Consider the following 52,819-nt stretch of genomic DNA (forward strand, 5'->3'; position numbering starts at 1 on the left):
GCAACACGCTTCGGGTGGTTTTTGCGACCGTGCCGGAACACCCGATCCTTACTACTCGTTGTTTGGCTGCTGGTTGAGTTTAGCCACCGGAATGGAGACGGAGATTGAGCACTTAAAAACCTATATTTCAAAGTTCCCAAAAACACAGAGCACTGTTGAAGAACTGGCGCTAAACCTAATGAACTCAGCGTTGTTTCCACAGCAAAAAAACGAATCTTTATTTTCCTTGCTTCGAAAGGTTTTTTCAGGGCACAACTTCATGGATATTTCGTACCGCTTTTTTCTGCTGGCATTAACCATTGATGCCACTGCCAAAAGTCGCTTTGTTTTTAACCTGATGGCGCGTGTTTGGCTCCCCTTTTACAAGGTGAAAAAAAACTCGCCTTGTAGTCTGATGGCTGCACTGTGTTTTGCACGTTTCGATATGGGATTAGGCTACAAAAATCACCAAAAATTATTGGTGGAGTTTCACCAAAAAAAAGCAGGATTCAGAACTTTTGAAAGCACTCCTTTTAGCGACACACTATCTACGGGCGTGGCACTTTTTGCTTTAGCCGAAACCAATTATGACCTCCGCCTAATCACTCCGGACTGTCTGGATTTTATTCAAATGAATTATCTTTCAGGAGCTTTTTTATCGGGCGACGGCGATGAAACCCGCGATTTAGAGTATACTTTTTACGGGCTGCTCGCTGTAGGAAGCCTTACAAAGGATGAAGGATTAAAATGGAATGAGGAACAATGATTAACAGTTTTTAATTTTTGAAGGAGTTAACAAAAAGCAAATTTTTGCGACTCTGCGACAAAAAATTCCTTGTGTCTTCAAGACTTTGTGTTTAAATTATTGAAAGTGAAAAAAGAAGAGTTGGAAATACGTTTTAAGGAACTGAGCGATATTTTGCTTGATGAATTGAACGAAGATGGTTTCTGGTCGGGAAAATTATCGTCGAGTGCACTTGGTGTGGCAGTAGCTGTTACAGCACTGCATTTCCACAATGCATCAATTCATCAAAAAGAAATTAAAAAGGGCCTTGAATGGCTTTCTTTACATCAGAATGGCGGAGGTGGTTATGGCGACACCCCCGAAAGCCCGGCAAATATTTCAACCTCTTTGCTTTCTTATGCGGCATTGAATCTATACGCAAAAAATAATCCTGAGGTAAAAGTTACTCAGCAAAAACTAGCAGATTACCTGCTTACACAAAATGTTGATGTTCGCTCTGATCAGGTGGCCCAGGTTATTCTTAACCATTACCAAAAAGATTATACATTCTCGGTTCCCATTTTAACCATGTGTGCGCTTTGCGGCATTCCGGGCGACGATGGATTTAAACACATCCCGCAATTGCCCTTTGAACTGGCATTATTGCCACGCCGCTTTTATCGCTTGCTAAATTTAAGTGTGGTAAGCTATGCCATTCCGGCACTAATTGCTGTCGGTATAGTGGTGTTTCGCAAGAAAAAAACAAATGGATTAACACGTTCCATCCGGGCAAAAGCCGAAAAGAAAGCGCTTAAAATTCTGGAAAAATTGCTGCCGGAAAGTGGTGGTTTTCTGGAAGCTATTCCGCTAACGGCATTTGTTGCACTAAGTTTAATAAACGCAGGCTTAAGAGATTCTGTAATTGTTGACAAAGGAATTGCCTTTTTAAAGCGCACCCAACGCAACGATGGCAGCTGGCCTATTGATATCGACCTCTCTACCTGGGTTACCACACTCAGCATAAAAGCTTTGGGCGAGCGTAAAAACGAAGTCTTGTCGGAGAGGCAACAAAAACGAATTGTTAATCATTTACTTTCGGTGCAAAATAAAACCATTCATCCGTTTAACGGCACCTCGCCGGGAGGCTGGGGCTGGACCAATTTCTCGGGATCGGTACCCGATTGCGACGATACCCCCGGAGCGATTCTGGCACTTCTTATGTTGGCGCCGCACCATACAATCAGGGAGGAAATGCTGGCAGGTGGTGAATGGCTGCTTCAACTACAAAATAACGATGGCGGTTTCCCTACATTCTCGCGGGGCTGGGGCAAACTACCTTTCGACCAAAGTTGTGCCGATTTAAGCGGACACTGCCTTTTAGCACTTGCCAAACTGCTGGATGTATACAATTCTGATTTAAATGCGAAGCAGAAAAAACAATACTTAAGAGCTATAAATAAAGCCATCGCTTATCTGAAAAAAAACCAAAAAGAAAACGGATCGTGGCTGCCGCTTTGGTTTGGCAACCAACACTCCAAAAATCATGAAAATCCGGTGTATGGAACAGCGCGGGTACTCACGTATTTACTGAAAACAAAAGTAGTGTTGAAAGACGAACCCGTACTGTTGAAGAAAATAGAAGAAATGAATTCTGCAGGAAAGAACTTCCTTTTGAATGTTCAGAATATAGATGGTAGCTGGGGTGACGATTCTGGAATTAAAGGCTCAATTGAAGAAACAGCACTTGCCATTGCTGCTTTGAGTGACGTAAAATGGACTGCCGAAATTGAAAAAGGCTTCAACTGGCTGAATAATTATTACCAAAGAAACGGCTTAAAAAAAGCCCCTGTAGGGTTGTACTTTGCCTCGTTGTGGTACGATGAGAAGCTGTATCCTTTAACCGCTTACCTCGAAGCCATAAGCCTGACTTCGTTTCGAAAGGAAATAATTAAAAGCTAAATTTCGGCAACCTGCTTATTTTTCAGTGTTCCATCTTCCATTATGACAGCATAGAAATAACCGGCGCCAAAATCCTTTTCCAGCGTAAGTTTTCCGTTAAAAGTAACCACATCGCCTACTTTCACGTTAGCCTGTGTTGTTATGGTAAGATCGAAACTACTACCAACTCCGGTACCATCCTGAATATGTACCCAGTTCTTCCCCATTACCCGATTGTTCACTTTTACTACCACGCCACGAATTTCAAACTCCTTACTGCTAAATTTTTCCTTTTGTGCAAAAACCTCAGCAATAGTCAATTCTCCTTCCACTTTGTTAATATTCACCTCTTCCACATTTGGAGAAACTTTTCCCTGATGCGTTGCAGGGTTTCCTCTGTTAGTAGATGCAGGCGTTGAAGTTGTTCCGGGTGTTCGGCTAATTTTACTCACAAAGTAAATGAGCTCAAAAGTTTTGTCAATCTCTTTACTGTGAAAATTTTGCATGGGCAAGGCATCAAAAAAATAGAGTACTTCGCCGGGGTTTACATTTTGTTTTGCTATGGCAATCCACTTCTCCTTACTATCTTCCTTTGCACTGATGTAGGTGTATGTATTTCCCTGAATAACTTCCGAAACCTTAATCATATTAAATACGCTCTCGTTTTGCGCCTGGTCCGGTGTGCCTTTTCTATTTTCATTACATGCCAACATCAAGCCGGCAATTATTAATATCAACGGTATTTTTACCCATTTTTTATCCATCCTCATTCTTCCTTAGTTATTAAATTAATTAAAAGTATACGCACTAAAACAACAGTAACAAAAGAATTGTTGTCTTGGCTTGCCGGATATAAAATAAAAATAGAAAACCGCCTAGTTTAAAGCACATACTTTAGAAGCGGTGTTTAGTTTAACCTGGCCAGCTCAGGAAGAGGGACCCACTGAATTTTTTGCAGCTCCAGCATCATCGAATCTTTTAGCGCCATATAACGCTCCATATTTTCCTCTTTTACCGGCTCTACAGGTGGCGCCTTAACCTTTAGCGGATCAACCAGACTGCCGTTTTTTGCCACCCTAAAATCGAGGTGCGGACCGGTAGCAATGCCGGTTGACCCAACATAGCCAATAATCTGCCCTTGTTTTACGCGCGAACCGGTTGATATGCCCTTGGCATAACCCGAAAGGTGCATGTAGGTTGTGGTATAAACCGAATTGTGTTTTATTTTCAGGTAGTTTCCACCTCCTCCTTTTTGGTAGGCTTTTGTTATAACCGTACCATCACCAATGCTCATTACGGGTGTTCCGCGCGGAGCAGCATAATCAACTCCGCGGTGCGGACGACGAATGCGCAACACCGGGTGCATGCGGCTGTTAGAAAAACGCGAACTGATTCGCGAAAATTTAAGCGGTGCCTTTAAAAACGCTTTACGCAGGCTTTTCCCCTGGTCGTCGAAATAATCGAAACGCTCATCCTGGTCAAACAAAAAGGCATAATTCTCGTCGCCGTAATGGTCAAACTGTACAGCATAAATCTCGCCAATACCTATTGACGTTGAATCAACAAACTGCTCGTCGTAAATCACCCGAAAACGATCGCCTTTTTGAATGGCAAAAAAATCGATGGTCCAGGCAAAAATATCTGAAAGTTCCAGGGCAAGCATAGGATCTTGTCCGTTGTCAACCATGGCATTCCACAACGAGGTTTCCACTTCGCCCTTTGCGGTGCGCAAGCGGGTTTGAACTTCTTTTTTACCCTGGTAAATCCCCAGGGTATCGGTAAGTTCAAAAATGGTATAATCTACTGCCGAATTTTCGTAAACAAAATATTTGGCTACCGGAACAGAATCAAGCGTTGAAAAAATACAGAAATTTTCGCCACTTTTTATCTTACGCACATCAAAAACATCTTTTGATTTTCGGGCAATTTTATCGATGGTTCCCATGCCCACACCTCGCGCGTTTAAAATCTGGCTGAGGTACTGGTTGTTTTTTACGATCCCCATTTCAAGCGCAAAAGAATCAACCGGCAACCCGTATTTTAAAACCGGCACCTTAACTTCTGCAAGCGTATCAAGGGCTGGCGCTTCAACTTGCTTTGTATTTTTTGGTGTGCACGAAAACAATTGACTAACTGCAACAGCCATTACCATCCCCACAACTATCGATCTCAAATTCCCCATGTGTATATTTTAAGTTAGGCAAAAATAAGAAAACTGAAAAGATAACAAGATTAGTATGTAAGCTTTATAAAGATTTGAGATTATGGAACGAAATATTTGATTTTGATCGTGCCGTGTCTATAATTTTAGTTTGTCAAATCCCTGACCGTAAACCCCCATAACACTGCCCATTGAGATAAATGCATCAGGATCGATTTGTTTTATTTTTCGAAAAATAGCACCGGTCTCTTTCTTACGCACTACCGACATAATTACTTTGGTTTCCTGCTTGGTGTACCATCCCGAGCCCTGGAGTAAGGTTACGCCCCTAATGGCTTCGGTATTGATGTACTCGGCAATTTTCTCGTATTCTTTTGAAATGATAAACATTTGCGCCGAACGATTGGCGCCGCTTAAAAACGAATCGAGCGAATAAGAAACCACCCACATCATTACATAGCCGTACACCAGTTTTTCTGCCGATTGAAAAACAAAATAAACCGAAGCAATAATTACCACATCGCAAAGCATAATTACCCGCCCGGGGCTCACGTTGCGGTATTTGTTAATAATCATGGCAATAATATCTGTTCCTCCGGTGCTTCCACCACGCGAAAAAACCAGGCCCAGTCCAATTCCACTCATCATGCCTCCCAGTACTGATGACAGAAACATATCATCAACCAATGGTTCTTTTACCATATCCTGAAAAATGGCAAAGAATGCCGATACAACAATAATGCTGTAAATGGTTTTCACACCAAAATTGGCTCCTAAAATTTTTATAGCTATTAAAACCAGGAAAATGTTTATAACGAAATAGGTAATACTTATGGGTATTTTTGTGGCGTAAAAAATTATCGCACCTACCCCGCTTATTCCACCACCAGCAATTTCTGCCGGAAGAACAAACAAGTTCCAGGCCATGGTAAACAAAAACAACCCCAGAGTCATTATCCCGTAGTCCTGAATGGTAAGCATTAACTTTTTCTGAGTAGTAAACAATTGTGTAAACATTCCTAAATTTTATCCTTGTTAAAAAATCGCGCAAAAGAACAAAGGCTAAAGGTAAAAAATGGTGATGATTGTCAGGGTATTGAGAATTAATATTTTGTTCATAAAAAAAGGATGTTTACCAATTGGCACACATCCTTTCGCTTATCATTAGTTGGCTGATTAGCCTTTAACTGCACAATTTTAATTGGCAGCTGAGCTCCCTTAACTCTTAGCCAACAGCCACATTTATAATCTTTTTCGGTACAAAAATAAATTTGCGAACCGTTTTTCCTTCTAACCATTTAGCGGAACGCTCGTCGGCCAGTACCGTTTTTTCCACCTCATCTTTTGGCATATCCAAAGGCAGCTCAATTTTAAAACGCATTTTACCATTAAACGATACGGGGTATTCATGCGAGTCTTCGGTTAATAAATTCTGGTCAACTGCAGGCCAGGCCTCGTAGGCTAAAGTGTCATTATTTCCGTATAACGACCATAGCTCTTCGGCCATGTGGGGCGCGTAAGGTGCCAGAATTTTAGCAAAGGTCTCAGCTGTTTCCTTCGTCACCTTTCCTTTTTTAATGGCCAGATTGTTAAACACCATTAATGCCGAAATACCGGTATTAAACTTCAGGTTTTCGATATCGTGCTCTACTTTCTGAATGGTTTGGTGCAGCAGCTTTGCAACTTCCTTGTCTTCTTCGCCATCAACTATTTTAGTTGTATCGGCAAAAAAGCGGTAGGCACGTGCCAGAAAGTTAAACACCCCTTTTACACCATTTTCGGCCCAGGGTTTGCGCTCGTCGAGCGGTCCCATAAACATTTCGTACAAACGCAGCGAGTCGGCACCATAACGTTCAATTACATCATCAGGGTTAACCACATTCTTCAGCGATTTTGACATTTTTGCCACAATCTGCTTTAATTCTTCACCGCTTTCGGTATGAAAATATTTGCCGTCTTTTTCTTCCACCAAATCAGAAGCCACTTTTGCTCCGGTAGCCGTTTCGTAAGCAAAAGCCAAAATCATTCCCTGGTTGTATAGTTTTTGAAAGGGTTCGTCGGTAGAAACCACGCCCAAATCAAACAACACTTTATGCCAAAAACGCGAATAAAGCAGGTGCAGGACCGCATGTTCGGCACCACCTACATACAAATCAACGGGCATCCAGTATTGTTCTTTTTTCACATCGAAAATACTGTCTTCGTTATTTGGGTCGATGTAGCGCAGGTAATACCAGCACGAACCGGCCCACTGCGGCATGGTATTGGTTTCGCGGCGGCCTTTGCGTCCGTTTTTATCGGTAACGTTTAACCAATCGCCGGCATTTGCCAGGGGCGATTCGCCACTTGCGCCTGGTGTATATTCTTCGAGGTTGGGCAATTCCAACGGTAGGTTTTCATCTTCCACCAAACTCACCTCTCCATCTTCCCAGTGAATAACCGGGAAAGGCTCGCCCCAGTAACGCTGGCGGCTAAACAGCCAGTCGCGCAGTTTAAAGTTTACGGTTGCTTTGCCAATTCCCTCTGCTTCAAGCCACTCAACAATTTTCTGAATACCGGCCGCTTTGTTCAGACCATTGATATCCAATCCTGTTTCATTGCTCGACGAGTTAATGTATGCACCATCCTCGGTCCAACAGGCATTGCCGGCCAACACTTCGTCGCGGTTGTCGGCATCTTTGGGGTCCAAAATACAGTTGATATCAATGTCAAACTCTTTTGCAAACTCAAAGTCGCGGGTGTCGTGCGCCGGAACAGCCATGATGGCACCAGTTCCGTATCCCATTAGCACATAATCGGCCACCCAAATGGGGATTAGTTTTTTATTCACCGGGTTTACGGCGTAACGTCCGGTAAAAACGCCGGTTTTTTCTTTAGCCAAATCTGTCCGATCAAGATCCGACTTTAAAGCAGCCGCTTTTATATAGGCTTCAACAGCTTCTTTTTTATCTGAAGTAACAATTTCGTTTACCAGCCCATGCTCGGGCGCAATTACCATATAGGTGGCCCCAAACAAAGTGTCAGGACGAGTGGTGTATACACGCAGGTTTTTATCCAAACCATCAATTGCAAAATCAACTTCAGCTCCGGTTGACTTGCCAATCCAGTTGCGCTGCATGTCTTTTACACCTTCGGGCCAGTCCAATTCTTCCAATCCGCTTAACAAACGTTCACCGTAATGCGGAATACGCAGCAGCCATTGTTTCAGGTTTTTGCGAATAACCTGGTTGCCACATTTTTCGTGCGAACCGTCGGTCAACACCTCTTCGTTGGCACAAACTGTTTTACACGAGTCGCACCACCAAACCTGGGCATTATCGTAATACGCCAAACGTTTTTCGCTGATGTACGATTTTACAGCATCATTGCCTTGCGCTTTTACCGCTTCAGGAATAGGCAACTCCGAAATCGGTCGTCCCTTTTGCTGCTCTTCGTCAAAATAAGTATCGTAAAGTTTTTTGAAAATCCACTGTGTCCACTTAAAATATTTTGGGTCGGTAGTATTAATCTCGCGGTCCCAATCGTAGCTTAAACCAATGGCTTTAATTTGTCTACGGAAATTATCGCAGTTTTTTTGAGTGGTAATAGCCGGATGAGTTCCGGTTTGTATGGCGTATTGTTCGGCAGGTAACCCAAAAGCATCGTAACCCATTGGGTGCAACACATTAAAGCCCTTCATACGTTTGTAACGGCTTAAAATATCAGTTGCGGTATATCCTTCGGGGTGGCCTACATGCAAGCCGGCGCCCGATGGGTACGGAAACATATCAAGAATGTAATATTTTGGTTTCGAATAGTCATCTTCCGTTTTGAAGGTTTTATTGTCCTCCCAGTACTTTTGCCATTTCGGCTCTATTTCTGCGAATTTATATTCCATTTTCTCTTGTAATAAGATTCTGATTTTAAACGCGCAAAGATAAAGATTTTGTTGGATGGTTCTTTCAAAAAATCAGATACTTCTTCTTCCCCTGCTTATAGGCTTTATTCTGAGCATTTCTTCAAAATTATTTAAAACTCCTAAGCATTAGAACCAAAGTTCAGTTTTGATGTTGTTTATGATGCAATATTTTACGAATTTGGTTTGAGGACAAAATCACATAAGTGCATCGTTTGCAACTTTGGTGAATGGACGAAATAAATAGAACAACACAAACCAATTTAAAAAGCAATAATGAAAAAGAAAAGTATTTTTTATATGGCCGGACTGCTTATGCTCTTTTTCCTGTCGGGCTGTTTGGATGTTGATGATGGAAACACCAACGAAGAGGAGGTATTGTCGATCGAAAATGCGATTATTCCTAATGATTTTAATTATTCAACCCAAAGTGGGGTGAATGTTAAACTTACCGTTCCGGAGTTTTTGAGCAATGCAGTGGTTTCTTTACTAACCTACCAAAGTGGCCAGGACAGTATGCGTTTTGCGCGGGTTTCATTTAACGATGCCGGAGTTTTTGAATCGGAATTTGCAGTTCCGGCGTATATTGATACCATTTTGGCGAAATCAGACTACCTGGGGCTTACTCACGAGGTTATTATTCCAATCGTTAACGGAAAAGCAGAATTCGACTACCGCACTTTGTATTCGGTTGAGAAATCTGCATCAGGTTTCGATTATCCTGCACAACTAAAATCGGCTCTTGCCGGCACCTATACTTACCTGGGTTCGTACAACAGCTCGGGTGTACCATCGTACCTGATAGAACGCGACATTATTGAACAAAATTTACTGGATGATATTAACGCCTCGCTTCCCGAGGGACAGCGCTTACCACAAAGTCATCCGGAGTACCTCGAAGATGGTACCCGGGCGAATATAGTTTTATCAAAAACAGCCGACGTGTGGGTTACTTTTGTTACCGAAGGAGCCGGCTGGAAAAACGCACTTGGCTATTATACCTACAAAACAAATGCGATACCGCGTTCTGTTGACGACATCGACGAGTTACGGGTAATATTTCCCAACGTATCGCAACAAGGTAGTGGTGGCGGATTAATACCGGGCGACAGGGTTTACCTTGGCCAGTTTGAAGGCGGAACAGTAATTTCGTGGTTTCTGGTGGCCGATGGCTGGAAAACCACAGAAGTGAGCGGAGGCAATGGCATTCATTTTTCGCAAGCTGAATTAAATGCCGAAACCGACGATAACCTGAAAACCCATATGGTAATGCTTTACGATAAGGCAAGGGAACAAATCCTACTTGGTTTTGAGGATGTTCCGCGAAACTGGAGCTGGTGCGATGATGACTTTAACGATGCCGTATTTTATGCAACGGCCAATCCAATTTCTGCCGTACACCTTGATAACGTTAAGTCGATTACAGCAGCCAACGACTCTGATGGCGATGGAATAAACGACGAGCTTGATGATTTCCCTTACGACCCGGATAAATCGTTTAATAATTTTGCGCCATCTGAACAATCGAACGGCACTTTAACTTTTGAAGATTTATGGCCCAGCAAGGGCGATTATGATTTTAACGACTGTGTTATTAACTACAACTTTAACCTTATTGCCAATGCCCAAAACCTGGTTACCAGCATCGAGGCTTCGTTTGAAATCCATCATATCGGAGCTTCGTACCAAAATGGCTTTGGTTTCGAAATTCCTATTACCGCATCAAAAATAGCCAGCGTTGACGGTTATGTGCTAAACAAAGGCTACGTAACACTAAATAACAACGGCACCGAACAAGGAAACAGCAAAGCAGTGGTAATTGTTGCCGAAAACGTGACACCACTGCAAGACGAAACCGTAACGGTTACTATTAATTTATTGGCCCCAATGACCAAAACAGAACTGGGCTCTGTTCCGTTTAATCCGTTTTTAATTGCCAATGGCGAACGAGAACGAGAAATACATTTGGCAGATATGGCTCCAACTGACAAAGGAAGCAAATACCTTGGCGATAACGACGATTACAGTAATCCGGCAACAGACCGCTATTACAAAACAGATCGCAATCTGCCCTGGGCCATAAATATTTACGATCCTTTTTCAGCATCGCCCGAGAAAATTCCGATTGACAAAACATATCCACGCTTTCTTTCATGGGCCAATTCCGGCGGAACACTTGAAAAAGATTGGTACAAATAACCAGATAGGTACTCATTAACAAAAAGGCCGGTAATGCAACACCGGCCTTTTTATTGTGGTTATGTAAGTTTTCATTTTGTTTTGCCTGAACACAATTTTTTACAGATTATAGCTTATAGCAAATGTTCGCTATTAAAATACTGCCAACACACCAACGGAAGTGTTAATTTATCATTTTTAACAACGGTTTTTATGCTGAATAGCAACAAGATAACTTCTTTCATTTTTTGTAACTTGAAGGTATAAACTAAAACCATTAAAATGAGCACTAAAAACAGCAAGTTATTTGTTGACGATTTTATGAACTATGTTCGGGCAAAAGACCCGGGACAACCTGAATTTCATCAGGCAGTACACGAAGTTGTTGAATCACTGGCCGATTTCCTTTTGGACAACCCGCGTTACCTTCATGCTCAAATACTGGAGCGAATGGTAGAAGCTGAACGCATCATTCAGTTTCGGGTGCCCTGGATTGATGACCGGGGAAAAATTCATATCAACCGCGGTTATCGTGTTGAGATGAACAGTGCAATTGGCCCTTACAAGGGCGGTCTTCGTTTTCACCCAACTGTAAACCAGGGTATCCTAAAATTTCTGGCATTCGAGCAGGTACTAAAAAACAGCCTCACCTCGCTGCCCATGGGTGGCGGAAAGGGAGGGTCTGATTTCGACCCTAAAAACAAATCGGATAATGAAGTGATGCGTTTTTGCCAGAGTTTTATGACCGAATTGTCAAGACATATTGGCCAGTACACCGATGTGCCGGCCGGCGACATTGGCGTTGGAGGCCGCGAAATAGGTTTCTTGTTTGGCCAATACAAACGCTTACGAAACGAATTTACAGGCGTGTTAACCGGAAAAGGCGTTGAGTGGGGCGGCTCGCTGATACGACCCGAAGCCACGGGTTATGGCACGGTATATTTCGCCCAGGAAATGATGAAAACCAGAAATAAAAGTTTTAAAGGAAAAGTGGTTGCAGTTTCGGGCTCCGGTAATGTGGCACAATTTGCTACCGAAAAAGTTATTGAACTGGGCGGCAAGGTAGTTACCCTGTCTGACTCCAGCGGATCGATTTACGACCCGGAAGGAATTAACCGGGAAAAACTCGATTATGTTATGGAACTTAAAAATGTACATCGTGGACGCATAAAAGAATATGCCGACAAGTATGCCGTTCAATACCTGGAGAAACAACGCCCGTGGAGTGTAAAATGCGACGTTGCCCTTCCTTGTGCAACCGAAAACGAGCTCGATTACAACGATGCCAAGGTATTAACTGATAATGGCTGTTTTGTGGTAGCTGAGGGGGCAAACATGCCAAGTACCGAAGAAGCCGTCCACCATTTTCTTGATACCAGAATACTTTATGGCCCGGGTAAAGCAGCCAATGCCGGAGGTGTAGCCGTATCAGGATTGGAAATGACACAAAACAGCATGCGACTGGCCTGGAGCCGCGAAGAAGTAGACACAAAACTACACTCTATCATGCGAAATATTCATAAAATGTGCTTAAAGTACGGTAAAGAAAAATCGGGATTTACCAATTACGTAAAAGGTGCAAACATTGCCGGATTTGTAAAAGTTGCCAACTCAATGATGGCCCAGGGACTGGTATAATTACTAACTAACAAGCTTTACGAGCAAAACCGGAGTGGCCTGTCCATGCCGGTTTTTTTAATGCCTGATAATTCACAAATAATTAGCCTTTACTTTACACCTAATTAATTAGTCCATAGCATCTTTGCAGCATACAATTGAATTATGGCAAAGCAAGTGAGAACACCCGATGTAGTTGTAGTTTCAGATTTTCATCTCGCCACACATGCCTGCAAGGCATTTGAAATTCACAAGTACCTAAAATCAATCCGGCCGAAACAGTTAATCCTGAATGGCGATATAATTGATGCCTGGCGTTTTTCGCGTAACTATTTCCCAAAATCGCATTTAAAGGTGGTGCGCCAGTTAATAAAAATGATGGAAAAAGGAACAGAGGTGGTATATGTAACCGGCAACCACGATGAATTTTTACGCGAATTAGGCAACAGCACATTGGGCAAACTTCGGATTGTTGACCAGATTACCCTGACGTTGAACCAACAAAAAACATTAATCTTTCATGGCGACATTATCGATTCAGTCATTCATAAAGCCAAGTGGCTGGCAAAATTAGGCGCTGCATCGTACGGAATGATTACCATGTTAAATAAGGCCATTAATTCCTTACTAAAAGTATTGAACATCAAGTCAATTATTCTTTACAAAACAATTAAAGATTGGCTGGGGGCGCAAAATACCGAAAAATCGAGGTTTGAAAACAAACTCGCTAAACTGGCGTACGATAAGAATATTGACACCGTAATTTGCGGCCACACCCACAATGCCTCCGACAAGGTTTTGCATTACAACAATAAAACAATAAGGTACATTAATACCGGCGACTGGGTTGAAAGCTTTACCGCGGCCGAATACGAAAACGGAGAATGGAGCTTATGCTGCTATGCTCCAGTCAATAAAATACTTGAAAAAAACGAGCCGGAACCGGAGGAATTTGCGATTCCAACAAAAAAAGAGTTATATGCCACACTATTCAACCAACTTGTTTTTAATAATTAACTCCCATCAAATTGTATTGCCTGAAAACACACAGGGGCATAATTTTTGCTGTTGTGCCGCCGATTAATACATTTGCACAAAATTTTTCGGGAGTGAAGAGATTCTGCTTAACAATTTTATTGCTGCTGTTTGTTGTTGCCAACCTGCTTGCACAATCGTATGTTACGGTTATGAATGCCAAAACCGGAAATGTTATTGAAAATGTTATTCTGGTAGCCGAAAGTTGTTTTACACAAACCGATGCCAACGGACGCGCCAAACTAAATGGTTTTTTACCCGACGAAAAAATACTGTTTAAACATTCTTCCTATTTAATGTACACCTCCACACGTCAGAAAATTGAACGACAAGGACGTACTGTTTTATTGGTAGAAAACCCGGTGCGACTCGATGAAGTGGTTGTTTCGGTAAACCGCTGGAAACAATCTAAAACAGAAACACCCCACTCCATAAAAACCATTGATGCGGATGAAGTATTGCATTACAATCCTCAAACTGCTGCCGATTTGCTGGGAACAAAAAGCGGTGTTTTTATTCAAAAAAGCCAAATGGGTGGAGGTAGCCCAATGATTAGAGGTTTTGCAGCAAACAGGGTACTTTTAGTGGTTGATGGAATACGAATGAACAATGCTATTTACCGAAGCGGTAATTTGCACAATGTTATTTCGGTTGATGCACAGAGCCTGCAAAACACCGAAATTATTTTTGGTCCGGGATCGGTAATTTACGGAAGCGATGCTCTGGGAGGTGTAATGAGTTTTAATACGCTTGCTCCAAAACTCTCCACAAAACAAAAGCTTGAATCGTTTGGAAAAGCCTATACGCGATACTCAAGTGCTAATTTTGAAAAAACAGGGCATTTCTCATACAACCTTGGCAGCAAAAAATGGGCTTCGGTGTTTAGTGCCACTTATACCGATTTTGACAATATGCAGATGGGCACCACTGGTCCCGATGAATATCTGCGTCCGCAATATGTATCAAATTCTACCTACACGGGAACTGACTTAGCGATTGACAACGAGAATGATCGCGAACAAGTTTATACCGGCTACCACCAATTTAATATATTGGGCAAATTACGGTTCAGGCCAAATGAAATCCTTGATTTGGAGTTAAGTGCTCAACATTCGCAAACCAGCGACATTCCCCGCTACGACAGGCTAATACAGTACAACGGCGACGAATTAAAATACGCCGAATGGTATTACGGACCGCAGGAATGGTCACTTATTTCGGGAAGGGCACAATTTGCAAAAGACCTGCTTTTATTCGACAAAGCAAACTTACTTTTAGGCTACCAGAATTATACCGAAAGCCGCCACGATCGGAAATTAAACAACAACATCCTTAGGCACCGTACCGAGCAGGTAAAAGTGTATTCCGCTAATCTTGATTTTGGAAAGATAATCGACAAAAAAAGTGAACTATTTTATGGGTTGGAAACGTACTTAAATAAGATTGGGTCCAATGGTTTTTCCGAAGATTTAATTTCAGGTGAACAAGAAAATATTGCTTCACGCTATCCCAACGATTCAAAATATTCCAGCCTGGCAGCGTATTATTCGTTTAAATATTCTATGAGTCCGAAAGTAATTTTCCAAATGGGCTCTCGTTTTACCTATACACATCTTGAAGGAGATTTTGATACCGAATTCTATTCCTTTCCTTTTAATGGGTTTAACATGAATAACTCGGCATTCAACGGCAATCTGGGGCTGGTATGGCACCCTACCCCCGATTGGCAGATTAACATTCATGGCTCAACCGGATTTCGTTCGCCCAATATCGATGATGTGGCAAAAGTTTTTGATTCGGAACCCGGAACGGTTGTGGTGCCTAATCCCGACTTAAAACCAGAATACGCCCGCAACCTCGAGCTAAATATTATTCGCTCGCACCTTAATAAAGCCAAAATTGAACTAACCGGCTTTTACACCTGGCTAAAAGATGCTATGGTGCGCCGTACCTACGATGGATTGGGATACGACTCGATTTTTTACGATGGAGAATTAAGCCGGGTAGAAGCTTTGGTAAATGCGGAATCTGCAACCATTTACGGCACAAGCATTGCTGTTGAATACCTTTTTAACAACCAGTGGCGAACCCGAAACGACCTTACCTTTACCAAAGGTAAAGATGCGGAAGGCCTGCCCATGCGACATGTTCCTCCAACATTTGGCTCGTCGCACCTTATTTTTGAAGGGCCAAAGCTCTTCCTCGATTTTTACGTGAACTACAATGGCAAATTAACGTTTGATGATCTGGCACCCGACGAGCAGGAAAAGCCGCATTTATATGTTCCCGACGAAAATGGAGATCCTTATTCTCCCTCGTGGTGGACAGCCAATATCAAATCAAACTATCATTTCAACTCAAAACTCACACTCAGTGCCGGTATCGAAAATATTCTGAACAAAAGGTATCGTCCGTATTCTTCGGGAGTTGTATCACCGGGCCGAAATTTTATTATTTCAGCCTTATTTAAGATTTAAAATCAAGCTGATTTATTATCTTCCTGAATATTTCACAACTTCAAATAGCTGACATTTAGTGCCTTTTCAGGCAATTAACAACAAAAAATAAATTCGCACACTAAAAATAAACTACGTGCGTTTTTTTAGTCAGAAGGCAGAAAACAATCTTACGAGAGAAGATTTTCATTTATTTAATTCGGTATTGCCTTCAAGAGGGACGCCAGGCGTCCCTCTTCTTTTATTTGAACCATAAAGCACAGAAACAGTTATTTCAGGTAAGCAGTTAAAAACATGAATAAAATACATAACGAAACCCATTTTAAAGAGCTGTGCGACTGGTGTACCCATATCGAGCCAAAACTGGAACAGGTAATCAGGGAATTCGATTATCCGCCACTTTGGTACCGAAAACCTGATTTTGCAACACTCATTCTAACTATTCTGGAACAGCAGGTTTCCTTGGCATCTGCAAAAGCAGCCTACAATAAACTGCTTGAAAAGATAAAAAATCTTACTCCTGAGAATTTATTGAAACTAACGGACCAAGAGTTGAGAGCCTGTTATTTTAGTCGCCAGAAAATACAATATAGCCGGACACTTGCCAACGAAATTGCCACTGGCAAACTCAACCTTATTGAATTAAACGAAATGGATGAAGCAGCCATTCGTAAAATACTAATCAAACTAAAAGGCATCGGCAACTGGACCATCGATATGTATGTGCTGATGAGTCTTCATTTTTCTGATATATTCCCTCCCGGAGACCTGGCAACCATAAAAGCGGTTTATGAATTAAATCTAGTTTCGCCAGAATCAACAAAAGACGAGATCGTTGAGTACATGAAACGTTTCTCGCCAAACCGCTCGGTGGCAACCTATATTTTGTGGCATTATTACATTCAAAAACGCCGCCTCGTTTTGGAGTGATTTAAGCCAGATTTTTTCGCGTACATTTTATTACCTTTAAACCATGCTTGTTTCCAACAAAATCTCAAGAACACTTGAAGGTCCATATCGTTTTATAGGCTACTATTTTGCAGTTGGTGGAATTATGGCCGGGTTGCACATGAGTTGGATTATTTTTGGCATTCATGTTTTTATCGGCTGGTTTCTTTTGGGTTCGTACTCCGGTGTTGAAATTAATACAGGCAAACAACAATACAGAAGTTTTAACATGTGGTTTGGCATTATAAAAACCGGAAAATGGGAACCCGTGAGCCGTTACAGAGGATTAACACTGGTATCAATGCAGGAAGTTGATCGTTTATACAGCCGTTCGAACCGCAGCACTTCATCACACCGAAAATTATTTAGCGTTTATTTTGTCAATCAAAAAAAACGGCCGGCTATTGCTATAAAAAAATGCAAAACAAACGACGAAGCACAAAAGTGTATGGACGAACTGGCCATTTGGTTGCATCTTCCGGTTTACAGCGCAACACACTAATTCAACGAGATTAAACCTTTATTTACCGTGCGACGTTAATTCTCAATAACAGCAATATATTATTTCCCCCGAATTTCCGTTATTTAATCTAGCGAACTCAGAAAATAAAAAAACATGAAGACTTTCTTAAGTATATTTCTCCTTTTATTTATCGTTTCAAGCTCGGTTGCTCAAAGCAAACGTCGCGATAAAGTAAAACGTAAATACCGCAATGTTGAAACAGTTTCGCGCGAGTTACCAACCGTTTATGTTCGCGGCTCGGTGTACGATAGCAATTACCAACTATTGCCTGGCGCTACTGTAACAGTTGATGGAACGCATAAAGGAGTAAACACCAACGAAGACGGCGAATATTTTATTACCAACCTTATGCCTGGAAGGGCGCGTATTCGTGTTTCGTTTGTTGGCTATAAAACCCGAACGGTAGATATTATACTGCAGGAAGGTCGCAACGAAAAAAATGTGATGATGCCTACCGACGACATTCACCTGGAACCTATTTTGGTGAGTGCCCAAAAACGCGAACAACAGTTGCTTGATGTACCAACGGCTATTTCATCGGTAAGCAATCAGTTGATGAACCAAGCTAATATTACAGAACTCAGCACCCTGGGCGAATTTGTTCCGGGACTGTATGTGCGCGAGCAAGGCGCTAACCGGCCTACTTTTGCCATTCGCGGATTAAGCAGCGACGAGGTAAGTCCAAGCGCGCAACCACGCGTTTCAGTATTTTTTAATAATGTGCCAATAAACCGTGCCAATTCTGCTTCACTCGAACTTTATGACATGGACCGGGTGGAAGTACTGAAAGGGCCGCAAAACACTCTCTTCGGACGAGGGGCACAAGCCGGTGCAGTGCATTATGTAAGCAAAATGCCCGAGAATAAATTTTATGGAAGCGTAACTGCCGGATTGGGCGATTATGGCCAGCAGGAATACCGGGGAATGCTTAACGTTCCGATAATCGACAACAAATTAATGCTGCGTGCTGCCGGGATTTACAACTTGCGCAATGGTTACATTGAAAATACTTTTGGCGGCGACCTGATGGGTAAAGAAACACTTGCCGGGCGTTTTACCGTGCGCTTCCGGCCGGCATGGAACCACCGTTTCGATGTGGTACTCAACTATCAGAAAGACGACACGCCGGGAATTGCATTTATGCCCGACAGCCTGCCAAATACCAACGGAGACATGGGGATATTTAGCGGAGTAGCCTCGCACGAGCAGGGCAAAAACCTGGGAACAGGCAAAGAGCTTTTTGATGCCACACTAAACTACCGTTTTTACATAACCGAGCATACTTACTGGACCAGTGTGACTTCGTACCGGAAAACAGATGCCTCATCGCGGTGGGATGGCGATGGTACGGCATCGGCAGCTATAGATATGGCAGAGTATGCCGGAGCATCGCAATTTTATCAGGAAATTCGGGGAAATTTCTCACAAAACAGTCGTTTGAATGGCTCGCTGGGTGGTAGTTTCTGGCGCGAAAAAGCCGATCAGACATACTGGTTCTCGCCAAACGAGCAGCACCTTGCAAACCTTATGCTGGCGAGCCCACCTCTGCCACTTGTAGATGCTAACGGTCAGCCAACTTCTGTTTCGGCAATCCCGAACTACGACCCGGAACTGGATACGACCTTTTATATTGTTCTTCCAACCAATCACGAAGAAGAAATGTACAGCAAAGCCACCAATATGGCCGTGGAAGGATTTATGGATTTGAACTACCAGCTTTCGCGCAAATTTTTTGTTTCAGCAGGAGTACGAATGGTTTATGACCGCTACAAACTGAGTAGCACGTCTTCTTTTACTGGTGGCTCGCCTTCCGTTTTGGGCACATTTACCGGCAACTATCCCAATGTCTTCTTTTTGCCGTACGACTCAAAAGAGATCAAGAAAAATACCCTTTCGTTTACCTGGCACGGTGGATTAAAATACCGTTTTAACGAGTACGGAAATGTTTATGCCAACTACTCACGCGGACGTCGCCCTGCCGTGTTACAGTTTACCTCAACAGGAGAAGAAGAAGTACTGGAACCGGAAATTCTCGACAATTTTGAATTGGGTTTTAAAGGCTCCTTTTACGACCGTGTTTTTATCGACATCAACGGGTTCTACTCGTTGTACAAAGACTTTCAAACGCGTGCGTGGGTGGCAGATAGTGAAACAGGCGAATACAACCTGCTTTTTAAAGACGGCGGCCAGGCTAAATCATACGGTGCCGAAGCCAATGTGCGCGTTGCCATAATAGAGCAACTAAGTTTGTTTGCCAATTATGCCTGGTTAAAAACCGAGTTTGACTCCACCGATGTGGATGGCTCGGAGCAGTTGTATGCCGGCAATGTTTTTAGCCTTGCACCCGAGCACAGTTTTGCCCTTGGACTAAACGCACGTGTAAACATTACACCTAATATTAAACTTTTTGTAACACCGTCGTATTCGTATAAATCGCATATGTTTTTTGAAGATGCCAATACACCGGGACTGGAGCAGGAGGCATATGGCTTGCTGAATATTAACGGCGGACTGGAACTGGCCGATCCGAATATTCGCCTAACCGTTTGGGCGAATAATGTGCTCGACGAACAATACATTACCAGTGCCGGAAATACCGGTAGCCTGTTTGGTGTACCCACCTTTGTACCCGGCCCTCCGCGAATGGTTGGTACTAAGCTAACCTGGAATTTTACCAAAAAAGAGCAACGCAGAAGAAGAAGGTAGCAAGTAAATTTTGGAAGGAAAATTTCGAATCAAAATAGAGTACAACTAATGTAAAAGTCCTGTATGGCAACAACGCCATACAGACCCAGCAAAGCATAATCTATGTGTTCTTATTTCAGATTTCTGGCTTCTATTTCTATTTCAATTTCCTTCTCAAGCAATTTATTATTAGATGAACTTTTTATAAATATGTAGACTAAAAATAAAGGGAAAAAAGTAAAAAAGTCTAAGCCATTTTTTACACCACTATAAATAGCAATTCCAATGACAAAACCCACAATTGTAGCACCAATTAGTTTATCATTCTTTATTTTTTTCTTCTTTCTTAAAAGTTCCTTGTCACTTAAGTCTGCTATTTTTTTTGCTTCCATACTTTTCCTTTGTTTTATCAAAATAATTGCCCCCTATTCTTTGTGCTTCTATGGTTGAAAATCTCTGGCCAAAACAGCTCAATATTGGTATACTGTTGTTCGTTGAACCATGCCCTTCTTTACATTAAATCCCGAATTAAACCACTAACAAACAGAACAAAAAGGTCACACGGATAAACTTGTCCAAAGCATCACTTTTTCTCTTCGCGCAATATTTTCTCCATTTTCCTGCCTTTTGCCAACTCATCAACCAGCTTATCTAAAAACCGAACCTGTTGGGTTAAGGCATTATCAATTTCCTCAATCCGGTAGCCACAAATTACACCTTTAATCAGGTGCGCATTGGCATTCAATCGTGCCTGTTGAAAAAAGGTTTCAAAGCTTACCCCGGCCTCAATAAGTTTTTGCAAATCGGCTTCGTTGTAACCGGTTAACCATTCAATTACCTGAAGGAGCTCGGCTTTAGTCCGCCCTTTCTTCTCTACTTTTGTAAGGTAATGCGGATACACCGAAGCAAAAGTCATTTTTGCCATTCGCTGGTTATGTTCTTCCGTTACTTTCATTTTTCAATTTTATAGTTCTTTATTATTATTCCTTTTTATCCGGTATTTAAAAGGGGAGTTTTATTGGGTTCAAGTCTCAATTACTTTGCGGCAAGAAAACTGCTACAAGTTTTTCTCCTGTCTAATAATCAGCCACACTAACTGACAACTAACTGGAAACACGGCCACTTCTATTCAATTTTCAATTCCTCCCAACCCTGATTATAATAGTTCGAATTTGGAGAAAATTCACCTGCACCGATATCCAAATCTCCTGAAAATGGAATTCGGCTTTCGCCCCAGTTACATACCCTCCGGCTTTCGGAATTATACCCTGACCAGGTTCCAACATACTGATTATTTTTATAATTATCTGAGTGACGTTCAATATTGTCATAATGCAAAATGTCATGCTGGTCGACATACCAGTTTAAATACATTTTTCCATTGAACACCCCGCTGTGGTATTGGGAGGGATTTTCCTTCAACTCGTAGGCTCCTATTAAAATTCCTTGCTTTTTTAAACCTCGATTTTCATATTTATTATCCAATCCAAAATGCATATTCTTATAAGCTAACACCTGCTGTACTCTGATTGTTCCGCTGAATTCGCATTTGTTGTTTTTAACCAGCGAAGCTCCAGTAATCCGATACAAATCAGCATCACTGGAATCTTTTACAACAGAAGTAAAGAAAATCTGTATCCGAAGATAATCATCCCCAATAAAGCCTAAGAAATCCTGTCGGGGAACCATTAATGTTGAGAAGTCATAATTTTTGAACTCATTCTTCAGGTTCTCCTCTTCCAAATCACTGGCTCCGTTCACAATAGTTTCAGGTACTTTAAGCTCAAAGTCTGCATCTTGAGCGAAACCTGCAAAAAAAAGAAAGATCAAAACACTAAAAATCTGCCACCTCATTTTAATATTTTTTTAATTAACTAGTTGGTTTTCTGCCTGATTCGATTTCCGCTTTTGTCACGGCTTCAATGCCCCTTGGGCTTTCATAATATTATTCAAAATCAGCAAAACGTCTTCAGTTCGTTCTGTTTTGAAATCGTACAGAAAACAGCTATTTGCATTTAAATCTATGATTCTAACAATAAATTACCTTTATCTGTTTATTTTTTCAGCTCATTAAAATTAGTAAAATACTTGTTAGGGTGCTTTTCTGAAAAGCCAAAAAATTAAACAATCTGAGGCCAGAACAACTCATCAGAAAAATAACGACAGGCCAGCATTCAAACAAGCTACTTATCAAGCTTCCGGCACACCTCATTTGCGTAAAATAGCAGCTATAAATTGGGTAGGTATGGCAAAATGGGGCATCTGCCCTATTTTTTAGGGCACCGCTTATTGGTAAAATTGCAAAAACAAAAATAATACAAAAAGATATGAAAACACGAATTACTCTTTCTTTCGCATTGTTACTAGGTTTTACAATGGTTATTAAGGCCCAGTCCTTAGGCGATTTTTCTCCAAAAGAAGACCGGGGGGCTTACGGGCCACGCGAATTTCCTTCTAAAGATGTTTACATTGCCAACTTCGCAGTAAATTTCGAGCTGTACAATCTCCGCTCTACATCTACCAAAGGTGGTTTTGCAAATAAAATGTTGTCGGGCGACACCAAAGCCTCGTTGGCTGTTGGCCTTGATATTCCGGCTGCAACCCTGCAACAAATTACCGACGAAGCTTACAAAGATTTTGTGGCCGAACTGCAAGCCAAAGGTTTTAATGTGCTAAACCCCGATGCCGCGGCCAATGCACCTTATTATGAAGGTTACGAGCGAATCGACAATATGGAAATGAGCCTATCGGAAGCGCCGGGAGTAATTACGGCATACCCTTCAAACACCACCTTCTTTGTAAAAGGTTTTGATAACTCGGGGAAAATAAAACGCGAAGGAATGTTTAGTGTTATTGGCCTGGCCGACAGACTGGATGAGGTGATGAGCTACCCAAAACTTTCGCGCGACCTGAACGACGCAACCATTATTAATGCTGATATGTACGTACTGTTTCTCGATATTAATAAGCCTTACCAGGGCAACGGAGCAAAACTTACAGCCAACACCAATCTTCGTTTGAGTGCTTACGATGCTTTAACAAGTAGAATGACAAAAGGCAAAAACAATTTTACCGACAAAATTGGCATCACGGCGTCGAAGAATAAAGAATACACAACAACTGCGCGCACAGTAATCGATTTTGTTGCCGGAAGAAATAAAATTGGAGGCTCGGCACTGGGAACCTACACTGGTGTGCTAAAGAAAGACTTAGCCATAAACGGCGTAGTTAGCCAGGAGAAAGTTCAATCCTATGCCAAAACCCAAAACAGCTACCTGGGCGTGGAAACTGCTTTTGGAAAAATGTACCGCACCGAAAACATTGCTGTAGAAAATACCGCAATTATCAGAGCCGATGCAGGCAAGTACGAAACCGGCGTTGAACAAGCTCTCCAAACCTTTTTGAAACACCACGTTGGCGAGTTTAACGACAAATTTTTTAAGAAGTAAAGACCCCAAAATTACTAATGCCTATCCTCAAAAACAACTTAGCCCAAATGTGCAGTAAAGCATTGCTGTGCATTTGTGGCTGATTTTTTAGTGTCACTTCTTTAGCTAAAACTGGTAGGATAAATGCACAAGCACAGAACTTTACCAAAAGCAAATGCATTTCGAAACAAGGTGTTGGTAAATTATCACAAATGGGATTTTCTCATTTTCACATTACCGACGATACTTTCGGTGCTCAATGGTCAAACCACCGTGTTTTACCTTATTTACTTTTTTTGGTGGAACGAACTTCTGTGCCTACTAATCGATAAATTGTTTTACAAAAAAAATCCCGGGGTTATTCTTTCAAACCCAAACAATACCGGCGTATTCCAGTCGTTCATCCAAATGGGAGTGTATTTCGTTTTTATCGTTGTGTTTTTTGGATTTATGGCCAATTGGAACAATACTGTGTTGCTAATGATTAATATGAACATCCTGTTTTTTCAGAACCTGTTTTTCAATATCAACCTTATTTTTGTGGCAGCAGAACGCATTTTCTTGCACCACACCCAAATGCCTTTAAAAGTTAGTTTTGGGAGTTTTACTCCAAATATGATTGTACTCCACATTTCCATTATTTTGGGGGCAGTGTTGATGTTTTTTGTGGTTCGTAATTTTCCCGACACCTTTACACCCACCAACCTTTGGGGCTCTGTCATCATAGTTCTTCCTTTTCTGCTTATAAAACTATTGCTTGCTTATCTTTACCAACCCATCAAAAACAGTTAAAATGGCTGCACTGGTAATTTTGCTGGTCTTAATTCTGATTTCTATCGGCCTGTTATTTAGCTTGATAAAAAGATTTTTACAGCTGCGCCAAAGCCTTAAAATCCCGAAACAGGAGTTTCAAAACCGAATAAACAAGCACGCCGGGCTGGAGAAAACAAAAGAACAAATGGAACTAAAAAGCCAGCTTCATTCGTTAATTGATTATCGTTTGCACGAGCTGGAGCAAAAATTCCCTAACACCCTTAGCAAAACAGATGCAAGCACCCCAAAAACAGAGTCACTCACAAAAAACTTCAAAAGGTTAATGCAAACTACATTAAAACTGTTGCAAAGCTGAACATAGTTATTATACTAATCGTTAAATAGCCATAAGCAAAGAGTTAAAGTTTCTGTAAAAATTTGATTTAATAAAACCAGGAAGCGACCAGCCCAATTAAAATGAAAGATAAAAAAAAGTTGTTGGTAACCTATTTTGTACTTTTTGTGTGCAATGCCTTTGCACAATCCGGCGTTTCGACAGATAGCATCATTCAACATCTACAAAACCAGGAAGATTACGAAGTAAAGATTGAAGTATTGCAACAGAATATTAAGGATATTTATATTACCCAATTTGATAAGGCACTTGAATTGGCACGGTTTGGGCTTAAGCTGGCCGAGCAGCAAAACGACAGCATAAACACCGGCGATTTTTTGCGAAGCATTGGCGGGGCCTACGGTAAAAAAGGAAATATCGACAGCGCTTCGGTGTACTATTTTAAGGCATTAGCTGTACTTGAACCGACAAAAAACAGCGAAAAGCTTGGTTTGCTTTACGACGATATGGCACGATTGTACCGCAAACTAGCTCAGCCTGAAAGGGCCCTGGAGTATTACGACAAAGCACTAAAACTGTACGAGGCCGACAACAACCTGGAAGGCATAGCCCGAATTAATAACGAGAGTGGTGTTGTGTTTGGCGATGCCGGAGATTTTAAAACGGCTAACGAACGTTTCCAAAAATCATTACAAATACAACAGGTGCGAAAAGACTCGGTGGGTATTGGTTATGCACTGGAGTTTCTTGGCTACAACCAACTGCAGATTAAAGACTATAAAAAGGCTGAAGACTACCTTACGCAGGCATTGTACATTAGGGAAAAGGTGGGCAACCAATTTGCCATTATGCTGAATTATACCGCCTTGGGAGAATTGTACAAACAAATCAATCAAGCTGAAAAATCGATTGATTTTTATGAGAAAAGCAATGCTTTGGCGCAACAAATAAATTTCCTTGATATTCAGATTTATAATTACCGGCAAATAATGGATAATTACGAGCTGTTGGGAAATTACAGAGAGGCATATGAAAACCTAAAGGCATTTAACACATTGAATGACAGCCTATACAATGCACAAAAAATAAAAGACGTTGAAGAAATAACAGCACGCTATGAAACCGCCCAAAAGGAAAAACAAATATTGGAACAGCGGGCACAAATTGCTGAACACGAATTGGGCATAAAAACCCGAAACCTGGGAATTATCGGTCTTTTGTCCTTGCTAATAATTATTGGTCTGATTGGTTTTCTGCTGTACAAACAACAAGTTCTGAAAAATATTAAACAACGAAAGGATAGTGAACTTCGACTGGCAATGGCGAAAATTGAAAGCCAAAACCGGCTGCAGGAACAACGCCTGGCCATATCGCGCGACTTGCACGATAATATCGGGGCGCAATTATCGTTTATTGTTTCAGCCATTGATACCATCAAATATTTCATGTCGGATAAAAATGACCAATTAAACAACCGGCTCGACAATATTGGTAGCTTCGCAAAAGAAACCATTCAGGAACTGCGCGATACCATTTGGGCTATGAATAAATCGGGGGTTAGCATTAGTGATCTGCAAGCGCGAATTGCCAATTTTGTTGCAAAAGCCAAGCAATCTAACCATAGTGTTGAAATTTCGGTGGTTACTAGCGAAATGGTTTCTGAACAAGTGCAATTTAGTTCCTTACAAGGATTAAACATCTTTCGTATTATTCAGGAAGCATGCAACAATGCCCTAAAATATGCCGATGCAAAAAACATAAAAATTGAAATAGTTACGCAGGAAAACGGACTTTGCTTTTTGGTGGAAGACGATGGCAAAGGTTTTATTGAAAGTGAAATTGAACCCGGCAACGGACTGCTAAACATGCGCAAACGAGCACAGGAACTGGGTAGCGAACTAAAACTCGTTTCTGAACCCGGAACTAAAACGAGTGTTTCTTTTGTAGTGATTTAAAGAAGTAATACCATGAACACGCCAATTGCAATTATCGACGATAATAATTTCCTGATAAAAAGCGTAAAAGACAAACTATCGTTTTTGACAGATATTTCGATTGTATTTACGGCCAATGATGGGCAACAATGTTTGGAAAAGTTAAACCTGAATGCACGGGTAAAACTTATTTTAATGGACATTGAAATGCCCCGCCTAAACGGCATTGAAGCCACTGCTCAAATCAAACAAAAATACCCACAGATTAAAATTATTATGCTCACGGTTTTTGATGATGATGAGAATATCTTTAAAGCCATTCAGTCGGGTGCCGATGGCTACCTCCTGAAAGAAACCTCGTCGCCCGAACTGTACAATGCCATACTTCAAACATTGGAAGGTGGAGCAGCCATGACACCGTCGATTGCATTAAAAACCCTGAACCTTTTGCGCAGCCCACTGCCCATTGCGAATAATGAGGTAGAAGACAGTGTGAAGCTAACAGGCCGCGAAGTAGAAGTGTTAGAACAATTAGCTGTCGGACTTCCCTATAAATCAATTGCCGAAAACCTGATAATATCGCCCTCAACCGTTCGCCGGCACATCGAAAATATTTACAAAAAGCTACAAGTACACTCTAAAGTGGAAGCTATTGAACTGGCCAAAAGAAAACGGATTATCTGATACCCAGGCAGAGAAACACTTCATCACAACTAACCCAACATTGGCAGTATTCAACAGAGGCATTCTTTTTCACCCAAAAGAAAGGAGAAGCCTGTTAAGTATTGGCGGAGTAAAAAAATGCCACCTGCTTTGTAAGCAGATGGCATTTAATCAAGAGCAAGGATTCAAAAGAAATCCAGCTGCAGTGTATTTTTTTTATTCATTCCACACCGGTAAGCGGCCCGGAGTCCATGGTGCATTTATTTTATTCAGCATAGCTTCCAGTGCCGGTACATCTTTTTCAACAATACGTTTTAGCGCTTCCAACACCGGCTGGAATTCTTCTTTCAGAATTTCATAACTTTCTTTTTCGGTAGTTGTAATTGCGCTGGTCGATCCCATATGAGTGTATGTAATTACACTTAACCGGCGATTTAATGGCAGTTGTGCCGGCGGAACTTCTTCCCAGCTTGCTTTAGCCGGTACGCCATTCATTTTAAAGTTTAGTGTTTCCAATTCAACCCCAATCGCCCGGGCTTTGTCCATAAGCTCGCTGCTTGCTCCGGGCGTAGCATAAATAGCTTGTTTAATCTTCTCCACTTTTTCTGTTGTTTCGCCAATCATGCGATTGGTTCCAACAACGGCCAGTGCCAGTTTATTTACTTGCTCAGCAAATTCTACATTTTCACAGTAGTCTTCAGCCGGTAAAACTGTATTATTCAGCTTTTTGCAAGTAAATGCCACGGGCTCTACCAATTCGCTCAATTCGCCTTCGTGCCACAATTTCATTCCAACCTTATACCCTCCGGGCATTACCATAATCCCTCGACCGGCGCTGGTTATCGGATTATATTTGTCGCCGATACGAGCATTTGCGGTTGCGGCATAAGTCATGTTCCAGTTTACACGGTTCACCCCTTTTGACGGAGCTTTCGAGAACTGATCGATTACATTTCCTTCGTTGTCATAAATCGTAAAAATTAAGTGCGATTTTTCTTGCTGACCTTCCAACTGCAGTTCGCGCCAGCTGGGTTGCGGTATGGGTTTCCCTTCTTTAAACAATTCTTTTTCCTCTTCCTTGCGCAATTGTTTTTTGGTTTTTGGCACCTCTTTCAGGTAGTAGGTAAAAGTCGCTCCGTATTCCGGATTTGGCGAAGTAAAGTAGGTATCTCCCTGGTTACTTTTTCCACGCGTTTGCGCAAACATCAGTGCATCTTTTATGGGGAACAGCTCAGCTTCAGTATTTTCAAGTTCGTCAGAAATTTCGCGAAGCGGACTATAATCATCAAGAATATAAAAACCACGGCCAAAAGTTGCAATTACCAGGTCGCACTCGCGTTCCTGTATGGCAATATCAAACACGGCAATAGTTGGTATTCCCGACTTTAACTGCACCCAGTTTTCGCCGCCATCAACGGTAAAAAAGATACCAAACTCGGTTCCCACAAATAACAAGCCGGGGTGTTTAAAATCCTGAGCAATAGTATGAACCGATCCGTTTTCAGGAAGATTACCAGAGATGGAGGTCCATGTTTTTCCTTTGTCGGAACTTTTATACACGTAAGGTTTAAAATCGTCGCGTTTCAGGTTGTCGAAAGTAGCGTACACTACATTTTCATCAAAACGATCGGCACACAAGTCGCTTACATAAGTTAACTCCGGCACTCCCGGAAAGGTTTTTACCTGTGTCCAGTTTTCGCCATCCTCGGTTACAGAAATAACACCGTCGTCGGTTCCGGCATACAACAATCCCTCCTGTACTTTTGATTCATCCAGCGCTACAATGGTACCCCATTGCGAAGTTGAAACATCGCGAACAACTGCCTCGGCAGGCCAGTATTTTCCCATTACCGGAATAGAGGCACGATCGATCTGAGCGGTCAGGTCATCGCTGATTACTTCCCAGGTATTGCCGCGGTCGTTGCTACGAAAAACTTTATTGGCAGCCATGTATAGGCGTGTTTTATTATGCGGACTGATAAATAGTGGCGCATTCCAGTTCCATTTATAGGTAAGTTCTCCATTGCGTTCGCGTGGTTTAACATTTAAGCTTTCACCACTTTTTTTATCGTAACGATATACATTCCCGTACTGGTATTCAGAGTAAACGATGTCGGGATTTCCGGGTTCAACCGCACCCCAAAAGCCGTCGCCACCAAGGGTAGCATACCACTCGTCGTTAATTACACCACTCCGGCTGGTGGTACGCGATGGGCCTCCCATCGAGTTGTTGTCTTGGGTTCCGCCATAAACGTTGTAAAAGGGTTCAGCATCGTCTACATAAACGCGGTAAAATTGAGTGATAGGCAGGTTTTCTTTAAAATCGAAAGTTTTTCCGGCATCCCAGGTTTCGTAAATACCACCGTCGCCACCAATAATGTAATGGTCGGTATCGGTAGGGTCAATCCAAAGCGCATGGTCATCAACATGGCGTCCTTTTGTACTGATGCTTTTCCAGGTTTTTCCTCCATCAACAGTAACTTTCGAAACGGTTTCTGTTGAATAAATCTTATCGCGGTTTTTCGGGTCGCAAACAATTTCGTTGTAATACTGACCGCTACTATGGTAATCGCCCATTTTATCCCAGCTTTCGCCTTTATCTGTTGAACGGAAAAACCCACCTTTTCCTTCGGCAGCTTCCACAATCAGGTAAACGTAATTGGGATCAACCGGCGATACATCAATGCCCATTCCCCCAATGTGAACAGAAGGCAGGCCTTTCATTATTTTTCGCCAGTTCTCGCCACCGTCGGTACTTTTGTAAACAGCCGATTCGGGTCCTCCACCAATTTTTGTAAACGAAGTTCTCCTACGTTGTTCTGCTGTAGCATACATAATATCCGGGTTACAAGGATCCATCACCACATTATTAACTCCGGTATTTTCGCTAATCTCCAATACTTTATTCCAGGTTTCGCCACCATCGGTACTTTTATAAAGGCCCCGTTCTTCGCCCGGCCCCCACGCCGATCCTTCGGCAGCAACAAAAACTGTATTGGAGTTACGCGGATCGATAATAATTCCTCCAATCTGGCGGCTTTCTTTCAAGCCCATATTTTTAAACGATTTGCCCCCATCAAGCGATTTGTAAACACCATCTCCATAACCCAGTGCACGCTGGTGGTTGTTTTCTCCGGTACCAACCCACACCACATTAGCGTTATTGGGGTCGAGCTCTACCACAGCAGTTGAATACGAGCCGTACTTATCAAAAATCGGTTTCCAGGTAGTACCGTTATTGGTCGTTTTCCAAACATTTCCCGAGGCCACAGCCACATAATATTCTTTGTGATTGTTTGGGTTTACAGCAAAATCTGCAATACGGCCACTTGCCCATGCCGGTCCAATACTCCGCCACTTAAGGCCACTTACCAGGCCCGAATTAACAAATGGCTTGGGTTCTTCTTTTTTTTCTTCTTCTTTCTTTTTTGAGAGGGCTACTGTTGAAATAATAAATACAGCAGCCATTAGCAATGTGAGTTTTTTCATATTTAAAATTGTTTGTTTTTTATGGTACCATTGAAGCTTATAACTAATTATTAGCAATTTAAATGAACTGTAACTTCAATGTAAGGTATATTTTACAACTGTTAATTTGATTTTTCGACTTCATCAGTAAAGCTTATCGGCAGGATATTACAGTATTTTTTAAAATTATACAGGCCCGCCAAAACCTGTTTGAAATGGTTTAGCATTTATGTGCCGATTAAAATACAAATTAATGCTTTGGGGAAAGAGGATAAAAGTCACATTACCTCCGGGAAATTAACGATAAAAGCGAGCATCAATATTTTATAAGTGAAAACCGGAGAAAAACCGGTGCCTGCCTTAAAAATTTAAAATTCCTTTAAGATTTTTATAGCCGGTTTTACTCACTTTTAATTTTGTTTTATCGTGCAGAATTACAATGTAGGCTTCTTTTTCGTACTGCTGAATTTCCTCTATTTCATCAACCTTTACAATGTATGAACGATGAATACGCACAAAGTTTTTCGGATTCAAAGCACTCTCGAAATACTTCATTGTTTTTTGTTTCATCCAACGGCCTTCAGTGGTGTAAATCATTACATAATCATCCATCGATTCGATGTAACGTACGGCATCAACCGGGGCAATGTGTATTTTATGGCGGTCTTTCACCACTATTCGGTCGAGGTATTCTTCTTTAGGAAAATCGCTTACCTTCTCTGCCACGTCCGATTCTTTACCTTCCTTCTGTATGCGCTCCACAACTTTATCTATGGCTTCCATCAATCGGTCTTTTGAGTAGGGTTTTAACAGGTAATCGGCAGCATTATAATCGAATGCCTTTAAAGCATATTGATCGTAAGCTGTGGCAAATATTATTTGTGGTTTGTGCTCGAGTAACTCCAACATTTCAAAACCTGTAATTTTAGGCATCTGGATGTCTAAAAATACCAGATCGGGTTTCAAGTCATTGATTTGCTTAACCCCTTCAAAACCATTTTCGCATTCAGCAATCAGCTCTATATTTTGGTTATCAGCCAAAAACGATTTCATCAGATTTCGGGCCAGTTCTTCGTCTTCAACAATTATTGTGCGTAATTTTTCAGTCATGGTGTTACAAATTTTGAGGAATGGTTAAAGTTACGGTAAATTCGTTTTGTTTGTTTTCAATTCGCATTAAATGTGGGTTTCCATAAATCACCTGCAAACGGTCGCGGATATTGCGTAAGCCAATGCCCTCGCCTTTTTTGCTTACCACATTTTTATCGTAAGTATTACTGATAGTAACTACCAGGTTTTGCTCAACACAACGGCAATGGGTTATTACATCAATGGTTTCGGTTGCCTCGTACACGCCATATTTTATGGCATTTTCGTACAAAGGCTGCAAAATCATATTTGGGATAGTGGCCTGCAGACAGTTTTCTTCGAGGGCAAAAACCGGGTTCAGCTTTTTCCCAAAACGCACTTTTTCAATGCTCAGGTATAATTTATTGTTTTCAATCTCTTGTTTTACCGACACCTTCTCGCTTTGGTCGTGTTTTAGCGAATACCGCATTAACTGCGATAGATTAATAACCATTTCCTGGGCTTTGCCGGGATCGGTCATTGTAAGCGACGAGATACTGTTTAAACTGTTAAACAGGAAGTGAGGATTGATTTGAGATTTAAGCGCATGAAGCTCGGCCTCTTTTACCAGCGCTTTTAATTTTGTTTCGTTTTTTATTTTCTCTTTATAAGCCAGGTAATAGTTTACCGCATAAAAAAACACGACATTAAATGTGTAAAGCAAATAACCGTTATACAGCCCAACAAACAGGCTTTCTTCGTTGGCCAACTGACTGGGGTTGATAAGCTTGGCAATTACCGCCCCAATGTACAACCAGATAAAAACAATGATAGTTGCGGCAATAACATGGGCCAGAATTACGCGTCCGGTGCGGTTATCTTCGAGTGTGCTAAATTTAATTACATACCATATTGATGCACCTAAAATTCCAAAAAATATGATGTACACGAAACGGTCGGACATAGCGGTTACAAAATCGCTTTCGCCAACAGTTACAACCACCAGAACGAGTATTACGGCCAGCAATGTCCAGAATGCAATATAAGCAATTGCAATGCGATAGTTTGTGATGAAAGGATGTCGAAAATCCATATTACAGGTATTTTATCTCAATACCACCAAAAGCTACAAAACCTTTAATTACCAATGTTTTTGATGGATCGGTAACAATTTGATTGAGGGATGATCCGCGCTTATCGGTAAAGGCTCCAAAAATAGCAGTTACCTCATTCTTTACCGTCCAATCGGGTGGAACTTTAAACCCACAGCCACCAAACAAGGCCAACGAGTCGATTACTGCGCCATTGGCTGATAATTTTGCCTGCCGAAGATCGTATTCTGTTCCACCGAATATTGAGGTGGTTTTTCCTCCAACGAAATTTTGTGAACTTATGTATTCTTCTCTACCTCCAAAAATTACAAAATCATCAAAATAATCCAATGCCTTATTATTTACCGGATCGAACTGAGGTGGATGGTTACGGTTTCTTCTTCCCGAGTGAGTTACCAGTATGGCTACACCAATTCCAATAATTAATACCGGCCATCCTATACGCCTTAATTCGTAAGGAATATGCGCCACTTCAGGAACCAGGAAAAATCCTCCGATAACAATTAGCACGGTACCGGTGGTTTTATTTCCGCCTATAATTGAGAAAATTCCAATCCCAATGAGCAACATTTGCCACGAAATCAGAATGTCGTTCCAGAAAGAAGGGATAAGATCCAGCCTTTCAAAAATCCACAACGCACCTACCACAATTAGAAACAAGCCTAAAAAAGCTCTTCTGTTTGAATTCTCCGGTTTATTCTCCATGATGTAAAATTTACTGTCCTAAATTTTGTGCCATTCTTTTAATCACTATTCTTTTTCGGGTAATCTGTTCCATTTTCCTAATAAACAGCTCACAACAAGCGTGCAATTAGCAAAATTCCCAATACGATTAGCAGCACCGGGAACAGAAATACAATTGCTGCCCCTGAAATTATAAATAATTTGGGTAACAAAAATACTCCACCAATAACTATAAGTACCACGCCTCCCGAGCGTTTACCGGCCATTAAAACTACCCCAATAATAATAAGAATAACCGGCCAGGAAAAGAACAAATTTCCAATTCCGTGAAAAGCATTTGTTATTGGACTAAATATTCCGTGCAAGTTAAAAAGAGGAAAATTAAAAAAGAATCCGGTTTGTTTTAAAATCCAAACCAATCCAATTCCGATTAATACTAAAGCTAAAACTTCTCCGCTGTTCTGTTTCCGGGATACTTTCTCTTGTGGTACTTTTTCCATGATGCTGATTTTGCAAATAACAATTCAAAAGTAAAATTAGCAATTGAGCATCGCAGTTAACATTCGGTTAAAACAGGTTATGAATCGGTAAATGGATTAATTGGTGTATAAAACAAGCACTACACCGCTTTGCAGTTTAGTGTCCATTTGGCTACAAACATAAAGTAAAAAGGCTGCTTTCTTTTGGAAAACAACCTTTTAAACATTTATTTCTTTTGTGCTTTTGCCCACGAATCGCGAAGTGCGACTGTTCGGTTAAACACCGGTTTATCGGGTGTTGAGTCGGGGTCCATATTAAAATAACCAACCCGCTCGAACTGAAAATGATCAAGTGCACTGGCCTGTTTAACAAATGGTTCGAGATAACAATTATGCAGTACTTTTAACGAATCTGGATTCATAAACTCTTTAAAATCTACCTCTTTGTGTCCGCTCGGATCTTCGTCGGTAAATAAACGATCGTACAAACGCACCTCTGACTTAACAGCATGTTTAGCCGATACCCAATGTACTACACCTTTAACTTTTCGTCCATCTGACGACTTTCCACCTTTTGATTCCGGATCGTAGGTACAGTGCAACGCTGTAATATTTCCATTCTCATCCTTAATAACGTCGTTACATTTTATCAGGTAACCATAACGCAGGCGAACTTCGCGGCCGGGTCCCAAACGGAAAAATTTACGTGGCGGGTCTTCCATAAAATCGTTACGCTCGATGTACACTTCGCTGGAAAATGGCACATCTCGTCTTCCCATCGATTCGTCTTCGGGATTGTTTACTGCACTCAAAATTTCTTCCTGCCCCTCGGGGTAATTGGTAATCACCACTTTTAGCGGATCGAGCACCCCCATTACACGCTGGGCAATTTTATTTAAATGTTCGCGCACACTAAATTCCAGTAACGACACATCCGTCATACCGTCTACTTTGGTTACGCCAATTTTATCCGAGAAATTACGAATTGACTCGGGGGTGTATCCCCGCCTCCGCAAGCCGGAAATTGTTGGCATCCGAGGATCGTCCCATCCCTGCACATGTCCATCTTTTACCAATTCCAGCAGTTTTCGCTTGCTCATTACGGTGTATGTAAGATTTAAGCGCGAAAACTCTATTTGCCTTGGCCGATAATCTGAATCTTTCAACTGATCAACAAACCAATCGTATAAAGGGCGGTGCACCTCAAACTCCAGGGTACAAATTGAATGGGTAATACCTTCCCAGTAATCGCATTGCCCATGAGCAAAATCGTACATCGGATATACTTTCCACTTATCACCAGTACGATGGTGATGCGCCTTCATAATCCTGTAAATAATCGGATCGCGCATGTGCATGTTTGGCGAGCTCATATTAATTTTAGCCCGAAGAACTTTTTCGCCTTCATCAAATTCTCCGGCAGTCATCCGTTCAAATAAATCGAGGTTTTCTTCAACACTGCGGCTTCTGTATGGACTTTCTACCCCAGGTTGTTGTGGCGTACCTTTCTGTTGACTGATTGTTTCAGCATCCTGGTCATCAACATAGGCTTTTCCTTCCTTTATCAACTGTGTTGCAAAAGCGTGCAGTTTTGGGAAAAAATCCGATGCATAATACAAGCGGTCTTCCCAGTCGAAACCCAGCCAGCGAACATCGCCCATAATAGATTCTACATACTCTGTTTCTTCTTTTGAAGGATTGGTGTCGTCGAATCGCAAGTTGGTTTTTCCACCATACTTTTGTGCCAAACCAAAATTTAAACAGATTGACTTGGCATGGCCAATGTGTAAATAGCCATTGGGCTCAGGAGGGAAACGTGTATGCACTCGTTTCTCGTTTTTACCTGCCGCTAAATCAGCATCGATTTGTGCATGAATAAAGTTCGCCTTTTTAGGCGCTTCAGCATTTGTATTGGTATTTTTTTCTGCCATTTTTTGTATTAACCCCTTTTAAACAAGATTACAAAATTAAAAAATGATTTGTGAGAACACTTAACACCTGTTCAAATTATTACTTTTGTTGCACTAATATTAAATCAACATGGGAGTAATTGAAATTGAAGGGATGAAGTTTTATGCCTACCACGGGCATTTTGCAGCCGAGCAGGTTGTTGGCAACAATTTCGAAGTTTATGTGCGCCTGGAAGCCAATTGCAATGATGCCGCACAAAGCGATAAACTGAAAGATGCATTGAACTATCAGGCCGTTTACGAAACCATAAAAGATGTTATGCAAATTAAATCGGCGTTGCTGGAAAATGTTGCCCAACGAATTTTAGATGCCCTTTACGAAAGATATCCGGAAATAAACCATGCGCGACTAAAAGTTTCAAAAATGAACCCGCCTATGGGTGGCGAAATTGAGCGGGTAAGCGTAACCCTTGAGCGTTAGAAACCAGTTTCAGTATAGCCTGTACTTCTTCCACTGAAACATTGTTACGAAATAGTGTTGCACTTTTATCGGATCACATTTTTGCTGAAATGAAATAAATAACTGCTGCTGCCCTGCCTTCCATGTTATTAAATATTTAACCCACAGGCCAATACTGACATTTATCAAATTATTCGAACTTATTTTTCGTATTTTCGAAAAAATATTTCAAAAGATTTCCGATGTTTTACAGTACAAATACATTTAATGAGGGAAAGTGCAGCAAAACATGCACTTCAGAAAAAAAACGTGAGCTTCATGAGGGTAATAAACCCAAATCGGCAGAGGCAGGATGGCAGGTAGGAGCCAGCCACTTGCATGTCAATGCCAATTGGCAAAAACGTAGAAAATAGCGCGATTTTATTTTTTCTGTTGCGTAAACTGCAAAATTTTATATTTTTGCAGTCCGAAAACGTACAAGGTTCCTTGGCCGAGTGGCTAGGCAGCGGTCTGCAAAACCGTGTACGGCGGTTCGACTCCGCCAGGAACCTCACAAAAAGGCAGGATTTTCCTGCCTTTTTTTATTGCCAAAAAAAGCAGCCCTTTCCGACTGCTTTTCTAAGATTATAATTATTTTATCAAAGTTTCCAAGGTTCGCGGTACTGATAATGCATTCGTTTTACTGCTTCTTCGTCGTTGCCAAACGATTCGGCTTTTGGATCCCAAATGACTTCGCGACCTAAATCGCAGGCAATATTACCAATGGTACACATAGTGCACGAGCTATGGCCAATTTCAACCGGCACTATCGGGTCAATACGTTTTTGTACGGCCTCAATAAAATTAATCTGGTGTGGTATTTTTGTTTCGTATGGTGTATCATCATCAGCGCTGTCAGTTTCAGGCGGCAATAACGAATCATCAGAAGCTTTGTAATGCCCTCTCGACACTTCAATCCATCCCTGATCACCATGGAATTTTACACCTTTGGTTTTTTGTTCATCAAACGTTTCGGATGTTAACACCACCCCATTTTCGTACTTAAACTGCATAAACTCTGAGCCATCGCCAATTGGTGCAGCCCAAACCGGACCATTTCGATCCATGCCTAAACCCCATTGGGCAATATCGAACATATGAGCACCCCAGTCGGTAGTAAAACCGCCGCCCATTTCTTTGTACCAGCGCCAGGCTCCCCATATTTCCTCATCTTGCACGGGATCGAGCGTAATTGGCGGATTTAATTCGTGGTTAAAATGAATATCGCCAGGCAGTGGTCCTAACCATAAATCCCAGTTTAAATCTTCAGGAACAGCTTCTTCAGGCAAATTGTAAGGCGTTGGAGGTGCTCCAACATAAGCATTTACTTTTTCGATTTTACCCAATTTACCGCTTTGTACCATATTTACGGCATGCTGGAAATTCGGATCGGAACGTTGCTGACTGCCAATGCCCAAAATACGATTGGTAGCACGAACAGTTTTTACCAACTCCTGGCCTTCGCGAATGGTAAAGGTCATTGGTTTTTCAAGATAGACATCTTTGCCGGCTTTACAAGCTTCAATCGCAATTACTGCATGCCAGTGATCAGGAACAGCAATTACAACGGCGTCAATATCCTGACGTGCCAACAGCTCTTCAAATCGTTCGTACGTTTTTACCTCAATATTTTCTTTCTTTCCGGCATAAAACTCCTTCACCATGGATTCAAAACGTGTGCGTTTGCGCCCATAAACATCGCAACCAGCCACCACTTTAACACCTGGCACCTGAAGAAAACCTTTCAATAAAAACATTGATTGACGCCCCATTCCAATAAAACCAAGACGAACGCTTTGTGCATCGCTTACTGTTTTAGTTTTGCATGCGTGAAGAGAAGGCAATATTGTAATACCGGCCAATCCTACAGCCGAAGTGCCAATAAACCTTCTACGTGATAGATTTTTGTTAGTCATATTCAAATTGTTTAGTATTATTTTTACGCCCATAAAAATAAGGAAACATATCTTATTGTAACAATAACAATTAAAAAAAATACTGCAAACCTGGAGCAAACACCTTACTGTTCTCTATCGTTTTAAATTCTTTTACCATATTTGCATGTATAAACCGTTCAGAGTTTTATTATTTCGTTGGTAAATAAATTTGATAACCAGGCTAATCTAAATGAACATCTTTCGAATAATCTTTCTTGCACCGCTGGCTCTCATTCGGCTTTTATTTGTTGTACTTGTAAGTGCCTATGTCACCATTGTTGGCTGGTTTTGGTTAAAAACAAAAGGTTTTAGCAGGAGCCTGCAGCAGTGGGTAATTGGTACCTGGGGCCGTAGCATTCTGTTTGTTTGTGGAATTAAAACCGACCAAAATGAGCTGCCGCAAACGCAAAATTTCATCCTGATGCCTAACCACCGCAGTTATATCGATATTTTTATTGTTGCCGGGTTAACTCCGGCAGCCATGGTAGGCAAAGCAGAACTGGCAAAATGGCCTTTTGGAGCTTTAGGTGCAAAAGTAACCAACTCGATTCTGGTAAACCGAAAGGATCCGAAAAGCCTGGTGTTAACCATGAAAAGGATAAAAGAGTCGGTAGAAAACGGCATGCCGGTTATTCTTTTTCCTGAAGGCACGACCTACAAAGGCCCTTTAACTAAAAAATTTAAGAATGGCAGTTTTAAAATTGCTGCCGATAGCCAAATTCCGGTAATACCCATGGCCATTAATTTTGAAGATGTTAACGATGCCTGGGTAGATAAAGACACATTTGTAGGGCATTTTTTTCGCCAGCTCAGTAAACCAGTCACTAGGGTAACCATTCGTTATGGAAAGCCGCTTGTAGAAAGTAATTACAAAACGCTTCAGGAAAAAACAAAAAAAGAAATTGATGACATGCTTGCAACTATCCAGGGTGTTTAATTCTATTTTTTCTGAACCAATAAAAAAACGGTATACCCGAAAAAGCCGTTAACACTGCAATACTTGATTCTACTGGCCGTTCAAAATAAGCAAGCATCAACATGCCTGTACTAATAACAATAAAAAACAGCTGCACAAAAGGATATCCGGGTAAATGCAGCTTCACTTTCCGGGCTCGTCTTAACTTAATATTTCCGGCAACAGCAATAATCGGGAAAATACCCAGCGAAAATCCCATATAAGTTAATATCTGTTCAAACGTACCTGATAAAACCAGCACAATGGCAATGCAGGCTTGCAAATAAATGGCATTTACCGGAACCTTTCGTTTCGGATGCACTTTTGCAATAGCTTTAAAAAAATAACCATCGCTGGCCATTTTATAATAAACACGTGGCCCTAGCATTATAAAAGCACTTAACGAAGAAAAAAGCGCAAAAGAAATAAGCAAAGAAATAACCGTTTCAGCCATTGGGCCAAATGCCAATCCAACGGCCAAACCTCCAATTTCCGGTTCGTTTTTCATTTGCGATACCGGCACTGCATAAACAAAAAATAAATTTAAAAGAATGTACATAACCGCCACTGTTACTGTTGAAATAAGTAAAGACCGCGGAATAACCTTACCCGGATTTTTTATCTCGGAGCCAATGTAAGTTGCCGAGTTCCAACCGCTATAAGCAAACATGATAAACATTAACGACAAACCTGCAGCTTTCCAGTTACTAAAAGTAAATAGCAAAGGTTGCCCTGTAGTAATGTTTTGCAAATTACCCTTGCCAAAACATAAACCGGCAATTATAAGGCCTGCTACCAAAACTACTTTCAAAATGGTAAGTACATTTTGTATTCTTGCTCCAAATACCATTCCTCGTGCGTGTATTAAACTAAAAACAACAATTACAATAATAGCCAGATATCGGCTAAAATAATCTGCGCTTAAGCTGTTGGTAAACTCCAGTGCGTTTTGCATTTGCGGGAAAGCCCATGTGAAGTATTTTGAAAAGCCGATAGCAGAGGCGGCAATTGGAGCGGAGAAAGCCACAATCAACGATAACCACCCGCTAAGAAAGCCCAGCATAGGCGAATATATTTTTGAAATAAATACATATTCACCACCGGCTTCAGGAAAAACCGTTCCCAATTCGCCAAACGATAGCGCCCCACAAAAAGCAACCACTCCCCCAAGCCCCCAAAGCAAAAGCATTAGACCCGGGTTTTGTAGAAAACCCATTAAATATCCGGTGGTTGTAAATATTCCGGCTCCAATAATATTTGCTATCACAATATTGGTAACGGAAAATAAGCCCAACCGGCGTTCAAGTTTTTTGGGCAGCTGTTGCAAGTCGTGCTATTTTAATTTAAAACTTTTTGATATTCCTGAACGACTGGTTTTATCAATACTGGTTTTATAGTTCTCCAGGCTTTCAATGTAGCGTAAAAATTCGCCTATTCCATTTATGCGCATTGCAGTGTTGTGAGCAGCATAACATCCTCCCACTTTTAAATTCGGATCTATCGCTACAAAATAATTTTTATACCAATACTTATCTGCATCGCAAAATACAAAGTCGAATTCTTCTTTTAGTTTTGGAACCAGCTCGTGCGCATCTGCAAGTTTTAAGTCGATATATTTTGAAACTCCGGCTTTTTTAAAATTGGCCTTGGCTTGCAGGTAACGCGTTTTATCAATTTCAATTGTTGTTAACTTGCCCCCGGTTTTACTTAATGCCCAGGCAATCCAAATTGCCGAGTGCCCGGTTGAGGTTCCTATTTCAAGGGCTGATGTGTACGAATTTTCAATAATAATATCATAAAGAATTCTGCCATCTGATAAGGGCACATTCATGTCCCTCCACTCGCTGGCGTTTTCCTGAAGAAATGCCATTACTTTTTTGTCGAGGTTGTTTTCAATAGCCGGGTACTGAGCATTGGCCACACCTGCAAGCAGCACTCCTAATAAAATCAGTAAGAATGATTTACATTTCATGTGATTAGAATTGTTTGTTTTCTCAAGCATAAGATGGAACTCGCATAATTTCTATTCAACATTTATCTCGCAAATTCCTATTTTTCTCTCCATTGGTTTAATTGTTGCAATCATTTTTAGCCTATCCGTCAATACTTAAAATCATCGATAAAAATATAGAGTATTAACCTAAAAAGCGGATATAAAGTTAAAAGAAATCGAAGAATTCCTCCTAATTTTTCGAACTCAATAAAATGGTGAGTTCTATTTTTAATTGAAAAAGATATATACTTCTTTTTCCAGCTATTTTTATAGAAACTATATAATTAACTGAACCGATTTGTTTTACGAAAAAATTGCATACCTTTGTAAAGCATTTGGGATTCATCCCATATTGTGTGTTTGGGGGTTAACATTTAGGAAGGAGACTGTTGAGTCTCCTTCTTTCTTTTACAATTCGTCATGGGCTCCTTTTCTTAACACAATTAAATTCAAAGGTTTGCAAATCGTATGTTATGAAAATTCTGCATTTTTTCTACATTTGTGCCGAATTTAAAATTTAAAGAATGAAGACAGCTGAGATACACACTTCAAAAGGAGTGATGAAGGTTAAGTTTTACGAAGAAGATGCCCCGGGAACTGTTGCTAATTTTATTAAGCTTTCAGAATCTGGTTTTTACGACGGATTAGCTTTTCACCGGGTTATTCCAAACTTCGTAATTCAGGGAGGATGTCCTGATGGCACAGGTGCAGGTGGACCAGGCTATTCGATAGATTGTGAGCTTGATGGCAACAACCAATACCACGACAAAGGAGTATTATCGATGGCACACGCGGGAAGAAATACCGGAGGGTCACAGTTTTTTATTTGTCACAACCGCGAAAACACCCAACACCTTGATCGTCATCATACCTGTTTCGGAAAAGTTTTTGAAGGCCTTGACGTTATCGACGATATCAGACAAGGAGATGAAATTGAAAAAATCATCATTTCAGAAGATTAATTTATACGCTATAAGCTTAAAAGGAGTCATTTTTAATGACTCCTTTTTTTTTGCCTTTTAAAATAATTGTAATTTCCCACGCTATTTTAGGTAGAAAAATGATTAAAGAGTTTCACTATAGATTTGAGGAGTTACAAATAACTGAAAGAGACATGGCTCCGCTTTTAGGGTTCTCCGAAAATATTCCGGAGCCCTTTCCTCAGTATATTGAACAAAGCTTTGCCAAAGCACCAGAGCTTTGCGCCATTAAAGGCGGCTACCATTTTGTTAGTGAGATAGATACCAAACCAGACAACAGCACTATTATCATTGCAAAAAAAGTCTTCAACCCTACAAAAGCGGTTAGTACCCAGCTTAAAAAGGCGCAACAGCTTGTACTTTTTGTTTGTACGGCCGGAGAGGGATTTAGCCAGTATTCGCGCGAAATAAGCAACGAAGACCCTATGCTGGCCTATGTTTTTGATGTGCTGGGTTCGGTTGTTGTTGAAAAGGCCATGGACAAAATTCAGGAACAATTGCAAAAAGAAGTGGCTAAACAGGGACTGGGCATATCCGACAGGTACTCGCCCGGACATTGCGAATGGAGCCTGACTGACCAGGTCAATCTCTTTTCATTTTTCCCTGAAAACTTTTGTGGCATTCAACTTTCCGATTCACTTATTATGCATCCCATAAAATCGATTAGCGGAATTATTGGTATCGGTGAAGGATTAAAACCCCGGGGCTTTCAGTGCCAGTTGTGCAAGGACCAAAACTGTATTTACGGAAAAATGAGGCGACAATAAATCCTTCTCAAAAAATTCAACTTTTTGACTAAAAAAGTAGACTTGCAAAAATTCATAAAAATTAATATTCAGGTATTGCAAATGTCGTTTCCATACTATTTATTTGCTAAGGTATAGCAATACGATTTTTTGCATTTAACAAAGATTAAACCCAGTAATCTTTCTGTTTTTTTTGATATTTACTTAAACTAAATTTAACTGGAGAAATGACGAATAACAAACCAAAAGTAATTAAAGATTATAGCAAGCTCGACAAAGAGCTACAGCAGCAAATAAAACTTATTTATGCTGATGGTTTTGCTGATAACCTGATTCATTTTTTTGATAAAACCGGTCAAAAGATTACCGTACTTCCTTTTGAAACTGAGCACAAGTATTACATGTTAAGGATGACGGAAAATGAAGCCGTTGCATTGGTTGATGAGGATGATGATTACGATGATGATGGTTTCTTAAAAGATGACGTGAAACAAGACTATGAAGACAAATATGCAGATCTTGATCACGTTGCTGACCAAATAGAAGATTAAATCCATAAAAAAAAGAAACAGGCCTGTACAACAAATACAAGCCTGTTTCTTTTAAAAACGATTTTAGAATTGCCTAGCTCAATAGTGCTTTAACTTTATCGGCAATTTCTTTTCCATCGGCTTTGCCGGCTAGCTTTTTCGAGGCCATACCCATTACTTTTCCCATATCTTTCATGCTGGAAGCGCCTGATTGTTCAATAATTTCTTTCACGGCTGCACTTAAATCTTCATCCGACATTTTTTCAGGAAGATAGCTTTCAAAAACCGCTACTTGTTTCATTTCCTGTTCAAACAAATCATCACGCCCCTGTTCCTTATAAATTTTTGCCGAATCGGCACCCTGCTTGGCCAATTTTGATATAATTTTCATGGCATCAGCATCCGACAACTCATCGCCTGCTCCTTTGGCTGTTTGTGCTTCAAGCATTACTTTTTTTATCCCACGCAGGGCCTCCAGTTTTTCTTTCTCGCGGGCTTTCATTGCCGCTTTAATATCGTTATTAATTTGTTCTAAAAGTGCCATAATTATTTGTTTTTTTTAATCAACGTTGTCGTGTAAATAACTGTTTTTGTCTGAAATACGGTTATCGCGATTCACAGAGTACCCTGATCGGTCGCGTTTGTACTTTGGATCGTTTATACGGATATTTCTACGTTTAAAAGCCGGTACGTTTTCGATTTCATCCACATCGTCGTCGCTTAAATTAGCATAATCGTTTATGTCTATTTCCTTCTCCGACTTGTTTCTTTCGCGGGATGTTATCGGATATAACGATTCAAATTCATCCTCTTCATTGTTTTGCTTTTTATCGTCTACAATAAATTCAAAAGTAGACTGGCTGCGCTTATCATCACTGTGCCGGTAAGTCTGGTCTTCATTTTTTTTTGGAGCCGCATGTTCTTTTTCCAGCGTGTGTTTTACAACTTTCCGCTGGCTTTGCTCTGAAAGCTCAGAAATAATACTGGTAGGAAAACCTGTTGCTATAACCGTTACCGAGAGCTGGTCTCCCAGGCTTTCGTCTTTCCCATTTCCCCAAATCAAATCGGCATCAAAACCTGCCATATTCTGCACATAATCGGTAATTCGGCCCACTTCATCCATGGTTACCTCTTGTGTACCCGAATTAATGTTTACCAAAATATTTCTTGCACCTCTTATTTCATTATCATTTAAAAGTGGTGAATTTAATGCTTTTTTCACGGCATCCTCGGCCCTGTTTTCTTCGGCACTGACCCCGGTTCCCATAACGGCCATTCCGCTTTTACGCATTACGGTTTCTACATCAGCAAAATCAACATTTATATAACCCGGTACCGTAATAATTTCGGCAATACCCTTTGCTGCAGTCGACAACACATTATCAGCTTTGGCAAAAGCTTCTGAGATGCCGAAATCGCCATACATTTCGCGGATACGTTCGTTATTTATTACCAGCAGCGAATCAACAAAAGTGGCCAGTTCTTTAATCCCCTCGTAGGCTTGTTTTATGCGTCTTCTTCCTTCGTTTCGGAATGGAATAGTTACAATGGCCACGGTTAGGTAGCCCTGCTCTTTGCAGCACTGAGCGATTACAGGAGCGGCACCGGTTCCGGTTCCACCTCCCATCCCGGCAGTGATAAAAACCATTTTTGTATTCTCCGACAAGGCAGATTTAACATCCTCAATGTTTTCCATTGCAGCTTGCTTTCCCACTTCCGGTTTATTTCCTGCACCACGTCCCTCGGTTAGAGAAGCCCCCAGTTGTACGCGAGTTCGAATAGCACTAGCCTCCATCGCCTGGGCATCGGTGTTGCAGATTACAAAATCCACATCACGAATCCCGTGTTTAAACATATGGTTTACAGCATTACCTCCACCGCCGCCTACTCCAATTACCTTTATTTCGGCACCTGGTGTTTTTTCCATTACAAAATCAGCCATATTTTCCATTTTCTTCACTGTGTTTTCGTGTTACTATTCTAAAGGTTGATCCTCATCGTCGTTAAAAATTTTGCTTCCAAAATTCTTATAAAACCAATTGTCAATGTTCGACTCGGTTACAGGTTCGTCTTTCTTTTTAGTGGCTTTTGGCTTAGCTTTTGACTTTTCTTTGGGCTTCCATCCAAATCCTCTCGATTTTGGTTTTGGATCAGGTTTGGGAGGAACAAACATTATGGTTTCTTCTTCCGGTTCAGTTTCGTGTTCCGGCTGGTAAGACTTGTCCTCAGCACTCTTGTTTTCCGCTGCAAATTCTTCATTAAGCGGCTCATTTTCAATTACCGCACCGGCGGGTTCTTCAACATCATCATCAAGGTTAAAATTCTGCACTTCTTTTTCAGGCTGTAATTCCCGGTTTGGGTTAGTATCAAATCCGGTAGCCAAAATAGTAACACTAATTTTATCGCCTAAACGTTCGTCGTATCCGTTACCCCAAATAATATCTGCTTCCTGTCCTGCTTTTTCCTGCAAGGTTTCTATTATCTCCCCAATTTCACCAATACGTATTTCTTCGCTACCCGAGATTATATTCAGCAAAATATTTTTTGTTCCATATATATCATTACTATCAAGTAATGGCGACTCAAGTGCTGCCTGAACAGCATCCATTGCACGTCCTTCGCCGGTGGCAAAGCCGGTTCCCATGATAAATACCTCGCTTTTTTGCATTACTGTTTCAACATCGGTATAATCGATGTTTACATTTCCGTGAACCGTAATAATTTCGGCTACACCTTTAACGGCAGTTGCAACAATATTATCGGCCATTTTAAATGCCTGGCTTGCGGGCAAATCGCCATAAATATGGTGCAATCTGTCGTTGCTAATTACGAGCATACTGTCAACATATTCGGCCATTTTATCGATACCTTCCTGGGCCTGATTTCGGCGTTTGTTCCCTTCGGCCGGAGAAGGTATAGTAACCACGGCAATGGTTAAAATATTAAGTTCGCGTGCCAGGCTGGCAATTACAGGAGCTGCGCCTGTTCCGGTACCTCCCCCCATTCCGGCGGCTATAAACAACATTTTTGTGTTGTCTTGAAGAACCTGTTTCAGGTCTTCGTAATTTTCGCGTGCCGCTTCGGCTCCCTTTTCAGGCTTGTTGCCTGCGCCCCGGCCTTCGGTTAAGGTTGTTCCCAGTTGAATTTTAACAGGAACCGGGCTGTTATCCAAAGCTTGCGAATCGGTGTTGCAAATAATATAGTCAACTCCTTTTATTCCTTCTTCGAACATGTGATTGACCGCATTGCAACCACCACCGCCAACGCCAATTACTTTAATAATTGATGATGCTGCCTTTGGAAATTGAAAATTTGCTAATTCTTCGGTCATATCTTTTTGTTTTAATTTAATTCAAGATCTTCGTTATCATCGCCAAAAAAGTTTATTGCACTTTGCAGCGCACCTTTCACATTGGTCATTAAACCACGGCCAGGTTTGCTTTGCTTAGGTTCGGGTAAAATTCGTTCTTCTGCTACATTTTTTGTTAACGAAAGTTTTAATGCGCCCAAAGCGGTTAACAATTCCGGGTTTTTCACTTCATCGCGACGGTTTACGGGTAAAATTACCGGGTGGGCTTTGCGTGCATCCAGCCCGGTGTGAAACTTCACCAGGGTAATAATGTGTCCGAGATTTGAGGTTCCTCCAGCCAGTACAACTCCGGTTCCCAAACGATCCTCAACACCCGACTTCTCAATTTCTGTCACCACACAATCAACAATCTCTTCCAGCCGGGCCTGAATAATATAAGCCAGGCTACGAATGGTAATTTCTTTGGGTTCCCACCCATTATTTTTTGCAATGGTTACGGTGTCTTCCGATTTTATCTGATCGCCCAATGCCTGCCCATAACGCACTTTTAGGAGTTCGGCCTTTTCCATAAAAGTGGAGCAGCCGGCTTTTAGGTCGTTGGTAATTACTGCGCCGGCAAATGGGATAACTGCCGTATGAATCAGAGCATTATCGTAATAAATAGCCAGATTGGTTGTTCCTGCGCCAATATCGAGAACAACTGCCCCCATTTCTTTCTCGGGTTTTGATAAAGCTGCCTCAGCCAAGGCCAACGAAGAATGGTAAACTTCGCCAAGCTGCACACCAACACTTTCGAGTACCCGGTTCAGAATCTGGTAATCGCGATCGGGCATAATAACCAGTTTGTATCGCGCTTCAATTTTTCTACCTGTGGCTCCAACAGGTTTTAATTCCTCAATTTCATCATCAATAATAAACGATGTTGGAATAACTTTTATAATGCGGTAATCACCCTTTATCTTCAGGCTTTTAGCTTCGTTGTACAGTTCATCAATATCCAGGTTGGTAACTACACCTCCATCCCCGGTAAAACGCGTTGCCTTGTAATCGATGGTGTGCATATGTTTTCCGGCGCAAGCAATATCCACAACGTCTATTTCTTCCTCCAGCTGCTGGTCGAGTTGTTCGAGCACAGCTGTGAGCGCCTCGGTTGCATCGGCCAGATTAAATATCAAGCCTCTTTTTATTCCTGCAGAAGGAACCTGTGCAACCGCAAGGATTTCCATTTTTCCTTCGGCGGTTGCAACACCTGCCATGGCTACCATTTTTGCGGTGCCAATATCGACAACAACTGAAAGGTTTGTTTTTGAAGCCATAATTACCGTCTTTTTGCTATTACCTGATCTTTATATTTTAAACTAACTGATTTATACTTGTTCCAATTATCGTTTGCAAGAATTTGCTTATAAAAGGCTTTCATATTTCGCAGTTTTTGCGGATAATTTTCCAATGTCCCAAACTCAATAAAATGATCGCCAACCAAGGGAATAAGCACTACATCTCCATTTTTTTGCACATGAATCTGTTCTATTTGCGCTTCCCAGAAACTATCATTCTCTATACTTAAAACACAAGGCAACAATTGCTTGCGTGCATACTCTTCGTTTATATTTCCGGTAGCGACCAACACATTTGCCGCGTAATTTATTGACACCGGTATTTTACCGCCATATTTATCAAGGTAGTAGTTATTGTTTCCTGCAAAAATGCGAACAACGGGTTTGCGGTGTTTTACGTTTATAGCCAGCGCACCCTTAAACGAAGCACTGTCAGTACGAGTTACCACCTTAAACACCTCTGCATCCAAAATCGCCTCGTGCTTTTTCACTGTATTTTCAAGAAGTTCGGCATCAATGGCATCAAAATCTTTTCCAATAATATCTTTATCAATCGCTGTAACCAATGCGATTAATTCGGTACGATCTACTTTTATTACCTCATCTGCCTCGTAATTAATTTCGATGGTACTGCAAACGGCATTCTTATACTCTAACGAAGTAAAAGCCAGTGTTACCAACAAAAAAGCCAGTAAAACTGCCAGACCACCTATTTTTGCAAACTTTTTAAACATGACCTAATTTTTCCATCAGTTCAGTTATATCATCAACCATGCGGTCAATATCTCCTGCTCCCATCGTAAGAACAACCTCATTTCTGTCGGTTTTTAATATTTTCAATACTTCTTCGCGTTCGGCCAGAATTTTATTTTCTATTTTCATTTGCTTGAAGATAATAGCCGACGACACTCCGGGCATTGGCTCTTCTCTGGCCGGATAAAGCGGAATAAGGATGGCCTTATCGAGCAAATCCAGACTTTCGGCAAATTCAGTAGCAAAATCTTTGGTTCGCGAGTACAAATGAGGCTGAAACACACCTGTTAACTTTTTCCCGGGGAACAGTGCCTTCACCGAATTGATAAAAGCTTTCAACTCCTCGGGGTGGTGCGCATAGTCATCAATATATATTTTCTTTTCCGAGCGGTGTCGAATATCAAACCTTCGTGCTACCCCCTCGTAATCTTCAATTCCTGATTTTATTGCATTAGCAGACGCCCCGGCCAGCCATGCCAAAGCACAAGCCCCAACCGTATTTTCAACATTTACCAGCCCCGGATAATTCATTTTACAATTGGCGATTATCCCGCCGGGTGTTTTTAAATCGAAAACGTAAAATCCGGTTTTTTCATTTAAACGAAGATTGCAAGTGGCAAAATCGGTTTTTCCTTTTAAGGAATAGGAATAAACCCGGGCCTGCGTTTTTGTTGTATCAAGTTCAATTCCCTCTTTAACCACCAATTTCCCATCGGGCTGAATTTGAGATATAAATTTCTCGAACGACTCCACTATCTTTTCCTTCGCTCCATAAATATCCAAATGGTCGGCATCAACCGATGTTACCAATGCCAGCTGTGGTTTTAAATGCAGAAACGACCGATCAAACTCATCAGCTTCAGCCACAATCCAGGGCGAATCGTTTTTGGGCAAAACAAGGTTACTTCTGAAGTTTTTAGAGATTCCGCCTAGAAATGCGCCACAACCCAATTCTGTTTTATCCAGAATATTAGCAACAATTGTGCTTGTGGTGGTTTTTCCGTGTGTGCCGGCAACGCCAACACCCTGCTTTTCGTTGCAAATCATACCTAAAACTTTGGCTCTTTTAAACAGGCCAATTGGCTGGCTTTGAAACCAGTTTAATTCCTTATGTTCGTCGGGCAAAGCAGGGGTATAAACAGCAATGGTTTCAGACGGATTCCATTTTGATGGGATATTTCGGATATCATCATCAAAGTGAATATCAATTCCCTCTTTCTGCAAAGCATCGGTTAATGCTGTAGGCGTGCGGTCGTAACCGGCCACATTTCGCCCCGAGAATTTAAAATACCGTGCAAGCGCACTCATCCCAATTCCTCCTATTCCGAGGAAATACACATTCTTTATTTTCTGAATGTTTTCCATCCTTTATCTCACTAATTTCTCTATTTCATCAACAATTTTCACCGTAGCATCGGGTTTGGCCAGTTCTTTACTTTTGCCCGCCAATGTTGCACAGCGGTCTTTATCAGCCACCACCTCAAATGCCAATGGGAATAATTTTTCATCAATCTCATCGTCGCGCACCATTAATGCAGCTTGCTTATCTACCAAAGCCATTGCATTTTTTGTTTGATGGTCTTCTGATACGTTTGGCGATGGCACCAAAATAGAGGCTTTACCTACCAAACAAAGTTCTGAAATGGTTCCGGCACCGGCACGCGATATTACCAGGTTAGCCACCTCGTAGGCCAAATCCATGCGCGTAATAAACTTATGAATATGAAGGTTGCCCGTTTTTTTTCCGTTCAGCTCTTCCTGAATATTTTTAAAATAATAGGCTCCTGTTTGCCAGATTACCTGCACACCGGAAGCCGCAATCAATTCAATATTTTTTAAAACCGCCTGGTTTACCGAGCGGGCACCAAGGCTTCCGCCCACAATCAAAACCACTTTGTCGGTTTCTGTTAGGTTAAAGAACTCCAGTGCTGTTTTTCTGTCTTGTTTTTCAGTAAGGTTTTTACGAACCGGATTACCGGTCAGAATAATCTTATCAGCCGGAAAAAAGCGCTCCATGTTATCGTAGGCAACGCAAATGCAGTTGGCTTTTTTACTTAAAAGTTTATTGGTTATTCCGGCATACGAATTTTGTTCCTGAATAAGGCTTGGCACCTTATTTTTAGCAGCTGCCCGTAGCAAAGGACCACTGGCATAACCGCCCACGCCAATAGCTACCTGCGGATTAAAATCGGCGACAATTTTTTTGGCCAGCCTGGCACTTTGCCGCAGTTTTTTAAAAAAAGTAATAAGCTTAAGGCTTGGTTTCCGCGGAAACCCCATAACCGGCAAACCAATAATTTTGTATCCTGCTGCAGGCACGCGCTCCATTTCCATTCGGTCTTCGGCTCCAACAAACAAAATATCCACATCGGGATTGCGCATTTTTATTTCGTTGGCAATTGCCAAAGCCGGAAAGATATGTCCTCCGGTGCCTCCTCCGCTTACAATTACCTTATTTATTTTTTTATTCATGTTTTGTTTTATTCATACCTACCTATCGAGCCAATTTCATATCGTTTAATCGTTGGCGCTTTCATTTTCAATTTCATAATCTTCGTCTGGTGCCTTTATCATAATTGGCTGTTCTGTTACTTCTTTATCTTGCTGATTTTGATGGCTAACACTTAATATGAGACCAAAAGCCAGCGAGGTAAACAACAAGGATGTTCCGCCCAGACTTATCCATGGCAATGGTTGCCCGGTTACCGGTAAAGCACCGCTTGAAACACCAATGTTTATCATAGCCTGAAAGACGAGCACCAGCGTTAAGCCGATAACCAAAAATGCCGGAAATGTTCGGGTTGCCCGCCGCACAATTACAACGCCACGGAAGAAAAATATAAGGAATAACATGATAACGGCAATACCGCCCAGCAAGCCATATTCTTCAACAATAATTGCAAAAATAAAATCGTTATAGGCCGCGGCCATATAGTTGCTCACATCCGAATGTCCGGGGCCTTTTCCAAAAATTCCTCCGGTGTAAATGGCCAGTTTGGCGTAATCGGCCTGGGTTATGCCTTTTTCCGAGTTTGGGTCGCCATGAATAAATCGCTCAATACGGCCTTTCATGGTTTGTACTCGCCCGAAACCAGAAGGCAGCATTTCTGCCGTAATGTATATTACTACTACCAGTGCAATACCTGCCCCCACAACCGAAAACAGATATTTCAGGGGTATTCGGCCGCAAAACATCATGGTCATTATTGTAGCAAACAGCAATGCCGAGGTCGAGAAATCGGATATAAAAATAAGACCGCAAACAATACCGGTATAAAAAATTATCTTCTTAAATGCTTCCCACAAATCGCCTTTTGTTTTTTGCCGTTTTCCAAGAATTTTTGCCGAAAACAGAATCAACGCTATTTTGGCCATTTCGGCCGGTTGGAAAGTTACTCCCCAGAAGTTGAGTGTTCGTCCGCTGGTAGAAACAAACTGCGTTCCGCGCATGAGCACCGAAAAAAGCAAAAAAGCAATACTTGCCAGCAAGGCCCACCAGGCGAGTTTCGAATACAGCTTTATGGGCAATACATTTACCATTACCAATATAACGGCAATGCCGGCACTTAAAAAACCAACCTGGCGAAACAGGTATTTTAAAGTGTTTCCCGAGGCCACACGATAAGCCAATGCACCGGTTGAACTGTACACAATTAGCAGCGACAACACTGACAAGAGCATCAGCACCATCCAAAGTACACGATCGCCTTTAAATAATTTCAGAATGGAATGTTGCATTACAAATTCCTTACTTCTTTTTTAAATTGATTTCCTCTGTCTTCGTAA

At 41.4% G+C, this 52,819-nt stretch carries 44 protein-coding genes and 1 tRNA gene (1 of these 45 running past the window's edge); 21 read left to right on the plus strand and 24 right to left on the minus strand.

The window, feature by feature from the left end:
* Together QZ574_RS15335 and QZ574_RS15340 are read left to right on the plus strand one after the other, a co-directional pair.
* Positions 1-745, plus strand: the 3' portion of a protein-coding gene (locus tag QZ574_RS15335; RefSeq protein WP_297091089.1) for a prenyltransferase/squalene oxidase repeat-containing protein. 116 nt of this gene lie to the left of the window's left edge; 745 of the gene's 861 nt are visible here — the last part of the coding sequence; the start codon falls outside the window, past its left edge; the stop codon is at positions 743-745.
* Positions 746-850: 105 nt separating this feature from the next.
* Positions 851-2,662 carry a prenyltransferase/squalene oxidase repeat-containing protein gene (locus QZ574_RS15340; RefSeq protein WP_297091091.1) on the plus strand — a complete coding sequence of 604 codons (1,812 nt, stop codon included), beginning with the start codon at positions 851-853 and terminating at the stop codon, positions 2,660-2,662.
* Here QZ574_RS15340 and QZ574_RS15345 read toward each other — a convergent pair.
* The 4 genes from QZ574_RS15345 to leuS form a co-directional block, all read right to left on the minus strand.
* Complete coding sequence (locus QZ574_RS15345) at positions 2,659-3,411, minus strand: hypothetical protein (protein WP_297091093.1); 753 nt, start codon at positions 3,409-3,411, stop codon at positions 2,659-2,661. The two genes, QZ574_RS15340 and QZ574_RS15345, sit on opposite strands and share 4 nt — an antisense overlap.
* A gap of 137 nt (positions 3,412-3,548) precedes the next feature.
* Entirely contained in the window at positions 3,549-4,823 is a 1,275-nt protein-coding gene (locus QZ574_RS15350) for a peptidoglycan DD-metalloendopeptidase family protein (RefSeq protein ID WP_297091095.1), read from the minus strand.
* A gap of 117 nt (positions 4,824-4,940) precedes the next feature.
* A complete protein-coding gene (locus tag QZ574_RS15355) occupies positions 4,941-5,819 on the minus strand; it encodes a YitT family protein (protein WP_297091097.1) in 879 nt (292 codons plus the stop codon).
* A gap of 208 nt (positions 5,820-6,027) precedes the next feature.
* The gene (leuS, locus tag QZ574_RS15360) at positions 6,028-8,679 is read right to left on the minus strand and encodes a leucine--tRNA ligase (protein WP_297091098.1); all 2,652 of its coding nucleotides are present in this window, start codon (positions 8,677-8,679) and stop codon (positions 6,028-6,030) included.
* A 294-nt stretch (positions 8,680-8,973) separates the two neighbouring features.
* On the opposite strand from leuS, the gene QZ574_RS15365 reads away from it, so the two are divergent.
* The 7 genes from QZ574_RS15365 to QZ574_RS15395 all read left to right on the plus strand — a co-directional run bounded on the left by QZ574_RS15365 (position 8,974) and on the right by QZ574_RS15395 (position 20,160).
* Positions 8,974-10,896 (plus strand): LruC domain-containing protein, encoded by a 1,923-nt coding sequence (locus QZ574_RS15365; protein ID WP_297091100.1) that lies wholly within the window; start codon positions 8,974-8,976, stop codon positions 10,894-10,896.
* Positions 10,897-11,157: 261 nt separating this feature from the next.
* Entirely contained in the window at positions 11,158-12,513 is a 1,356-nt protein-coding gene (gdhA, locus tag QZ574_RS15370) for an NADP-specific glutamate dehydrogenase (RefSeq protein ID WP_297091101.1), read from the plus strand.
* Positions 12,514-12,657: 144 nt separating this feature from the next.
* Positions 12,658-13,509, plus strand: a complete 852-nt coding sequence (locus tag QZ574_RS15375) for a UDP-2,3-diacylglucosamine diphosphatase (RefSeq protein WP_297091102.1) — start codon at positions 12,658-12,660, stop codon at positions 13,507-13,509.
* A 92-nt stretch (positions 13,510-13,601) separates the two neighbouring features.
* On the plus strand, positions 13,602-16,004 hold the full coding sequence (locus tag QZ574_RS15380) for a TonB-dependent receptor (protein WP_297091103.1): 2,403 nt from the start codon (positions 13,602-13,604) through the stop codon (positions 16,002-16,004).
* Positions 16,005-16,277: 273 nt separating this feature from the next.
* The gene (locus QZ574_RS15385; protein ID WP_297091106.1) at positions 16,278-16,913 is read left to right on the plus strand and encodes a hypothetical protein; all 636 of its coding nucleotides are present in this window, start codon (positions 16,278-16,280) and stop codon (positions 16,911-16,913) included.
* Between the two features lie 43 nt (positions 16,914-16,956).
* Positions 16,957-17,433 carry a hypothetical protein gene (locus QZ574_RS15390; protein ID WP_297091107.1) on the plus strand — a complete coding sequence of 159 codons (477 nt, stop codon included), beginning with the start codon at positions 16,957-16,959 and terminating at the stop codon, positions 17,431-17,433.
* A 114-nt stretch (positions 17,434-17,547) separates the two neighbouring features.
* On the plus strand, positions 17,548-20,160 hold the full coding sequence (locus QZ574_RS15395; protein WP_297091109.1) for a TonB-dependent receptor: 2,613 nt from the start codon (positions 17,548-17,550) through the stop codon (positions 20,158-20,160).
* Positions 20,161-20,270: 110 nt separating this feature from the next.
* On the opposite strand, the gene QZ574_RS15400 is transcribed toward QZ574_RS15395, so the two are convergent.
* The 3 genes from QZ574_RS15400 to QZ574_RS15410 form a co-directional block, all read right to left on the minus strand.
* On the minus strand, positions 20,271-20,531 hold the full coding sequence (locus QZ574_RS15400) for a hypothetical protein (protein WP_297091111.1): 261 nt from the start codon (positions 20,529-20,531) through the stop codon (positions 20,271-20,273).
* A 191-nt stretch (positions 20,532-20,722) separates the two neighbouring features.
* Complete coding sequence (locus tag QZ574_RS15405; protein WP_297091113.1) at positions 20,723-21,094, minus strand: DUF2200 domain-containing protein; 372 nt, start codon at positions 21,092-21,094, stop codon at positions 20,723-20,725.
* 170 nt (positions 21,095-21,264) lie between these two features.
* Positions 21,265-21,993 (minus strand): hypothetical protein, encoded by a 729-nt coding sequence (locus QZ574_RS15410; protein ID WP_297091115.1) that lies wholly within the window; start codon positions 21,991-21,993, stop codon positions 21,265-21,267.
* Positions 21,994-22,466: 473 nt separating this feature from the next.
* On the opposite strand from QZ574_RS15410, the gene QZ574_RS15415 reads away from it, so the two are divergent.
* The 5 genes from QZ574_RS15415 to QZ574_RS15435 all read left to right on the plus strand — a co-directional run bounded on the left by QZ574_RS15415 (position 22,467) and on the right by QZ574_RS15435 (position 27,293).
* Positions 22,467-23,588 carry a hypothetical protein gene (locus QZ574_RS15415; RefSeq protein WP_297091116.1) on the plus strand — a complete coding sequence of 374 codons (1,122 nt, stop codon included), beginning with the start codon at positions 22,467-22,469 and terminating at the stop codon, positions 23,586-23,588.
* Positions 23,589-23,711: 123 nt separating this feature from the next.
* The gene (locus QZ574_RS15420; RefSeq protein WP_297091119.1) at positions 23,712-24,359 is read left to right on the plus strand and encodes a hypothetical protein; all 648 of its coding nucleotides are present in this window, start codon (positions 23,712-23,714) and stop codon (positions 24,357-24,359) included.
* Between the two features lies 1 nt (position 24,360).
* Positions 24,361-24,696, plus strand: a complete 336-nt coding sequence (locus QZ574_RS15425; RefSeq protein ID WP_297091120.1) for a hypothetical protein — start codon at positions 24,361-24,363, stop codon at positions 24,694-24,696.
* Positions 24,697-24,797: 101 nt separating this feature from the next.
* Positions 24,798-26,630 (plus strand): tetratricopeptide repeat protein, encoded by a 1,833-nt coding sequence (locus QZ574_RS15430; RefSeq protein ID WP_297091122.1) that lies wholly within the window; start codon positions 24,798-24,800, stop codon positions 26,628-26,630.
* Between the two features lie 12 nt (positions 26,631-26,642).
* A complete protein-coding gene (locus QZ574_RS15435; RefSeq protein WP_297091124.1) occupies positions 26,643-27,293 on the plus strand; it encodes a response regulator transcription factor in 651 nt (216 codons plus the stop codon).
* 195 nt (positions 27,294-27,488) lie between these two features.
* On the opposite strand, the gene QZ574_RS15440 is transcribed toward QZ574_RS15435, so the two are convergent.
* The 6 genes from QZ574_RS15440 to QZ574_RS15465 form a co-directional block, all read right to left on the minus strand.
* On the minus strand, positions 27,489-30,761 hold the full coding sequence (locus QZ574_RS15440; protein WP_297091126.1) for a hypothetical protein: 3,273 nt from the start codon (positions 30,759-30,761) through the stop codon (positions 27,489-27,491).
* A 339-nt stretch (positions 30,762-31,100) separates the two neighbouring features.
* The gene (locus QZ574_RS15445) at positions 31,101-31,850 is read right to left on the minus strand and encodes a LytTR family transcriptional regulator DNA-binding domain-containing protein (protein WP_297091128.1); all 750 of its coding nucleotides are present in this window, start codon (positions 31,848-31,850) and stop codon (positions 31,101-31,103) included.
* Positions 31,851-31,854: 4 nt separating this feature from the next.
* Positions 31,855-32,901: a histidine kinase gene (locus QZ574_RS15450; RefSeq protein WP_297091130.1), complete on the minus strand. Its 1,047-nt coding sequence runs from the start codon at positions 32,899-32,901 to the stop codon at positions 31,855-31,857.
* A 1-nt stretch (position 32,902) separates the two neighbouring features.
* Positions 32,903-33,625, minus strand: coding sequence for a DUF5668 domain-containing protein (locus tag QZ574_RS15455; protein ID WP_297091132.1), 723 nt, complete (start codon positions 33,623-33,625; stop codon positions 32,903-32,905).
* Between the two features lie 89 nt (positions 33,626-33,714).
* Positions 33,715-34,104 (minus strand): hypothetical protein, encoded by a 390-nt coding sequence (locus QZ574_RS15460; RefSeq protein WP_297091134.1) that lies wholly within the window; start codon positions 34,102-34,104, stop codon positions 33,715-33,717.
* A 206-nt stretch (positions 34,105-34,310) separates the two neighbouring features.
* Positions 34,311-36,014, minus strand: coding sequence for a glutamine--tRNA ligase/YqeY domain fusion protein (locus QZ574_RS15465; RefSeq protein ID WP_297091136.1), 1,704 nt, complete (start codon positions 36,012-36,014; stop codon positions 34,311-34,313).
* Between the two features lie 109 nt (positions 36,015-36,123).
* Here QZ574_RS15465 and folB point away from each other — a divergent pair, with 109 nt between their 5' ends.
* The 3 genes from folB (at position 36,124) to QZ574_RS15480 (ending at position 37,004) form a co-directional block, all read left to right on the plus strand.
* A complete protein-coding gene (gene folB / locus QZ574_RS15470) occupies positions 36,124-36,474 on the plus strand; it encodes a dihydroneopterin aldolase (protein WP_297091137.1) in 351 nt (116 codons plus the stop codon).
* Between the two features lie 221 nt (positions 36,475-36,695).
* Positions 36,696-36,866: a hypothetical protein gene (locus QZ574_RS15475; protein ID WP_297091138.1), complete on the plus strand. Its 171-nt coding sequence runs from the start codon at positions 36,696-36,698 to the stop codon at positions 36,864-36,866.
* Positions 36,867-36,933: 67 nt separating this feature from the next.
* A tRNA-Cys gene (locus QZ574_RS15480) sits at positions 36,934-37,004 on the plus strand.
* Between the two features lie 87 nt (positions 37,005-37,091).
* Here QZ574_RS15480 and QZ574_RS15485 read toward each other — a convergent pair.
* A complete protein-coding gene (locus QZ574_RS15485; RefSeq protein WP_297091140.1) occupies positions 37,092-38,408 on the minus strand; it encodes a Gfo/Idh/MocA family oxidoreductase in 1,317 nt (438 codons plus the stop codon).
* 211 nt (positions 38,409-38,619) lie between these two features.
* Here QZ574_RS15485 and QZ574_RS15490 point away from each other — a divergent pair, with 211 nt between their 5' ends.
* Entirely contained in the window at positions 38,620-39,366 is a 747-nt protein-coding gene (locus tag QZ574_RS15490) for a lysophospholipid acyltransferase family protein (RefSeq protein WP_297091142.1), read from the plus strand.
* On the opposite strand, the gene QZ574_RS15495 is transcribed toward QZ574_RS15490, so the two are convergent.
* Both QZ574_RS15495 and QZ574_RS15500 read right to left on the minus strand, forming a co-directional pair.
* Positions 39,350-40,711, minus strand: coding sequence for an amino acid permease (locus QZ574_RS15495; RefSeq protein ID WP_297091144.1), 1,362 nt, complete (start codon positions 40,709-40,711; stop codon positions 39,350-39,352). The genes QZ574_RS15490 and QZ574_RS15495 overlap by 17 nt on opposite strands.
* 6 nt (positions 40,712-40,717) lie before the next feature.
* Complete coding sequence (locus QZ574_RS15500; RefSeq protein ID WP_297091146.1) at positions 40,718-41,356, minus strand: class I SAM-dependent methyltransferase; 639 nt, start codon at positions 41,354-41,356, stop codon at positions 40,718-40,720.
* A 545-nt stretch (positions 41,357-41,901) separates the two neighbouring features.
* On the opposite strand from QZ574_RS15500, the gene QZ574_RS15505 reads away from it, so the two are divergent.
* The 3 genes from QZ574_RS15505 to QZ574_RS15515 all read left to right on the plus strand — a co-directional run bounded on the left by QZ574_RS15505 (position 41,902) and on the right by QZ574_RS15515 (position 43,654).
* Positions 41,902-42,339, plus strand: a complete 438-nt coding sequence (locus QZ574_RS15505) for a peptidylprolyl isomerase (protein WP_297091148.1) — start codon at positions 41,902-41,904, stop codon at positions 42,337-42,339.
* Positions 42,340-42,437: 98 nt separating this feature from the next.
* The gene (locus QZ574_RS15510; protein WP_297091150.1) at positions 42,438-43,124 is read left to right on the plus strand and encodes a hypothetical protein; all 687 of its coding nucleotides are present in this window, start codon (positions 42,438-42,440) and stop codon (positions 43,122-43,124) included.
* Between the two features lie 206 nt (positions 43,125-43,330).
* Positions 43,331-43,654, plus strand: coding sequence for a hypothetical protein (locus tag QZ574_RS15515; RefSeq protein WP_297091152.1), 324 nt, complete (start codon positions 43,331-43,333; stop codon positions 43,652-43,654).
* A 73-nt stretch (positions 43,655-43,727) separates the two neighbouring features.
* Here the strand turns inward: QZ574_RS15515 and QZ574_RS15520 are convergent, their stop codons facing one another.
* Genes QZ574_RS15520 through QZ574_RS15555 form a run of 8 tightly spaced genes read right to left on the minus strand, consistent with a single transcriptional unit; the run spans position 43,728 to position 52,771 of the window.
* The gene (locus QZ574_RS15520) at positions 43,728-44,177 is read right to left on the minus strand and encodes a GatB/YqeY domain-containing protein (protein WP_297091154.1); all 450 of its coding nucleotides are present in this window, start codon (positions 44,175-44,177) and stop codon (positions 43,728-43,730) included.
* A 15-nt stretch (positions 44,178-44,192) separates the two neighbouring features.
* Entirely contained in the window at positions 44,193-45,575 is a 1,383-nt protein-coding gene (ftsZ, locus tag QZ574_RS15525; RefSeq protein ID WP_297091156.1) for a cell division protein FtsZ, read from the minus strand.
* A 33-nt stretch (positions 45,576-45,608) separates the two neighbouring features.
* Entirely contained in the window at positions 45,609-46,964 is a 1,356-nt protein-coding gene (ftsZ, locus tag QZ574_RS15530; protein ID WP_297091158.1) for a cell division protein FtsZ, read from the minus strand.
* Positions 46,965-46,975: 11 nt separating this feature from the next.
* Entirely contained in the window at positions 46,976-48,259 is a 1,284-nt protein-coding gene (ftsA, locus tag QZ574_RS15535; protein WP_297091160.1) for a cell division protein FtsA, read from the minus strand.
* Positions 48,260-48,261: 2 nt separating this feature from the next.
* A complete protein-coding gene (locus QZ574_RS15540) occupies positions 48,262-49,014 on the minus strand; it encodes a hypothetical protein (protein WP_297091162.1) in 753 nt (250 codons plus the stop codon).
* On the minus strand, positions 49,007-50,398 hold the full coding sequence (gene murC / locus QZ574_RS15545) for a UDP-N-acetylmuramate--L-alanine ligase (RefSeq protein WP_297091164.1): 1,392 nt from the start codon (positions 50,396-50,398) through the stop codon (positions 49,007-49,009). The genes QZ574_RS15540 and murC overlap by 8 nt, the downstream gene beginning before the upstream one ends.
* 3 nt (positions 50,399-50,401) lie before the next feature.
* Entirely contained in the window at positions 50,402-51,505 is a 1,104-nt protein-coding gene (gene murG, locus QZ574_RS15550) for an undecaprenyldiphospho-muramoylpentapeptide beta-N-acetylglucosaminyltransferase (RefSeq protein WP_297091166.1), read from the minus strand.
* Between the two features lie 45 nt (positions 51,506-51,550).
* Positions 51,551-52,771 carry an FtsW/RodA/SpoVE family cell cycle protein gene (locus QZ574_RS15555; protein ID WP_297091168.1) on the minus strand — a complete coding sequence of 407 codons (1,221 nt, stop codon included), beginning with the start codon at positions 52,769-52,771 and terminating at the stop codon, positions 51,551-51,553.
* Positions 52,772-52,819: the final 48 nt, after the last annotated feature.

This window comes from uncultured Draconibacterium sp., from assembly GCF_913063105.1.
Taxonomy (GTDB): domain Bacteria; phylum Bacteroidota; class Bacteroidia; order Bacteroidales; family Prolixibacteraceae; genus Draconibacterium.

Excerpts from the sequence above, each read along its gene's own strand:
- ftsZ (WP_297091158.1), bottom strand. The coding sequence starts at position 46,964 with ATGACCGAAGAATTAGCAAATTTTCAATTTCCAAAGGCAGCATCATCA.
- QZ574_RS15355 (WP_297091097.1), bottom strand. The coding sequence starts at position 5,819 with ATGTTTACACAATTGTTTACTACTCAGAAAAAGTTAATGCTTACCATT.
- QZ574_RS15440 (WP_297091126.1), bottom strand. The coding sequence starts at position 30,761 with ATGAAAAAACTCACATTGCTAATGGCTGCTGTATTTATTATTTCAACA.
- QZ574_RS15410 (WP_297091115.1), bottom strand. The coding sequence starts at position 21,993 with ATGAGGTGGCAGATTTTTAGTGTTTTGATCTTTCTTTTTTTTGCAGGT.
- QZ574_RS15485 (WP_297091140.1), bottom strand. The coding sequence starts at position 38,408 with ATGACTAACAAAAATCTATCACGTAGAAGGTTTATTGGCACTTCGGCT.
- ftsA (WP_297091160.1), bottom strand. The coding sequence starts at position 48,259 with ATGGCTTCAAAAACAAACCTTTCAGTTGTTGTCGATATTGGCACCGCA.
- QZ574_RS15505 (WP_297091148.1), top strand. The coding sequence starts at position 41,902 with ATGAAGACAGCTGAGATACACACTTCAAAAGGAGTGATGAAGGTTAAG.
- QZ574_RS15465 (WP_297091136.1), bottom strand. The coding sequence starts at position 36,014 with ATGGCAGAAAAAAATACCAATACAAATGCTGAAGCGCCTAAAAAGGCG.
- leuS (WP_297091098.1), bottom strand. The coding sequence starts at position 8,679 with ATGGAATATAAATTCGCAGAAATAGAGCCGAAATGGCAAAAGTACTGG.
- QZ574_RS15435 (WP_297091124.1), top strand. The coding sequence starts at position 26,643 with ATGAACACGCCAATTGCAATTATCGACGATAATAATTTCCTGATAAAA.
- QZ574_RS15425 (WP_297091120.1), top strand. The coding sequence starts at position 24,361 with ATGGCTGCACTGGTAATTTTGCTGGTCTTAATTCTGATTTCTATCGGC.
- QZ574_RS15375 (WP_297091102.1), top strand. The coding sequence starts at position 12,658 with ATGGCAAAGCAAGTGAGAACACCCGATGTAGTTGTAGTTTCAGATTTT.
- QZ574_RS15520 (WP_297091154.1), bottom strand. The coding sequence starts at position 44,177 with ATGGCACTTTTAGAACAAATTAATAACGATATTAAAGCGGCAATGAAA.
- QZ574_RS15475 (WP_297091138.1), top strand. The coding sequence starts at position 36,696 with ATGTTTTACAGTACAAATACATTTAATGAGGGAAAGTGCAGCAAAACA.
- QZ574_RS15365 (WP_297091100.1), top strand. The coding sequence starts at position 8,974 with ATGAAAAAGAAAAGTATTTTTTATATGGCCGGACTGCTTATGCTCTTT.
- QZ574_RS15460 (WP_297091134.1), bottom strand. The coding sequence starts at position 34,104 with ATGGAAAAAGTACCACAAGAGAAAGTATCCCGGAAACAGAACAGCGGA.
- QZ574_RS15510 (WP_297091150.1), top strand. The coding sequence starts at position 42,438 with ATGATTAAAGAGTTTCACTATAGATTTGAGGAGTTACAAATAACTGAA.
- QZ574_RS15415 (WP_297091116.1), top strand. The coding sequence starts at position 22,467 with ATGAAAACACGAATTACTCTTTCTTTCGCATTGTTACTAGGTTTTACA.
- QZ574_RS15395 (WP_297091109.1), top strand. The coding sequence starts at position 17,548 with ATGAAGACTTTCTTAAGTATATTTCTCCTTTTATTTATCGTTTCAAGC.
- QZ574_RS15345 (WP_297091093.1), bottom strand. The coding sequence starts at position 3,411 with ATGAGGATGGATAAAAAATGGGTAAAAATACCGTTGATATTAATAATT.
- QZ574_RS15555 (WP_297091168.1), bottom strand. The coding sequence starts at position 52,771 with ATGCAACATTCCATTCTGAAATTATTTAAAGGCGATCGTGTACTTTGG.
- QZ574_RS15455 (WP_297091132.1), bottom strand. The coding sequence starts at position 33,625 with ATGGAGAATAAACCGGAGAATTCAAACAGAAGAGCTTTTTTAGGCTTG.
- QZ574_RS15500 (WP_297091146.1), bottom strand. The coding sequence starts at position 41,356 with ATGAAATGTAAATCATTCTTACTGATTTTATTAGGAGTGCTGCTTGCA.
- QZ574_RS15400 (WP_297091111.1), bottom strand. The coding sequence starts at position 20,531 with ATGGAAGCAAAAAAAATAGCAGACTTAAGTGACAAGGAACTTTTAAGA.
- QZ574_RS15420 (WP_297091119.1), top strand. The coding sequence starts at position 23,712 with ATGCACAAGCACAGAACTTTACCAAAAGCAAATGCATTTCGAAACAAG.
- QZ574_RS15540 (WP_297091162.1), bottom strand. The coding sequence starts at position 49,014 with ATGTTTAAAAAGTTTGCAAAAATAGGTGGTCTGGCAGTTTTACTGGCT.
- QZ574_RS15430 (WP_297091122.1), top strand. The coding sequence starts at position 24,798 with ATGAAAGATAAAAAAAAGTTGTTGGTAACCTATTTTGTACTTTTTGTG.
- QZ574_RS15385 (WP_297091106.1), top strand. The coding sequence starts at position 16,278 with ATGAATAAAATACATAACGAAACCCATTTTAAAGAGCTGTGCGACTGG.
- QZ574_RS15390 (WP_297091107.1), top strand. The coding sequence starts at position 16,957 with ATGCTTGTTTCCAACAAAATCTCAAGAACACTTGAAGGTCCATATCGT.
- QZ574_RS15490 (WP_297091142.1), top strand. The coding sequence starts at position 38,620 with ATGAACATCTTTCGAATAATCTTTCTTGCACCGCTGGCTCTCATTCGG.
- folB (WP_297091137.1), top strand. The coding sequence starts at position 36,124 with ATGGGAGTAATTGAAATTGAAGGGATGAAGTTTTATGCCTACCACGGG.
- QZ574_RS15350 (WP_297091095.1), bottom strand. The coding sequence starts at position 4,823 with ATGGGGAATTTGAGATCGATAGTTGTGGGGATGGTAATGGCTGTTGCA.
- QZ574_RS15445 (WP_297091128.1), bottom strand. The coding sequence starts at position 31,850 with ATGACTGAAAAATTACGCACAATAATTGTTGAAGACGAAGAACTGGCC.
- gdhA (WP_297091101.1), top strand. The coding sequence starts at position 11,158 with ATGAGCACTAAAAACAGCAAGTTATTTGTTGACGATTTTATGAACTAT.
- murG (WP_297091166.1), bottom strand. The coding sequence starts at position 51,505 with ATGAATAAAAAAATAAATAAGGTAATTGTAAGCGGAGGAGGCACCGGA.
- QZ574_RS15515 (WP_297091152.1), top strand. The coding sequence starts at position 43,331 with ATGACGAATAACAAACCAAAAGTAATTAAAGATTATAGCAAGCTCGAC.
- QZ574_RS15405 (WP_297091113.1), bottom strand. The coding sequence starts at position 21,094 with ATGAAAGTAACGGAAGAACATAACCAGCGAATGGCAAAAATGACTTTT.
- ftsZ (WP_297091156.1), bottom strand. The coding sequence starts at position 45,575 with ATGGCTGATTTTGTAATGGAAAAAACACCAGGTGCCGAAATAAAGGTA.
- murC (WP_297091164.1), bottom strand. The coding sequence starts at position 50,398 with ATGGAAAACATTCAGAAAATAAAGAATGTGTATTTCCTCGGAATAGGA.
- QZ574_RS15450 (WP_297091130.1), bottom strand. The coding sequence starts at position 32,901 with ATGGATTTTCGACATCCTTTCATCACAAACTATCGCATTGCAATTGCT.